General features: G+C 33.9%; 51 protein-coding genes and 1 tRNA gene (1 of these 52 running past the window's edge). 24 read left to right on the top strand and 28 right to left on the bottom strand.

The annotated features are described in order from the left end of the window. The 16 genes from FUA24_RS08605 to FUA24_RS08530 all read left to right on the top strand — a co-directional run. Positions 1 to 1245 carry the 3' portion of a cryptochrome/deoxyribodipyrimidine photo-lyase family protein gene (locus FUA24_RS08605; RefSeq protein WP_148541375.1) on the top strand. The gene continues 237 nt to the left of window position 1, outside the view, so 1245 of the gene's 1482 nt are visible here — the last part of the coding sequence; its start codon lies off the left edge, out of view; the stop codon is at positions 1243 to 1245. Between the two features lie 123 nt (positions 1246 to 1368). After that, positions 1369 to 1797 carry a hypothetical protein gene (locus FUA24_RS08600; RefSeq protein ID WP_148541373.1) on the top strand — a complete coding sequence of 143 codons (429 nt, stop codon included), beginning with the start codon at positions 1369 to 1371 and terminating at the stop codon, positions 1795 to 1797. Then, positions 1794 to 2066 (top strand): TIGR03643 family protein, encoded by a 273-nt coding sequence (locus FUA24_RS08595; RefSeq protein WP_148541371.1) that lies wholly within the window; start codon positions 1794 to 1796, stop codon positions 2064 to 2066. Before FUA24_RS08600 ends, FUA24_RS08595 begins: the two co-directional genes overlap by 4 nt. Before the next feature lie 49 nt (positions 2067 to 2115). Next, on the top strand, positions 2116 to 2811 hold the full coding sequence (folE, locus tag FUA24_RS08590; protein ID WP_148542151.1) for a GTP cyclohydrolase I FolE: 696 nt from the start codon (positions 2116 to 2118) through the stop codon (positions 2809 to 2811). Positions 2812 to 2815: 4 nt separating this feature from the next. Then, on the top strand, positions 2816 to 3043 hold the full coding sequence (locus FUA24_RS08585; RefSeq protein WP_148541369.1) for a hypothetical protein: 228 nt from the start codon (positions 2816 to 2818) through the stop codon (positions 3041 to 3043). A 202-nt stretch (positions 3044 to 3245) separates the two neighbouring features. After that, the gene (locus FUA24_RS08580) at positions 3246 to 3929 is read left to right on the top strand and encodes an SDR family NAD(P)-dependent oxidoreductase (protein WP_148541367.1); all 684 of its coding nucleotides are present in this window, start codon (positions 3246 to 3248) and stop codon (positions 3927 to 3929) included. A gap of 155 nt (positions 3930 to 4084) precedes the next feature. Further along, the gene (locus FUA24_RS08575; RefSeq protein ID WP_148541365.1) at positions 4085 to 4624 is read left to right on the top strand and encodes a glutathione peroxidase; all 540 of its coding nucleotides are present in this window, start codon (positions 4085 to 4087) and stop codon (positions 4622 to 4624) included. 209 nt (positions 4625 to 4833) lie between these two features. Further along, positions 4834 to 5010 carry a Lacal_2735 family protein gene (locus FUA24_RS08570; RefSeq protein WP_148541363.1) on the top strand — a complete coding sequence of 59 codons (177 nt, stop codon included), beginning with the start codon at positions 4834 to 4836 and terminating at the stop codon, positions 5008 to 5010. Beyond that, positions 4997 to 5458, top strand: a complete 462-nt coding sequence (locus FUA24_RS08565) for a TspO/MBR family protein (RefSeq protein ID WP_148541361.1) — start codon at positions 4997 to 4999, stop codon at positions 5456 to 5458. Before FUA24_RS08570 ends, FUA24_RS08565 begins: the two co-directional genes overlap by 14 nt. A 2-nt stretch (positions 5459 to 5460) precedes the next feature. Further along, on the top strand, positions 5461 to 5928 hold the full coding sequence (locus FUA24_RS08560) for an SRPBCC family protein (protein WP_148541359.1): 468 nt from the start codon (positions 5461 to 5463) through the stop codon (positions 5926 to 5928). 162 nt (positions 5929 to 6090) lie between these two features. After that, entirely contained in the window at positions 6091 to 6321 is a 231-nt protein-coding gene (locus tag FUA24_RS08555) for a hypothetical protein (protein ID WP_148541357.1), read from the top strand. A 238-nt stretch (positions 6322 to 6559) separates the two neighbouring features. Beyond that, positions 6560 to 7297, top strand: coding sequence for an abortive infection system antitoxin AbiGi family protein (locus tag FUA24_RS08550; RefSeq protein ID WP_148541355.1), 738 nt, complete (start codon positions 6560 to 6562; stop codon positions 7295 to 7297). A 155-nt stretch (positions 7298 to 7452) separates the two neighbouring features. Then, positions 7453 to 8022, top strand: a complete 570-nt coding sequence (locus FUA24_RS08545) for a hypothetical protein (protein WP_148541353.1) — start codon at positions 7453 to 7455, stop codon at positions 8020 to 8022. A 165-nt stretch (positions 8023 to 8187) separates the two neighbouring features. Continuing rightward, on the top strand, positions 8188 to 9228 hold the full coding sequence (locus tag FUA24_RS08540; protein WP_148541351.1) for a hypothetical protein: 1041 nt from the start codon (positions 8188 to 8190) through the stop codon (positions 9226 to 9228). 165 nt (positions 9229 to 9393) lie between these two features. After that, positions 9394 to 9783, top strand: a complete 390-nt coding sequence (locus FUA24_RS08535) for a hypothetical protein (RefSeq protein ID WP_148541349.1) — start codon at positions 9394 to 9396, stop codon at positions 9781 to 9783. Positions 9784 to 9894: 111 nt separating this feature from the next. Then, entirely contained in the window at positions 9895 to 10980 is a 1086-nt protein-coding gene (locus FUA24_RS08530; protein ID WP_148541347.1) for a beta-galactosidase, read from the top strand. Between the two features lie 105 nt (positions 10981 to 11085). Here FUA24_RS08530 and FUA24_RS08525 read toward each other — a convergent pair whose 3' ends face one another. The 4 genes from FUA24_RS08525 to FUA24_RS08510 form a co-directional block, all read right to left on the bottom strand. Further along, complete coding sequence (locus FUA24_RS08525; protein ID WP_148541345.1) at positions 11086 to 11982, bottom strand: NHL repeat-containing protein; 897 nt, start codon at positions 11980 to 11982, stop codon at positions 11086 to 11088. 109 nt (positions 11983 to 12091) lie between these two features. Beyond that, the gene (gene murA / locus FUA24_RS08520; RefSeq protein WP_148541343.1) at positions 12092 to 13402 is read right to left on the bottom strand and encodes a UDP-N-acetylglucosamine 1-carboxyvinyltransferase; all 1311 of its coding nucleotides are present in this window, start codon (positions 13400 to 13402) and stop codon (positions 12092 to 12094) included. A gap of 7 nt (positions 13403 to 13409) precedes the next feature. Continuing rightward, a complete protein-coding gene (locus FUA24_RS08515; protein ID WP_148541341.1) occupies positions 13410 to 14051 on the bottom strand; it encodes a DUF4290 domain-containing protein in 642 nt (213 codons plus the stop codon). A gap of 67 nt (positions 14052 to 14118) precedes the next feature. Then, positions 14119 to 14412, bottom strand: coding sequence for a DUF493 family protein (locus tag FUA24_RS08510; RefSeq protein WP_148541339.1), 294 nt, complete (start codon positions 14410 to 14412; stop codon positions 14119 to 14121). A 901-nt stretch (positions 14413 to 15313) separates the two neighbouring features. Here FUA24_RS08510 and FUA24_RS08505 point away from each other — a divergent pair. The 5 genes from FUA24_RS08505 to FUA24_RS08485 all read left to right on the top strand — a co-directional run bounded on the left by FUA24_RS08505 (position 15314) and on the right by FUA24_RS08485 (position 19875). Continuing rightward, positions 15314 to 15871 carry an AAA family ATPase gene (locus FUA24_RS08505; protein WP_148541337.1) on the top strand — a complete coding sequence of 186 codons (558 nt, stop codon included), beginning with the start codon at positions 15314 to 15316 and terminating at the stop codon, positions 15869 to 15871. A 4-nt stretch (positions 15872 to 15875) separates the two neighbouring features. Further along, entirely contained in the window at positions 15876 to 17780 is a 1905-nt protein-coding gene (locus FUA24_RS08500; RefSeq protein WP_148541335.1) for a RecQ family ATP-dependent DNA helicase, read from the top strand. Continuing rightward, positions 17777 to 18724, top strand: a complete 948-nt coding sequence (gene fmt / locus FUA24_RS08495; RefSeq protein WP_148541334.1) for a methionyl-tRNA formyltransferase — start codon at positions 17777 to 17779, stop codon at positions 18722 to 18724. Before FUA24_RS08500 ends, fmt begins: the two co-directional genes overlap by 4 nt. Positions 18725 to 18913: 189 nt before the next feature. After that, the gene (locus tag FUA24_RS08490) at positions 18914 to 19186 is read left to right on the top strand and encodes an HU family DNA-binding protein (RefSeq protein ID WP_148541332.1); all 273 of its coding nucleotides are present in this window, start codon (positions 18914 to 18916) and stop codon (positions 19184 to 19186) included. 128 nt (positions 19187 to 19314) lie between these two features. Further along, on the top strand, positions 19315 to 19875 hold the full coding sequence (locus FUA24_RS08485; protein WP_148541330.1) for a YqgE/AlgH family protein: 561 nt from the start codon (positions 19315 to 19317) through the stop codon (positions 19873 to 19875). Here FUA24_RS08485 and FUA24_RS08480 read toward each other — a convergent pair. Both FUA24_RS08480 and FUA24_RS08475 read right to left on the bottom strand, forming a co-directional pair. Further along, positions 19872 to 20714, bottom strand: a complete 843-nt coding sequence (locus FUA24_RS08480; protein ID WP_148541328.1) for an aminotransferase class IV — start codon at positions 20712 to 20714, stop codon at positions 19872 to 19874. The two genes, FUA24_RS08485 and FUA24_RS08480, sit on opposite strands and share 4 nt — an antisense overlap. A gap of 65 nt (positions 20715 to 20779) precedes the next feature. Beyond that, positions 20780 to 21172, bottom strand: a complete 393-nt coding sequence (locus tag FUA24_RS08475; protein ID WP_148541326.1) for an START-like domain-containing protein — start codon at positions 21170 to 21172, stop codon at positions 20780 to 20782. A 133-nt stretch (positions 21173 to 21305) separates the two neighbouring features. On the opposite strand from FUA24_RS08475, the gene FUA24_RS08470 reads away from it, so the two are divergent. Further along, a tRNA-Met gene (locus FUA24_RS08470) sits at positions 21306 to 21379 on the top strand. Positions 21380 to 21441: 62 nt separating this feature from the next. On the opposite strand, the gene FUA24_RS08465 is transcribed toward FUA24_RS08470, so the two are convergent. After that, the gene (locus tag FUA24_RS08465; protein WP_148541324.1) at positions 21442 to 21819 is read right to left on the bottom strand and encodes a Fur family transcriptional regulator; all 378 of its coding nucleotides are present in this window, start codon (positions 21817 to 21819) and stop codon (positions 21442 to 21444) included. Positions 21820 to 21862: 43 nt separating this feature from the next. On the opposite strand from FUA24_RS08465, the gene FUA24_RS08460 reads away from it, so the two are divergent. Next, entirely contained in the window at positions 21863 to 22306 is a 444-nt protein-coding gene (locus tag FUA24_RS08460) for a MerC domain-containing protein (RefSeq protein WP_246147001.1), read from the top strand. 108 nt (positions 22307 to 22414) lie between these two features. Here the strand turns inward: FUA24_RS08460 and FUA24_RS08455 are convergent, their stop codons facing one another. From FUA24_RS08455 to uxaC, 21 genes are all read right to left on the bottom strand, one after another. Further along, on the bottom strand, positions 22415 to 23170 hold the full coding sequence (locus tag FUA24_RS08455) for an SDR family NAD(P)-dependent oxidoreductase (RefSeq protein WP_148541321.1): 756 nt from the start codon (positions 23168 to 23170) through the stop codon (positions 22415 to 22417). Positions 23171 to 23315: 145 nt separating this feature from the next. Beyond that, complete coding sequence (locus tag FUA24_RS08450) at positions 23316 to 24080, bottom strand: SDR family NAD(P)-dependent oxidoreductase (protein ID WP_148541319.1); 765 nt, start codon at positions 24078 to 24080, stop codon at positions 23316 to 23318. A gap of 44 nt (positions 24081 to 24124) precedes the next feature. Next, positions 24125 to 25423, bottom strand: a complete 1299-nt coding sequence (locus FUA24_RS08445; RefSeq protein ID WP_148541317.1) for an MFS transporter — start codon at positions 25421 to 25423, stop codon at positions 24125 to 24127. Between the two features lie 243 nt (positions 25424 to 25666). Beyond that, positions 25667 to 26362 (bottom strand): FadR/GntR family transcriptional regulator, encoded by a 696-nt coding sequence (locus FUA24_RS08440; RefSeq protein WP_148541315.1) that lies wholly within the window; start codon positions 26360 to 26362, stop codon positions 25667 to 25669. 191 nt (positions 26363 to 26553) lie between these two features. Then, positions 26554 to 27492 (bottom strand): polysaccharide lyase family 7 protein, encoded by a 939-nt coding sequence (locus tag FUA24_RS08435; protein WP_246147000.1) that lies wholly within the window; start codon positions 27490 to 27492, stop codon positions 26554 to 26556. A gap of 3 nt (positions 27493 to 27495) precedes the next feature. Continuing rightward, a complete protein-coding gene (locus FUA24_RS08430) occupies positions 27496 to 28404 on the bottom strand; it encodes a polysaccharide lyase family 7 protein (RefSeq protein ID WP_148541313.1) in 909 nt (302 codons plus the stop codon). A 9-nt stretch (positions 28405 to 28413) separates the two neighbouring features. Continuing rightward, positions 28414 to 29358, bottom strand: a complete 945-nt coding sequence (locus tag FUA24_RS08425; RefSeq protein ID WP_148541311.1) for a PKD domain-containing protein — start codon at positions 29356 to 29358, stop codon at positions 28414 to 28416. Between the two features lie 17 nt (positions 29359 to 29375). After that, on the bottom strand, positions 29376 to 30803 hold the full coding sequence (locus FUA24_RS08420) for a RagB/SusD family nutrient uptake outer membrane protein (protein WP_148541309.1): 1428 nt from the start codon (positions 30801 to 30803) through the stop codon (positions 29376 to 29378). Between the two features lie 35 nt (positions 30804 to 30838). Next, positions 30839 to 33943, bottom strand: a complete 3105-nt coding sequence (locus FUA24_RS08415) for a SusC/RagA family TonB-linked outer membrane protein (protein WP_148541307.1) — start codon at positions 33941 to 33943, stop codon at positions 30839 to 30841. Between the two features lie 412 nt (positions 33944 to 34355). Beyond that, positions 34356 to 34727 (bottom strand): cupin domain-containing protein, encoded by a 372-nt coding sequence (locus FUA24_RS08410; RefSeq protein WP_148541305.1) that lies wholly within the window; start codon positions 34725 to 34727, stop codon positions 34356 to 34358. 5 nt (positions 34728 to 34732) lie between these two features. Then, positions 34733 to 37000 carry an alginate lyase family protein gene (locus FUA24_RS08405; protein ID WP_148541303.1) on the bottom strand — a complete coding sequence of 756 codons (2268 nt, stop codon included), beginning with the start codon at positions 36998 to 37000 and terminating at the stop codon, positions 34733 to 34735. Positions 37001 to 37012: 12 nt separating this feature from the next. Continuing rightward, positions 37013 to 39253 (bottom strand): polysaccharide lyase 6 family protein, encoded by a 2241-nt coding sequence (locus tag FUA24_RS08400; protein ID WP_246146999.1) that lies wholly within the window; start codon positions 39251 to 39253, stop codon positions 37013 to 37015. A gap of 369 nt (positions 39254 to 39622) precedes the next feature. Continuing rightward, positions 39623 to 40492: a family 16 glycosylhydrolase gene (locus FUA24_RS08395; RefSeq protein ID WP_148541299.1), complete on the bottom strand. Its 870-nt coding sequence runs from the start codon at positions 40490 to 40492 to the stop codon at positions 39623 to 39625. A gap of 114 nt (positions 40493 to 40606) precedes the next feature. Beyond that, a complete protein-coding gene (locus FUA24_RS08390) occupies positions 40607 to 41215 on the bottom strand; it encodes a hypothetical protein (protein ID WP_148541297.1) in 609 nt (202 codons plus the stop codon). A gap of 131 nt (positions 41216 to 41346) precedes the next feature. Beyond that, a complete protein-coding gene (locus FUA24_RS08385; RefSeq protein ID WP_148541295.1) occupies positions 41347 to 42882 on the bottom strand; it encodes an alpha-L-fucosidase in 1536 nt (511 codons plus the stop codon). Between the two features lie 122 nt (positions 42883 to 43004). Further along, positions 43005 to 44330, bottom strand: a complete 1326-nt coding sequence (locus tag FUA24_RS08380) for a glycoside hydrolase family 117 protein (RefSeq protein ID WP_148541293.1) — start codon at positions 44328 to 44330, stop codon at positions 43005 to 43007. 28 nt (positions 44331 to 44358) lie between these two features. Beyond that, positions 44359 to 47484 (bottom strand): right-handed parallel beta-helix repeat-containing protein, encoded by a 3126-nt coding sequence (locus FUA24_RS08375; protein ID WP_148541291.1) that lies wholly within the window; start codon positions 47482 to 47484, stop codon positions 44359 to 44361. Positions 47485 to 47491: 7 nt separating this feature from the next. Then, positions 47492 to 49312 carry a sulfatase-like hydrolase/transferase gene (locus FUA24_RS08370; protein ID WP_246146998.1) on the bottom strand — a complete coding sequence of 607 codons (1821 nt, stop codon included), beginning with the start codon at positions 49310 to 49312 and terminating at the stop codon, positions 47492 to 47494. Positions 49313 to 49353: 41 nt separating this feature from the next. After that, entirely contained in the window at positions 49354 to 52182 is a 2829-nt protein-coding gene (locus tag FUA24_RS08365; RefSeq protein ID WP_148541286.1) for a glycoside hydrolase family 2 protein, read from the bottom strand. Positions 52183 to 52310: 128 nt separating this feature from the next. Beyond that, on the bottom strand, positions 52311 to 55139 hold the full coding sequence (locus tag FUA24_RS08360; protein ID WP_148541284.1) for a glycoside hydrolase family 2 protein: 2829 nt from the start codon (positions 55137 to 55139) through the stop codon (positions 52311 to 52313). 7 nt (positions 55140 to 55146) lie between these two features. Further along, positions 55147 to 56550, bottom strand: a complete 1404-nt coding sequence (gene uxaC, locus FUA24_RS08355) for a glucuronate isomerase (protein WP_148541282.1) — start codon at positions 56548 to 56550, stop codon at positions 55147 to 55149. A 139-nt stretch (positions 56551 to 56689) separates the two neighbouring features. On the opposite strand from uxaC, the gene FUA24_RS08350 reads away from it, so the two are divergent. Then, positions 56690 to 57671: hypothetical protein (locus FUA24_RS08350; RefSeq protein WP_148541280.1), on the top strand; the 982-nt coding region annotated here is incomplete at its 3' end.

Below are 57671 nucleotides of genomic sequence, written 5' to 3'. Positions count from 1 at the left end.
CAAACGGATATTATTGCAGCTGTAAACCAAATACAAACGCTGTATAACGTAGCAGGTATTTATTCACATCAAGAAACAGGTTTATTAGTAACCTATAACAGAGACAAAACCTTTAAACGCTATTGCAAAAACAACCTAATTACTTGGTATGAAAACATTAATAATGGTGTTATTAGAGGTTTAAAGAATCGGGATAATTGGAGTAATTTTGTAGACGCTTATTACGGCATAGAACCTTTAGTGTTTTCTCCCAATGTATCACAACTACTTTCAACAAACAATATTGAGGACTTAGAAAAAAGACTAAAAACACCAAGTTTAATTACACCTAAAGACACGTTATTTCAAAAAGGAGGACGATCTGTTGGTTTAAGGTATTTAGACTCTTTTTTTGAAAACCGCTACAAAGACTATATGTTTCATATTTCTAAACCAGAATTAGCAAGAACCAGCTGCAGTAGAATTTCACCTTATATCGCCTGGGGCAACTTGTCGGTTAGAGAAGTGTATCATAAAGCTTATAACTTCAAAAAAGAATCAAAACACAAAAAAGCTTTAGAAGGCTTTATGGCTAGACTTAGATGGCAAACACATTTTATTCAAAAGTTTGAAATGGAACACACCATGGAAGAAGCCAGTGTTAACAAAGGCTTTCATAAACTAAAAAAGCGAGTGTCGGACATATACCAAACCGCTTGGAAAACGGGACAAACTGGTTATCCTTTGGTAGACGCCTGTATGCGTTGTTTAAATGAAACAGGGTACCTTAACTTTAGAATGCGCGCTTTAGTAGTCTCATTTTTCACGCATAACCTATGGCAACCTTGGCAAGCAGCAACACAGCACCTTTCTCAAATGTTTCTGGATTTTGAACCAGGCATCCATTTTCCGCAATTGCAAATGCAAGCTGGAGAAACTGGCATTAATATGCTACGCATTTATAATCCTGTAAAAAATAGTATAGAACACGATCCTGAAGCATCCTTTATAAAAAAATGGGTACCAGAGCTTAAAGACCTAGACACTCCTTTTGCTCACCAACCTTATTTAATGACAGAGTTAGAGCAACAATTCTACAATATCTCTCTAGGCAAAGATTATCCTATGCCTATTGTAGACTTGGAAACAACCCGTAAAAAAGCCAGTGATGTTTTATGGAACCTAAGAAAAGATAAAACTGTTCTAGAGGAAAGCAAACGAATTCTACATAAACACACCCTAAGAAAACGATTTAAATCAATTTAAACAACTGATTTTCAATTATATAAATCCACTATAAATATTTTCAATAGTGCAATATTATTTTTTGTTTAATCTTTTTTATAAAAACTTAAACATTTTGTATATTTGAGATATAAACATCAAACAATGATACTCGATACCACATACTACAACAAAGAGCATAATAGATTGCTGCGAGATATGGTAGGCACATCATTTTCTCTTTTAGAGGCTTTTAAATTAAAGGGTGTAGGATCTAAACGTATGATTATTGAAGACGTAAGTCCAAACCTCCAACAGTATATAAGTACAAAATCTGGCATAGATTATGCTAATATAGAATTAAGGCGGGAAGGTATTCTACTATTTATTAATAAAGGCTTACAAAATTTCACTTGGGCAATTCCATATTACCATTTGGTTGTGTTTAAAACAAACAGCACAAGTATACATGCCCAAGGAAAATTTATTCGATTTAAAAACAATACCATGTTGAAAGAGAACCGTAAGTTCTTTAGAAAAATGATAGAAGAAAAAGTTAGGTATGAGGACCAATATAACTTTCAACCTACATGATACTATCTGTTGAAGCAATTGATAGAATTATTGAAATGGCTTGGGAAGACCGCACCACTTTTGAGGCCATTACATTTCAATTCGGACTTAAAGAACAGCAAGTTATTGAATTGATGCGAAAAGAAATGAAACCCAGTAGTTTTAAAATGTGGCGCAAGCGTGTACAAGGCAGGTGCACCAAACATGAAAAACTTAGAGGGTTTGAAAAAGGAAGATTTAAATGTACTAGACAAAGACAAATAACACATAATAAAATCTCAAAACGTTAACGTGCTTTGATTCATAAAAGCAATGGATACAGCACATAAAAAAGATCATATGCAAATAGAAAAAGAAAAACAGCAAATTAACGGACATCATTTAAACGGCTTTTCAATTGAAGATATTGGAGACGATCATCTTTTCACAGGACTGGAAACTCCAATGCGAGAAGACGCATTTAAACTAAGTGATTCCGAAAAAAAGGAACGTATTGCCATTTTGTTTGAAGAAATCATGCAAGTTATGGGTTTAGACTTAACAGACGACTCATTAAAAGGCACTCCAGAACGTGTGGCAAAGATGTACATAGATGAGATATTTTCTGGTTTAAACCCAAAGAATAAACCAAAAGTAGCATTGTTTGATAATAAATATCAATACAATCAAATGCTCATTGAAAAGAACATTACGTTTTATTCCAATTGTGAACACCATTTTGTTCCCATTATAGGAAAAGCACACGTAGCTTACATCTCTTCAGGTATGGTTATTGGTTTATCAAAGCTCAACAGAATTGTGCAATACTATGCTAAACGTCCGCAAGTACAAGAACGTTTAACAAATCAGATTGCCAATGAGCTTAAAACAATTCTAGATACCGAGGATGTAGCTGTAATTATAGAAGCAAAACATTTATGCGTATCATCACGAGGTGTAAAAGATGATACCTCAGAGACCATTACCGCCTATTATGGCGGAAGTTTTAATACTTCAGAAAAAATAACAGAATTACAGAATTATCTAAAAAGCTAAGATTATGGAATTAGAATTAATAAACAGAGCATTAGAGTTTGAACAAAGAAAAATGCGCGGGCTATCTACAAGCGACCGTGTAAAAATCTCTAGAGAAGCCAAGGCTTTAATTTTAGATTTAAATCAAATATATAAGGTTAAAAAAGACGAGAAAATAATGGACATTATGAAGCGTTTAACGGCCATTAAAAGAAAAGTTGAAAAGCGTTTAAAGGCTAAGTTAACTATTTAGTATCTATAAACTAAACAGTTAAAATGTCACTTCGAGTGTTTTTCGACTTTAGAGAGAAAAATGTATCGAGAAGTCATTTATTGAATGGTTCTCGATACAATTTCTTCGTTCCTCAGAAACCACTCGAACTGACAATTAAAAAGTAACAAATCACATTAATAAAATCAAACACAGGTTTTTTAAAATCATAATTCAGACTTAGATGGATACACTAATTGTAATAGGTGGCAGTAAAGGTATTGGCAAAGCTATAGTAGAACAATCTTTAGCGCATCACAAGGTTATAAATGTAAGCAGAACTGCTCCAGATATAACACATGAGCACCTAACACATTACGATTGCGATGTAACCACAGATGAACTACCAGAACTTAATGAAGCTAGTAAGTTGGTGTATTGTCCAGGTAGCATTAACCTAAAGCCTATTTCTAGATTAAGTGTAGAAGATTTTAAAAATGACTTTGAAATCAACGTTCTAGGCGCTGTTAAGGCTATACAAAAGTATTTACCTCTTTTAAAACAAAGTAACGCCCCTGCTATAGTATTGTTTAGTACGGTGGCGGCTAAGTTAGGCATGCCATTTCATGCTAGTATAGCTACAGCTAAATCTGGTGTAGAAGGCTTGGTAAAATCTTTAGGTGCCGAATTTGCGCCGTCTATTCGGATTAATGCCATAGCACCAACAGTCACCAATACAGAACTGGCTTCTAAGTTGCTAAGAAATGAGAAGATGATACAAACCATTACCGAGCGTCATCCGCTCAAAAAGTTTCTATCACCCAACGAAGTAGCAGATATGGCTACGTTTTTACTCTCTGAGAAAGCAGCATCCATTTCTGGTCAAATATTTGAAATGGACTGTGGCATTGTTAGTTTTAAAATATAAGTTAAAGCTACGGTAATTTGAATTTAAAAATAACATTAAGAACATTAAAACCAAACTGCTGTTGTTTCGACAGAACGCGGCATGAATGACGAGAAATCTTACAATCAAGAATATACTGCTCTTTAGTGATAAATATAATTTAGGACACACGATATATGAATCCAGTTAAAGCATTTTTAGCCACATTAAATATGGGTAGCACAGGCAAATCTCTAGATGTTCATAGTATCTATGATATTAAGATCAATAAGCTTAATAACACGTCTTTAGATTTATCAAAATTTAAAGGAAAGTACCTTCTATTTGTAAATGTTGCTTCAAAATGCGGCTTTACACCTCAGTATAAAGAATTACAAAAGCTATATGAAAAGTATCATGACAAACTAGAAATTATTGGCGTGCCTTGTAATCAGTTTGGAAATCAGGAACCAGGTGATAATGAAACAATAGCCTCTTTCTGCCAAGTAAATTATGGTGTAAAATTTACCATAACAGAAAAGGTAGATGTAAAAGGGAAATACAAACATTCTCTATACCATTGGCTAACCGAAAAAATCAATAATGGCGTTAAAAGCTCTTCGGTGAAATGGAATTTTCAAAAGTACTTGGTTAATCCACAAGGGCAATTAGTAGATTATTTCCTGTCTACAACTAGCCCTACCAGTTTTAAGATTACGAAACACCTTAAACCATAGGAGTTCCATATAATTAGTAAAATGATATTAAACACCATAAAAACAAACGGTTGTCATTTCGACAAAACGAGGCACGAGTGACGAGAAATCTCATAACCTAGATATGCTTCCTTAGGGTTAGTCTAAATGACAAACACAATTAAACATGCAACAGAAACACTTTTAAGTGTCAAAATACTCTTAATAGTAATCACTTTAAATAAAAAGCTATGTTTGGAATTTTTAAAAGGAAAACAGAAAAAGAAAAATTAGAACAAAAATTTAAAAAACTAATGCAAGAGTGGCATAGCCTATCTTCGGTTAATAGAGCGGCAAGTGATAAAAAGTATGCCGAAGCTCAAAAGATCGCAGCCTATTTGCATAAACTTAACCATGAAACTAGCTAAATATACCGTTGTTTTTTTAATTATAAATTTTGGTGCACTTGCTATTGGTACTTGGCTAATGGCGGATGGGCCACAAAAACCCTGGTATCTTAATTTAAATAAAGCACCGTGGACACCTCCTGGTTGGGTGTTTGGCGCAGCATGGTCTACAATTATGCTCTGTTTTTCTATTTATATGGCATATCTATACCAATTGCTGCCTACACCAAGGATTTTAGGGCTGTTTGGGGTACAATTTGTATTAAATGTAGGTTGGAACTATGTATTTTTCAATCAGCACTTAATAGGTGTTGGCCTAGTTGTAATTACGGGACTAACGAGTATTATTGCTTTTTTTCTCAACGACTACCGTAAACAAATGGGTTATAAAACACTGCTTATTCTCCCCTATTTAATTTGGCTATGTATCGCCTCCTCGTTAAACATGTATATTCTAATACACAATTAAAAATGAAAATTTATACCCTACATAGAACACAAAAGTTACCCATTTCTGTAGATGAAGCTTGGGATTTCCTTTCCGATCCTAAGAACTTAAAAGTTATAACACCAGATTATATGGGGTTTAACATCATTTCTGGCGCAGACAGACCCATGTACGCCGGACAGATCATTCAGTATATTGTAACACCAGTATTAGGCATAAAAACCAAATGGGTTACAGAAATAACACATGTTATTGACAAACAGTATTTTGTAGACGAGCAACGTTTTGGTCCTTATGCCCTTTGGCACCATAAACATTTTATAAAGGAAATTGAAGGTGGCGTAGAAATGGAAGATATCATACACTACAAAATACCTTTCGGTATTTTAGGGCAATTGGTACAACCATTTTTAGTAAAGCCAAAGCTCGAAGAAATTTTTAAATACCGTACAGAAAAACTGCAACAGCTTTTCGGAAACACAAACTCCTAAAAACAGAAAAATTGCACTTCTTACATTAAAAGGTGTTAATTAAGGTTAAAAAATAAATTTTACTTAATAAATACAATAAAAAAACATATGTTTGGCAAATTTTATTATATTGTCCAACCACAATACTATTTATTGTACCGACACAAAAATTGAAAATGACTTATGGAATTGATTGAAAGAGCATTAGCGTTTGAAAAGCGCAAACATACATTTAAAACCACTAGTGAGAGAATAGAATCTTCTCGTGAAGTTAAAGCGCTTATATTAGATATTAATAATATTTACAAAGAAAGTAAAGATCCTGAACTTATGGATCTTATGAAACGTTTAACCGTTATTAAGCAAAAAATAGAAAAACGCTTAAAAGGTAGACAAGACGATTTAATGGGTTAATACCTTAAGTATTTACCGGTTTAGAAAAGGCTTCAATAATATTGAAGCCTTTTTTATTTTTTATTAGTAGGTATTGCTTTATAGTTTTGAAATTTATTTTTACATTTGGTTAGGAAATTTCTTTAAATATATGCGGAATGAATTTTTGTGAAAATTCTGTATATTCATGCAATATAGTGGAATATAAAGAAGGAAGTTTCACATATAAACAAGTTGGGCATAATACAAATCAAAGTTAATGGGACTATCTCCTTCTACATTATTTCATCTTACATCTAAATCAGGATTGAAAGGAATCTTAAAGGACAATTTTAAAATCAAATATTGTTTTGAAAAATTAAGCCATAATGAGAAGAATTTGGAAATGGCAATACCTATGGTTTCATTTTGCGATATTAAAATCTCTGAGATAACAGAACATATTGGAAAGTATGGTTCTTATGGCATCGGATTGAGCAAAGAATGGGCAAGTGAAAAAGGCTTAAATCCATTACTATATCTAACCGATGAGTCAGATTTTTCAAATGTCCTGATATCTTCTATTCGAAAATTTGCACAAATCAAAACTGAAAACGTTGAGGATAGATATAATCTCACAAACATATTTAGATATATCAAAGTTTATGAAAGTGACTTAACCCGAAAAGGTAAAACACTTAAAAATTATCGTTTTGCAGATGAAAGAGAATGGAGATATACACCAAAAATGCGAGCGAATAAAAAATTCAAAGATTGGCTCTTACCTAATGAATATGATACACCAGAAAAAAAGAGAATAGAAAATACCAAACTTGCTAATGAAAGATTATACTTTAATGCTAACCAAATTCTTTACATAATCGTAAAAAAAGAATCTGAAATAAATGAAATAATTAATTACATAAAAACTGTCAAAGGAAAAAATTATACTATGGAAGAGGTGGACAGATTAACGACACGAATTTTATCTTGCGAAAGAATATTGAATGACTTTTAAAGTACTATGCCAAACAATATATAATCGCAACTACGGCGAATCCGACTACGTCCGAATCCACTCGGGATTGCTTACGTCAATGCCAAACCGAAAATTAACACATATAAACCCGTAACTGACGGTTATACCGTACCGTTACCCTCAATTAGAAAAAAATGGAAAATAAGAAAATCTGGAACAGCTTAGAAAGAGCAAAATTTATAATGTCGGTTATTACTGCATTAATATCTTTATTTCTGACCATTGGATTATTCTATTATGGAAACAAATATGAAAAAACCAAGTGGACAAATCAAACATTGACAACTAAAAAACTAGAGTTGTACGAATCTATGATGCCAAAATTTAATGCAATACTCTGCTATATGAATGACTATGGAACATTCAAAGAACATTCACCAAAGGAAATAATTGATTTTAAGAGATCCCTAAACTTAACATACTACACTAATAGAGATTTTTTCTCACCAGATTTTAAAAAAGAATACTTGAATTTCATAGACAACCTTTGTTTTGAGAATTACAGTGGTAAATGGGATTCTCAAATAAAAAAGGATTTTTCCTATTCAAAAGCTGGCTATGAAAAAATGAATCACGAAAATCCTTGGGACAATAGTTGGAATGAAATGTTTACCAACGAAACAGTAAACAAAAAGGAAATTGAAAATTCTTATTATCGATTAATGAATTTATTTATAGATGATATGGGGTTTATTAAAGAATAAAAACTAATGCCAACAAGATATATCACAGCAATTAAGGCAGATTCGAATACATCTGAATCCACTCTGAATTGCTAACAACAATTCTAAACCAAAATACAATAACTATTAACCCATAACTGATGGTTATAAGTAAACGTTGTGTTTTTTGAAAAAACTATCTCCAAAATGACCAATATCGAATTAAATGGATTACTAAATGAGTTTTTGACTAGGTGGCAAATAGAAGACATACGAAACATGAAACTCAATGATTATGTTGGTACTGGAAATAGAGATACTTTTTGTCAATGGGTGGAAACAAAAACAAGAATACTTGGGAGTATTAAAGGAATGACTTCTATTAAATTTGGTATTTATGAAAGAAAGAAACCAAACAAAAAACCTAAGAATTATGCCAACGGAAAAAAACACTCTTGGCTGAGAGCTTATGGAAATAATGAAAATGAAGTATTTGAAAATATAAAAAGTGACATTCTACAAATTATTAAATATTCTGAAAATGGAAATTTTAATAAAATCGATGATATTCTTTTACCAGATTTATTTAAGTGGAAAGTTGCATTTTTATATTCAAATGAAAGACTAATTCCCATTTTTAAAAGAGATGTATTGTTTTCTATTGGAAAACATTTTGGTTTAACAATCAATCGCCAGATTACGATATCTCAAATTCATGAAAAAATGATTCTTTATAAACCTTTCAACAAAAGTGTTTACGACTTTATGTTCGAACTTTATGAAAGATTTGGAAAAGGAGAGGATAAGCTTGAAATTGAAAAAGAAAAAAACATTCGAAAAAGAAAAGGAACTACAAAAAGAAATACAAAACCTCAAATACGAACAACTTCTAGTACCTCTTTTATTGTTGAACAAAAGCATAACAAAATACAGGAAGCTCTTAAAGAAAAATTATCCACTAAATACGGTGAAGAAAATGTCATTCTAGAAGAGAATTATGTCGACGTTAAGCTTTTACAACCTGATTACATAGGATTTTATGAAGTAAAATCATCTTCTTATGCTAGTCAATGTATACGAGAAGCTCTAGGCCAAGTTTTACAATATAGTTTTTGTGACACTGACACTAGAAAGAAAAAAATTATTGTTGTAGGCCAGTATCCTGCAAATGACCAAGATTTAGGATATATAAATTATATCAAAGAAAAATTAAACCTCGATTTTGAGTATTTGAATATCTCAATATAGATAACACGAAACACAACAACCAATAAGCTCAATTTTGGGCTTTGTTTCTAAACCAAAGTTCTGTACTTTTAAACTCCTTTGATCTAGCTGATAGACCTCCGCCATATCAACCTAAAAATTAGCTTATTAAACCCGATGATATGTAATATCCACCAAACTCTTGAAATGAATAAAACGCTAATTTTAATATTAACACTTTTACCTCTAATTTCATTTGGTCAGCATTTAAAATATTGTGAATCTGCAAAGCAAGTGGAATCATATTTGAGTGGACAATGGAGAGAGAACAATGCTGAATCTAAAACGGTTTATAAATACTGGTTTACTAAAGGAAAAGGACATTTATCGGAATCAGAAATTAGTGAAAACGGAGAAGAACTAATTGAACTAGAAGTCCAACCATTTGTAGAAATCATAAAATATGATGGAGGATTTAAAATAAAGTTCATTTATCAATATGAAACATGGATTTCGGAATTAAAATACTTGAACTCCAGTAAACTAGTTTTAAAAAGAAACGGTGTAGAAACAGAGTTTTATAAACTCTATAAATAATAATTGGCATATCATTTCCATTAATGAAATCTCAATTAATTCTTTTAAGTATAAAAACAATCCCATAGTTTTTTCGTTATCACACTAAGACTATCAAAAAACATCGCTCTAATGCTTACCAAAATCTTTCGTATCTCCTCTATACTAATAGTTGTATGCGCTTTTACTTCAATAACCCTAGCTCAAAATTGGAAAAACCCAGCAGAAAAATACACCAATAGTTATAAAGCCTATATAAACGCAAAGTGCCCCATTCCTAAAAGTAACATCAAGCACTTTGTATACTTTTCAAAAGACAGACATCGTATTAAAGGGCATGCGTTTTTGGCTCATAATGCCTTTAAAGGTGCTCAAGTTATGTACGCTTGGAAACAATTAGAACCTCAAAAAGGCAAGTATGATTTTAGCGTAATAGAAGAAGACCTAAACTATCTTAAAAAATACGGCAAGAAGCTCTTTATTCAACTGCAAGACGCTTCGTTTAATGTTAAGTATAATCCTGTCCCCGAATACTTAACTACCAATGCCTATGCCAATGGAGCCCTACTTCATTACGAACATAAAACCCCGGAAGGTTGGGTAGCTAAACGATGGAATACTAAAGTTCAGGAAAGGTTCGCACTGCTATTACAAGCATTAGGTAAAAGATTTGATGGGGAAATAGAAGGAATAAATCTGCAAGAAACTGCAATAAGTATCAATACATCTAAAGCACCAGACTTTTCTGAAAAGGCCTACGTTGAAGGACTCAAAGCAAATATGCTTGCCCTTAAAACTGCCTTCCCGAAATCTACCACAATGCTCTATGCCAATTTTATGCCAGGAGAATGGCTCCCGTGGGACGATAAAGGGTATTTAAAAAGCATTTATGCATACGGAGAAGCTATAGGCGTTGGCTTAGGTGCTCCCGATTTAATGTTTACTAGAAAAGGCCAACTTAACCACGCTTTAGCACAGATGCATGAAGGCGATTTTAGCACGCCTCTCGGAATAGCCATTCAAGATGGTAATTACATTGGAAAAACTGGCGCTGACCTAGACTATAATGAACATATCGACAAAGGGACGTCAAGACAAAGTATTGTTCCTATGTTATATGCTTTTGCTAGTGATTTCTTAAAGGTAGATTATATGTTTTGGGTAAATCAAAAACCATATTTTGAAGAAGATGTTTTACCTTGTTTTACCAATGAGTAAAAAGAAACTTGGTATTTAACACATAAATATTAGAAACTCCATTAGAAAACAAGTATCTGCGCTTTCCAAGCAAGCCATAAACCTATAAAATAGCTACAACCCAGACTAATAGGTCACCTTATAACCACGCACCGTATTATGAAAAAATGTAGGTACTATAAGTGTTTTGGTTTCAGGAATAAAATCTATATCTGCTGCGTTAATAGATGCCTCTTTAGTATCTAAAAGTTTTGTCTTAGTCCAATCTTTAGCATTTATATAATAGATTTCACCTTTCCAGCTAGAGGTGATAAAATCGCCATTTTCTAATTTAACAATACCATCACCATGACCAATACCTTCAGTTAATTTTTTAAAGGTATTTGAGGCGTTATCGTACATACCAAAATGTTGTGTACCAGAATCTAAGTAATACATCCCTTCACTTTGAAATAACAATCCGTTTAAACGCTTTAAGTTTAAAGTATCTGAGGCATAAGCCACCAAGGCTTCATTTTCTAATTTATAAATGGTATTTGAGCCCGAACCTGAAGCATAAACCACACCTTTATCATCTACTGTAATATCGTTTAATTGTGGCGTACCTTCCATAGTAAACCTGTTGGTTATGCTTTTAGAAGCCATATTAATTTCAACAACTTGGTCTATGTCATTTACATAAAGATTGCCATTACTAATGCCCAAGCCTTTTGGTCCGCTTACACCTTCAACCCATTTTAAATCGGTAATCTCTCCTTTGGTATTTAATGTGGAGATAAATCCGTTACCATCTTTTCCCCAAGGATTGTTATTTATGTTAGAAACGAAAATAGTTTGAGACGCTTTATCATACAACACCGCCTCACAAGTAGTCATCAATGTGTCTGTTTCCCAAACTAATTCTAAAGAAGGGGTTATGTTTTCGGTTGTGGCAACTGCTTTAACTTCGTTAGACTTGCTTTTGTTATTGCAAGACATTAAAATAGATAGTGTAACTAAAAGAACTACAACAAGATTTTTCATGGTATAAAGGTATTTAGTACCACAAATTAAATAAATAATTGATGGACTATACCCTAAACCTTATTAAAAGACAAGAATTTTCTTTAGTTTGACCAATATGAACCAAGCCCTAATCTAAGCGCTCAATCTTAGCACCAATAGCTCTTAAACGCTCATCAATATTTTCGTAACCACGGTCTATCTGATTGATATTCATAATGGTTGAAGTGCCCCTAGCAGACAAAGCTGCAATAAGCAAACTTACTCCGGCACGAATATCTGGCGATGTCATTGTAGTGGCTTTTAGGGTAGATTTAAAATCGTGACCTATTACAGTAGCCCTGTGCGGATCACATAATATGATCTTAGCACCCATATCGATTAACTTATCTACAAAGAATAAGCGACTTTCAAACATTTTTTGGTGTATAAGCACGCTACCTCTAGCTTGTGTTGCTACTACTAAAACAATACTTAATAAATCTGGAGTAAATCCAGGCCAAGGCGCATCTGCTATTGTTAGAATAGATCCATCTATAAAGTTTTGTATTTCATAACCATCGGTATGCGCAGGGATAAAAATATCATCGCCGCGTTTTTCAACGGTAATTCCTAATTTTCTGAATATATTTGGAATTACGCCTAAATCGTTCCAAGATACATTGGTAATGGTAAGCTCGCTTTTGGTCATAGCAGCAAGACCAATCCAGCTTCCAATTTCAATCATATCTGGTAGCATGGTATGTTCTGTACCACCTAAATTTTCAACGCCATCAATAATTAACATGTTAGAGCCTACACCACTTATCTTAGCTCCCATTCTATTCAGCATTTTACATAACTGCTGTAAATAAGGCTCACAAGCTGCGTTGTAAATGGTGGTTTGCCCTTCGGCTAAAACCGCTGCCATTACAATATTTGCGGTACCCGTTACAGAAGCTTCCTCTAGGAGCATGTAGCTTCCCTTTAATCGTTCTGCCTCAACACCGTAAAACTGTTCTTCTTTACTATATCTAAATTTGGCACCTAAGTTAATTAAGCCTTCAAAATGTGTATCTAATCTTCTGCGCCCAATTTTGTCACCACCAGGTTTAGGAATATAACCTTTCCCAAAACGCGCTAACAACGGACCAACAATCATTATAGACCCACGTAAACCACGTCCGTCTACTTTAAATTCATCAGATTCTAAATAATCTAAGTCAACTTGATCTGCTTGAAACGTATAAGTGCCCTTGGACAGTTTTTCTACTTTAACTCCAAGCTTTCTTAGAAGGTTTATGAGTTTGTTTACATCAACAATATCAGGAATATTATTAATTGTAACTTTTTCTGGAGTTAATAAAACTGCACATAAAATTTGTAATGCTTCGTTTTTTGCACCTTGTGGTTGTATGCTTCCTTTAAGCTGATGACCACCTTCAATTTTAAATATTCCCATGCCTTATTTAGTAGCGTTTCCTTCCTCTATTTTGTTTTTTGTGATGTCCTCCTTTTTTGTTGCTAGAAAATTTATTCTTAGTTCGCATTAAGCTGTTAGAATCTGATAAATCTTCCTCAGAATTTCGTAAATCGATTTTTCCTCCAGATAATTCAAATAAATGATCGAATATAACAACATCTTCAACCGTGTCTTTATTCCAATTTAAAAAACACTTTTTCATATGATTTGCAATGGTATAGGTTAAAGCTTCTTTAAGCTCACCATCTTCCCATGTATTAGCAACGTCTATCATCGTTTTAATATTGTTTCCGTAAAAACGATATTTTGGATGATTTTGAGGATACTCTAAAGGCTCTGGTTTTTCTTCTAAAAGTTCTTTAGTTGGTTTTGGGTAAGGCGAATCTACATCTAATTCGAAATTAGACATGATAAATAATTGATCCCAAAGTTTATGCTGAAAATCTGGAACGTCTCTTAAATGCGGCTGCATATTTCCCATTACAGAAATTATGGCTTTAGCTATTTTATTACGTTCTTCTTTATCTTCAACGGTTTTAGCATGATTAATCATTTTCTGCATATGACGCCCATATTCAGGAATGATTAAATGCTCACGCTCTGTATTATATTCTAAATTATCAATCAAAATTAAAAGTGTGGAATTAAATTATTTGCAGGGAGTTCGTTCTGCTTGTGCAAAATACAAAAAAAAACTAAAGGCTAATGACCCCTTCAATTTTTTCTGCTACTTCTTTATATTTTTCTATAACCTGATTTGGATCACGCATTAAAAGGTTTACAGAAACACTGGTGTATTTGCCGTTTTTAGATTCTACCGAATTTATAACAGCGCCCATATTATCAAATATACCCTCTAATTTAGCAATCTTTTTACTGTCTGATTTTACAATAAATTTATATAAATATTCAGCCGGCCAACTTGTAGTTTCGTATAACTGACCTCTTAATTTATCATAAAATTCTTCTGATTTGGAAGATGAATTCATAGCATTTTTATATGGCACAAAAGTACATGATTTTTTTAATTGACACACTTATTAAACTAACAGATTACCCGTTCTAAGATCTAACACTATCTCCCGTGTCATACTGAACTAGTTTCAGCATCTCTAAATTGCTGTAATCAGTACTATTTTACCGAGAACATAAAACAAGTTCAAGTTGACAAAAGGCTTTTCTGTGATGATTAACCTTAAAAAATGAACAACTACTTATGGTTTAGTAAACCATTACCCGTTTGCACAACACCCATACTTCAAGTGATTTCCTGTCATCTCCTGTGTCATGCAGAACTAGTTTCAGCATCTCAAAATTACTGTAATTAGTACTATTTTAACGGAGAACCTGAAACAAGTTCAGGTTGGCAATAGGCATTTTTGTGGTGATTAACCTTAAAAAATGAACAACTACTTATGGTTTAGCAAACAATTACCCGTTTGCGCAACACCCATACTTCCAATGATTTCATGTCATCTTCTGTGTCATGCTGAACTAGTTTCAGCATCCCTAAATTGCTGTAATCAGTACTATTTTACCGAGAACCTGAAACAAGTTCTGGTTGACAAAAGACTTTTCTGTGGTGATTAACCTTAAAAAATGAATACCTTCATATAGTTTAGCAAACAATTACCCGTTTGCGCAACACCCATACTTCCAATGATTTCATGTCATCTTCTGTGTCATGCTGAACTAGTTTCAGTATCTCAAAATTTCTGTAATTAGTACTATTTTAACCGAGAACCAGAAACAGGTTCAGGTTAACAACAGATTTCCGAATTGATTTTTTTGACTTTTATTCAATCATATCTCAACAAAAGAAATACACACTTTAGTTTCTATTTTTTTAATCAATTCTAAATTCCGATTTTTACAGTTAAAATTTAGAATTTGAATAAGAAAAGAGTCGTTATTACAGGCGGACCAGGAACAGGCAAAACTTCAATCATTAACACCTTAAAAAAAAGAGGCTTTTACTGTTTTGATGAAGTTATAAGGTCGCTAACCTTAGAGGCCAAAAAAGAAATAGAAGCAGATTTGCATATTTCTAACCCAATTGCGTTTACCAATGATCCAAAAGATTTTAACACCAAACTACTAAATGGTCGTGTTGAACAATTTAAAAACGGTAGCGAATTAGATCATCCAATTGTATTTTTTGATCGTGGTATTCCAGACGTTTTAGCTTATATGGACTTTTTCAATCAAGAATATGACGACGTGTTTACCAATGCATGTAAAACGCACACCTATTCTAACATTTGTTTATTACCGCCTTGGAAGGAAATCTATAAAACGGATAACGAACGTTTTGAGAGCTATGAAGAAGCTTTAGAAATTCACGAGGCTTTAGTAAGTATTTATAAAAAATTTAATTACACTATTTTAGAAGTGCCTTTTGGTACTGTTGAAGAGCGCACCAATTTTATTCTTGATGCCTTAAAGTAGCCCAATGGAACATCCCATTAACATACTAGAACGTTATTGGAATTACACCGAATTTAGAAACAATCAAGAAGCCATTATTGATGCCATTCTAAACGGTGATGATACCTTTGTATTATTGCCTACAGGTGGTGGGAAATCTATTTGCTTTCAGGTCCCAGCATTGATTAAGGAAGGCATCTGTATTGTAGTATCGCCTTTAATTGCCCTCATGAAAGACCAAGTACAGGCCTTACAAAATAAGGGCATTAAAGCGCTGGCTATTACTAGTGGGATTTCACAATCTGACTTAGATACACTTTTAGACAATTGTATTTACGGAAATTACAAATTCCTATACTTATCACCTGAACGCTTGCAACAAGAACTTGTTCAAGATAGAATACGGCAAATGAATGTGAACCTTATTGCAGTAGATGAAGCACATTGTATTTCGCAATGGGGTAACGATTTTAGACCATCTTATAAAAACATTTCATTATTAAGACGCCTACAACCTTCGGCAAATGTTGTGGCCTTAACTGCCTCTGCAAAACCAGAAGTAGTTGAAGATATTGTAAAAGAGCTGGATTTTATTCAACCTAAAATATTTAAACAGTCCTTTTTGCGTGAAAATTTGGGGTATATGGTGTATCATGAACACGACAAATACTACCGCCTAGAGACCATCTTAAAAAAATACACCCAACCCTCAATTATTTATGTAAGAAACAGAAAATTAACCATTGAGGTATCTAGACATTTAGAGTCTAAAAACATTAGCGCAACGCATTACCACGGCGGACTTTCTAATATTGAAAAAGAAGCTAATATGACGGCTTGGTTAAACAACCAAAAGCAAGTTATGGTGGCCACTAATGCCTTTGGGATGGGTATTGACAAGCCTGATGTTAAAACCGTAATTCACATTAACTTACCAGACAGTATTGAAAGTTATTTTCAAGAAGCCGGAAGAGCTGGTAGAAATGGCGAAAAGGCTTTTGCTGTTATATTAAAAGATAATGCCGATGTTGAATTGGTTAAAAATCAGTTCTTAAGCATCTTACCAACCGTAGAATATACCAAACAGGTTTATAGAAAGCTCTGTAACTACTTCCAGATTTCCTATGGCGAAGGAGAATATAAAGTTTTTGATTTTAGTTTCACAGACTTTTGCAAGACCTATAATTTTAATCAGGTATTGTGCTATAATACCCTGCAGTTATTAGATAGAAATAGTATCATTAACCTATCTAAGCAATTTAAGAACAATGTTACTGTTCAATTTATAATGCAAAGTCCTGCCATTTTTAATTATTTAGATAAAAATGACGATTTAAATATTATGGTAAAGTCCATACTAAGAATGTATGGCGGCATTTTTGACTTTGAAACCAAAATAAACACCCTTAAAATAGCTCAAAAAGCATCGGTACCAGAAACTAAACTATTAGAAACTTTAAACAGGCTAGAAAAAGACGGTGTTATAACCTATAATTCTGCCAAGACCGACGCCCAAATTACGTTTATCTTGCCAAGGGAAGATGATAAAACTATTAATAGAATTGCAAAAACAATTGAACAGCAGAACAAGCTAAAACAGCAACAAGTGCAGGCTGTATTAGATTATATTGAAAACGATACGGTATGCAAAAGTGTGCAGCTCCTCTCCTATTTTGGCGAAAAACATGTTGAACCATGTGGCATATGTTCGGTATGTATTTCTAATAAAAAAAGTGATAAAAAAGTTGATGTTTCAACATTAAAAAGCCGTATCATTGAGCTTTTAGAAAAAGGCGACTTATCATCTAGAGCTATTGTTTCTAAATTAAAATGTTCTGAACAGGATTTAAAAACGGTTTTAAAGCTTATGTTAGAACATAATATTATTATAATTACACAAACAAACACTTATAAACTAAGCCATTTATGAGGGACTTAAGAATCGTTTTTATGGGTACACCAGATTTTGCGGTTGCAACCTTAAAAACATTAGTAGATAACGACTATAATATCGTTGGGGTTATTACAGCTCCGGACAAACCTGCCGGAAGAGGACGTAAACTAAACGAAAGTGCCGTAAAAAAATATGCGAAAGCCAATAACCTAAACGTCTTGCAACCTACTAATTTAAAAAGTGAAGACTTTATTAATGAATTAGCTGCGTTAAAAGCTAATCTTCAAATTGTAGTAGCTTTTAGAATGTTACCAAAAGTGGTCTGGCAAATGCCAGAATATGGTACCTTTAATTTACATGCTTCGCTCTTACCTAATTATAGAGGAGCTGCTCCAATTAACTGGGCTATTATTAATGGTGAAACTAAAACAGGCGTTTCTACCTTTTTTATTGATGAAAAAATAGATACAGGCGAAATGATTCTTCAAGAAGACATTGCAATTGATGCTTCAGAAAATGCAGGAAGCTTGCATGATAAACTTATGACTTTAGGTAGTGCTTTAGTTTTAAAAACGGTTGCCTTAATTCAAAAAGGTAATGTGAAAACCAAACCCCAAGTAGATACCGCCGACATTAAAACGGCTTACAAACTAAATAGGGATAATTGTAAAATAGACTGGAATGCAGCTTTAGACCATATATATAATCAAATTCGTGGCCTAAGTCCGTATCCAGCAGCTTGGTGTACTTTAATTAACGGAGAAGATAAACTGGATATAAAAATTTACAAAGCCGAAAAAGAAATAAAGGAGCATACTAATGAAGTTGGCACAATAGTTTTTACCAAAAACGAATTAAAAGTTTCAGTTTCAGAAGGATACATTAAAATTACAGAAATTAAGATTCCAGGAAAGCGAAATATGGATGTAAAATCCTTTTTAAATGGATTTTCCTTTGAAAGCAATGCTAAAATGCTCTAAACCCTTATTACTACTGTCCATACAAAGAAACGTGCAGAATATCGTACCCTTTATTAACAAAAGCTTTAAGTTATCAACAAATCGTTGTATTTCCCTTGCTATTACTTGCGTGATACGATTATCCGTATAAATTTGTAGAGGATTTAACAATCACGTTTAACCAATTTATTAATAATTAAACTTTATATTATGAACAAAACAGATTTAATCGACGCAATGGCAGAACACGCAGGAATTACTAAAGCTGCTGCTAAAAAAGCTTTAGAATGTGCAATTATTGAAATAGAAGGTGCTTTACAAAAAGGTAACCGTGTTTCTTTAGTTGGATTTGGTTCTTGGTCTGTTTCTAAAAGAGCTGCTAGAGAAGGTAGAAACCCTCAAACTGGAGAGACAATCAAAATCAAAGCTAAAAACGTTGTTAAGTTTAAAGCTGGTGCAGATTTATCAAACGCAGTAAACTAATTATTAGTTACTCCCTATAAAATTTAAAAGCCTTCATAATTATGAAGGCTTTTTTTATATCCTGAATTCCTAAAGTTGCTTTTTTAATAAATAAATGTTAGATTTAATTAATCTTAATCATTGAATATATGATTACATTAAAACCTAAAAAAGGAAATTTATTAATAGCAGAACCTTCTATTATAGGTGATGTTTCCTTTAATAGATCTATTGTTCTTATTGCTGATCATTCTGAAGAGGGCTCTATAGGTTTTATTTTAAACAAACCTTTAGATTATACCATTAATGAACTGGTTTTAGAAATTGAGGCAGATTTTAAAGTTTATAATGGTGGGCCTGTAGAACAAGATAATCTTTACTTTATTCACAAGGTTCCAGACTTAATTCCTGATAGTATTGAAATTTCTCTTGGTATTTATTGGGGTGGTGATTTTAATAAAGTTGTAGAACTTATTGCTGCAGATATTTTAAAAGAAAATGATATTAAATTCTTTCTAGGTTATTCCGGTTGGAGTGCTTTTCAGTTGGATGACGAACTTAAAGCCAACTCTTGGGTTGTAACCGAAAATATCTACAAAAAAGAGATCATAGAAAAAGACTATAAATCCTTTTGGAAAGAAAAAATGTTAGAGTTTGGTGGCGAATATAGTATTTGGTCTAACGCTCCAGAAAACCCTAACTACAATTAACTTAATCTAATTGCGGTATTAAGTTTTCCTATTAATGACTTTGCGACTTCCGTTGTAAAGATTTTTTTCCTGTATTTACTTATTGGTTGTATCCCTGCAATAACATTAGTTATAAAAATCTCATCAGCTTTCTGAAGTTCAAATGGAGAAACAGACGCTTCAAGCAACTCATAATCTTCAATATTCTTTAAAACCTCTATAATCTGCTTACGCATAACACCCTTTAAACATCCGTCTGCTAATGGCGGGGTCTTAATGGTGTTTCCTTTAACCACAAATATATTTCCGTTTAAAGCTTCAACTACTTGTTTATTCGTATTTAAGATTAAGCAATTATTTAGGTTATTTTCTTTGGCATAAATACTTCCTACTACATTTAAAGCTTTATTATTAGTTTTAAGCGTAGATAATAAACTTGGAGACACATAGTAATCTTTAAAAAGATCAACTTCATAAGCATCTTCATTCAATATATAAAAATTGGAATCTAAAGGCCTTACAGAAACTACATAACTCACATTATTATCTGTAGGTGTATATAAACCTCCAGTATTTCGGTTCACAATAAATTTTACTCTAGCCGTAGATTGTAACAAATCATTATGCTCTAAAGTTTTTAGAATTTCGGCTTCAATAAATTCCATTGTAAAACTCATTGGAATCTCCATACGCATAATACGCATTGATGCCATTAACCTAAAATAATGATCTTCTAAAAAAAGTAGTTTACCATGACTTACTTTAATGGTTTCAAAAAGCGCATCGCCATAATTAAAGCCTCTATTATCTATAGATAGCACACTGTTATCTTCTAAAATATCTCCGTTAAAATTTATCATAAAAAATCCCGTCTTGATACTTAATCAAAACGGGACAAATATAGCTTAATTAATCTACTTAAATTCTAAACTGAGCCTAATACATGCTTTAAATCTGATATCTGATTTTCCCATAGCATTTTAGCTTCGTCAACTTCATCTTCTTCAGCAAAATCGGTAACCATTAAAGATACATCTTTGGTAATTTCATCCACTTGTATTCTAATTTCAAAGTAACAAGAAGCATTATCCTCTTCATCTTCTATCCATCTAAATTTTACACGTTCACCACTTTTTTTACTAAGCAATTTTGCCTGCTCTTCACTATCATCCCATATGAAAGTAAACAGTTCTCCTCTGGAGTTTACATTATCTGAAAACCATTCTGATAAACCAGAAGGTGTTGATATATATTGAAATAATAATTGAGGTGAGGCGTGTATTGGAAATTCAATATCAAATCTAATTTTATCGTCCATGTGTGCTTTGAATTTTTAACTTTGCCTAATATATACATTAATTGATAAGTAAGGCAATTTTTTTAATAATATTTTATTTGAGTATTATTTGTTAGCTTTAATAATGTTTTTATATTTGCAGCCACAAAATTATGGCGAGGTAGCTCAGTTGGTTAGAGCGTCGGATTCATAACCCGGAGGTCTCGAGTTCAAATCTCGATCTCGCTACAAAAGTAAAAGCTTGATATAGAATAATATCAAGCTTTTTTATTTCATATACTTTTTTAAAATTAACTGCATACATCGCACTCACCAACCAACAATAAGCTTGCAGATTCTACTTTAAAGCCTTTAGCCTGGGGGATCTCAAAACTTGTAGGCAAACATTTTACAACACCGCAAGACTTACATTGAAAATGCGGATGAATATCGTTATGTTTTTCGCATGAGCAGCTTTGACATTTTGCATACCATTTAAGCCCTCCTTTACCAATAAATGAATGAACAATACCATCTTCCATTAGCTTATCAAGAATGCGGTAAACTGTAGTTTTATTCATTTCAGCAGTCAGCATCTTCACGAGGTCAGCCACAGAAATCGCTTTATTCTTTTTATCAAAAATTTCTACAATTCTCTTTACCTGTTTAGTTTGTCTCGTTATTCCCATAATTTAAATATAATGCAACTATGTTGCAATAAACAAAAAACTGATGTACTTTTGCACCCTTGTTGCATTTAGAACTAAATTCATGTTTACGTCTTTAAGAAAATCAGATTTTATAGGTGTTGTATCAAGTGCGCTTTGTTTAATACATTGTTTGGCAACACCCTTTTTATTTATCGCTCAAGCCCATAGCGCTCATGTAAATGAAGCGAAACCTATTTGGTGGTCTTGTTTAGATATCATTTTCTTGGTGCTTTCCTTTATGGCAATATATAAAACAGCAGGCAGTACTACAAAGAAATGGGTAAAACAGTTACTTTGGTTTAACTGGGCGCTTTTAACTTTTATTATTGTAAATGAAAAAGTACATTGGCTTCCTTTACCAGAAGCGGTAGTATATTTTCCTTCCATAGCACTTATCGCATTGCATATTTATAATAGTAAATACTGTCATTGTGATGACACCGAATGTTGCGTAAATAATGTTTAACAAAAAGAAAACAGCTATAATAAACCACCCATAAAAGATGGAATAGAAAAACAAAAAGGCGTTTCAGAATAAATCTAAATCGCCTTTTTAATTGTTAATAAAAAAGTATTAACTGAAAGCTAATCCGCCATTAATATCAATATTATTTCCGTTAATAAAAGAAGCCTCGTCTGAAGCTAAGTAAGCTACTAAATCTGCTACTTCTTCAGCTTGTCCTTCCCTTTTTAAAGGTGTTGCTCCAGCAACTTTTTGGCGAATATCATCCTTTGTAAAATCATCATGAAATTTTGTCCCAATTAATCCAGGACATACAGCATTTACGCGTATACCCTTTGGCCCTAATTCTTTAGACATGGATCTTGTAAAAGTTGTAACTGCGCCTTTAGAGGCAGCGTATAAAGAAGAACCTCCACCTCCTCCATCTCTTGAAGCTTGTGAAGAAATATTAATAATAGCACTCCCTCTTACAAATAAAGGCTCAAACGCTTGCATGACAAAAACAGTAGACTTAAAATTCACGCCCATTACTAAATCATAAAATTCTTCATTTAGTTCAGCTAACGTTTTTCTAGCGAATAGACCTCCTGCATTATTTATTAATATATCTACAGTGTTTCCAAAAGCTTCAACAGACTTGTCTTTTAACATCTTAATATCCGATAGTTTAGAAACATCTGCCTTAACAGCAACAGCTTCACCTCCCATTGCAACTATTTCTCTTACTGTTTCTTTTGCCCCTTCTTCAGAATTATAATAGTTCACCACAACTTTGGCTCCCTCTTTGGCTAGCTTAATAGCTATTGCTTTACCAATATCTCTAGAACCTCCTGTTACTACAGCTATTTTATTATTTAGTTTGCCCATAACATGACTCCAAAAGTTAACTTATATGATTTACTTAAATTTATTGATATTTAAAAACAAAACCAAACCATAACTCTGCTCAAAATTATAGTTTGGTTAAGATTTTAGCGTATATAAAAACAATACGCCTTTAAAACTTATAATGTTAAATTCCTAAACCTTGTCCCCCACCAATTTGAACCGTTTCTGCAGTGATAAACGAAGCATCTTTACTTGCTAAAAATGATACAACACCTGCAACTTCTTCTGGCTGTCCTAGTCTACCTAACATAATGTTGTTTTTCCAAGATGCAAATACCTCTGGTTTGGTAGATTTAATTTGCTTGTGAAAATCGGTATCAATAGTTCCTGGAGAAACCGCATTTACTCTAATGTTGTATTCTGCTAAGTCTTTTGCCAAAGCTCTAGTTATGGTATGAACGGCGGCTTTAGATGTTCCATAAATTCCTGCTCCTGGTCCACCCGCATTCCAACCGGCATTAGAGGTGTAATTAATTATTGAAGCATTATCACTTTTCTTTAAAAATGGAATGGCAGCTCTGGATGCAAAAAATGTTGAATCTAAATTTAAAGCCATTACAAACCTGTAAAATTCTGTTGTCATATCTTCAAATCGCGATCTTCCTCCTAAGCCACCGGCGTTATTTACAAGTACATCAATTTTTCCATATTTCTCTCCGATTTTTTGAATGTTCACTGTTACAGCTTCCTCTTTTGTAACATCAAAACCATAGTATTCCGCATTGATACCTTCGGCCTTAAGTTGAGCTACTCTTTCTGCTCCAGCTTCATCTTCAATACCATTTAAAACTACAGTATAACCATCTTGTCCAAGTCTTTTAGCCACTTGAAAACCAATACCTCCTGTGGCACCCGTTATCACCGCTATTTTATTGTCTAAACTACTCATATTCTTTACTTTTACTTGTTTTATATATTATTTTAATTTTTATTCTATTTTGCCTTTAGTGGTTCTATTTTTCCGCATAATATCCAAATGCTTGCAAGTGCAATAATTGCTAATGCTGCACCAATAATAAATGCTGGTGTATAATTACCTCCCATTGTTAATATTGGTACCAAATATGTTAATCCCGATGCAGTAAGTTTTGCTGCCATTCCTGAAAAACCTGCCAAAGTCCCTACTGTTTTACCTCCAAAATAATCGCTTGGAAGCGTTTGTACATTTCCTATGGCCGTTTGGAAACCAAATAGTATAATGGCCATGATAATAACAGCAGTAGTTGGTGCTCCAGGATTAGCCATTGCCAATAAGGATGGTAACATTATTAAACACCCCAAAGTGATAACCAACTTTCTAGTTTTATCTACCGTCCAACCTGCTTTTATTCTGTTTTGTGCTAATAAACCACCAAACCAAGCACCTAGCATAGCCCCTACATAGGGAACCCAACCATAAATACCAATGGTTTTTACATCCATGCCATATACTTCAAAAAGATAAATTGGAATCCAGAAAACGAATAACCACCAAATAGGATCAATTACTGCAGAGGCAACAATTACACCCCAGCTCTGTTTTCTAGATAATAGTTCTTTAACTGAAGGGTTGTATCCTTCATCATATGTTCCGTCTGCATCAACATCTTGATTCTTCTGACCTGTTAGGATATATTCTCTTTCTGCATCTGTTATCCAAGGGTGAGATTTTGGCGGCGCTTTTACAAGAATTAACCATGGAATTAACCATAATAGTCCAGCTAATCCAACTAGAACAAAAATAGCTTGCCAACTAAAATGTATTGTTAAATAAGCAATTAACGGAATGGATATAATACCGCCAATGGCTGCCCCAGAGTTAAAGATTCCTTGAGCTAAAGCTCTTTCTTTTGTTGGGAACCATTCTGCGTTTCCTTTTGTTGCTCCTGGCCAGTTCCCTGCTTCAGCTATTCCTAAAATACCTCTAAAAATCCCAAAACTTAACAAGCCTTTTGCTAGTGCATGCAGTGCGGTGGCAATAGACCAAATACCAATGGAGAGCGCAAATCCTATACGGGTTCCGACCCAATCAAATATTTTTCCAAAAATTGCTTGTCCAAAAGCATAAGAAAACACAAAAATTATTGAGATATATGCATAAATGGATTTATGCTCATCTGCTGTTTTATCCGGATATAAATCTCCTGCTATTTCTGGCCACAATACACTTAGTGATTGTCTATCAATATAGTTGATAATTGTTGCTAAGGCTATAAGCCCAACAACCCACCATCGTAAACCTTTTAATTTCATATACTTTGTTATTTTATTTAGTTTTTGCCTTTTTAAGTTAGCGTTTTATTACCTTATTTTAAGGTAAAAGTATCCTAGTGCTGATGTCATCAGCATTACTCAAAAAGAATATTCTAAAATCTTAGGCTACCTAAGTGCCTCTTTTGTGAAGAAATACATATGTATTTACTTCCCTCCTACTTCTTATATTTAAAATCGATGTTAAGGCGTGCACTCCTAACTTCGACTAGTTATTATTTTATATTATTCACTATAACAATACTGATATAATGCTTTAAAGTGAACCTTCATTTTTTCTTTGGCTAATGCTGGATCTTGATTTTTAATCGCTTCAAAAATATCTGTATGTTCTTGAATTCCTAAAAATGATTGATCTTCATCACAAACATGGTATTTTTCAAAATTTGTTATAATTTCGGGTGTAATAGTTAACATTAAGGTATTCATTGTACTATTACCACTTGCTTTTGCTATAGCCAAATGAAAAAGTAAATCTTCCTGAACGGCATCTTCGTTATTCATTACCTTTTTATTGTAGGCATCAAGGGTTTCTTTCATATGTTCTAAGTCTGCCTCAGTTCTTCTTGTTGCCGCTAAACTCGCTGTTTTTAACTCTAAAAGAATTCTTGTTTCTACAAGAGATTTGAAATCAGGTTTATCTAATCTCAAAATATCCTCTATCATTCCATTTAAAGCTATAACCCCAATATTAGCTACAAAGGTTCCACTTTGAGGAATTGATTTTAACAAGCCATAAAACTCCAACTTCTGAATGGCATCCCTAACGTTACTTCGTGTTACTTCAAACCTTTCTGCAAGCATTCTTTCTGACGGCAACTTATCTCCTGGTTCAAGATTTTTATAATTAATTAGATCTCTAATCTTAGCGATTATGTCATTCTGTATCTCTTGATTTAATGTAACTGCTTCTAACTTCATATGCTTACTTTTTTATATCTACTAAATAGAAATCCAACTATTTGTTTTTTCTATACCTGCTATTTTATAATCTTTAAAACTTCATTTCCTTGGCTATAAAACTGGGTAACCAATTTGTTAAAATTAAAAAAAATTGCTCAATCCATTTTTTACCTTGTCATCAAATTTTAAATGCTTTATCAACATTCTTCCTAATGATTAACCTCTAGTTCATAATACTTTAGTGTTGCAAAAGCACCTTCGTCTTTGGTTGCTAAATAATTTCCTGCCTTAAAATAATTTTCAAAGACACCCCATTTCTCCATATGTACGTCATTATAAACAACGTTTTCCGTATCATTTAAAATAACCTCCATTTTACCTTCAGAAACTTTTACTTCTAAAGTAAAGGGATTGAAACCGACGTACTCCTCAAAATTATACCCCTCATCATCTCCCCAAGCACTGGTATGCAATATTTCTGTGTCTGAGGCATTTAAGTTCTTCAACACCTTTGTTTTTACTCTAACGTAGCCATAATGCCAATATATTTTAAGCATTGGTGGCGCATTATTATCATCTTCACCTATTAAATCTCTTTGGGCATTGGTTAAGCGTCCATGGATTTGCATAATAATGGTTCTGTGATATTTATTGTTGCTATCTTTAGAAACTTCGCTCATTTGTAACTTTCCCTTCATTGTTCCTCCTTGTTTAAAGGTCCAATTTGTACTGTTACTTCCAGGTACCATTTGTTCTCTTAACTCGGTTCTAGAATAGGACGAGTTTGCGGTTGATGTGCCTGGATATGTATGAAAAACTAAAGCACCATTCACAGAATCGTTATAAAAAAATGGTTTTAAAGTTTCATTAGTAGCATAGTTTAATATTTCTGGAGGTTCAACCTCTGTTGGATCCCCAATTGGTAATGTTACTTTCCAATTGTTTAAATCGATGTTAGGCAATTTATAATTTTGAGTTTCTTCTTCCTCCTCCTCCTCATTATCTTGTTCTTCTTCCTCCTGATTTGCAACAGGTTTTGGTCTATTTTCTATTTCATTATTGCTACTGCAGGAAATAGACAGCATACCAAACATCATTAGTACAACTAGTGTTTTTATTACGTTTAATATGTTACTCTTATTCATCATATATTAATGACTTACTTCTAACTCGTAAAATCTAACCTTAGAAAAAGCCCCTTTGTCTCTAGTTTGAAAATAGTTACCTGCTTTGAAGTAGTTTTCAAAAACACCCCATTTTTTCATATGAATGTTTTTGTAAACTTTAAATTCATTTTTGTTTAAAATAACTACCATTTTACCTTCAGAAACTTTTACTTCTAAAGTAAACTTCTTAAAACCAACCTCTTCCTCAAAATTAAAGCCTTCATCATCTCCCCAAGCCTCTTCATGAAGAATTTCAGGAACTCCAGCATTTGGATCTTTTAAAACTTTAGTTTTAACTCTAATCTTTCCCCTATCCCAATAAATCTTTAAAATGGGAGGCGCATTATTATCATCGGCACCAATTAAATCGCGTTGCTCATTGGTAAGACGCCCATGAATTTGCATAATAATCGTTCTATGATACTTTCCTTCTGCATCTTTGGTAGAAGCGTCCATTGCCAATTTACCTCGCATATAAGCTCCATCTGCAAAAGTCCAATTCACATTATTATCACCAGGTTTCATTTGTTCTCTAAGTTCAGACCTAGTATACTTTGTATTTCTAGTTTTAGACTTAGTAGGCATTGCATGAAATACAATAGCGCCCTTTGTTGAATCTATATACATATAGGGTTTTGCTACTTCCATACTAGCAAAATTTTCAATTTCAGGTGGTGCTATCTCCACTGGTTTACCTTCAGGGGTTGTTACTGGTAAGGTCACCTTCCAATGACTTAAATCTATTTTTGGAAGCTTCACCTTTTTTTTCTTCTTCTTTTTTACAACTTTAACATCCGATTCTGAAACGCCACCTACCTTATTCTGACAGGTAGCGTTTACAGATATAAAAACTATTAAAATTGTTGTTAATATGTCTTTTCGGATATAACTCATCTCAAATAACTATTCTGCTGGATACACTTTTACATTATCCACATATGCGTCCTGTTGTGTCTCACCCCAAATAAGGATAGAAACTAAACCAGAATCATTTGCTGTAAATTGTTGTCTTACCAAGGTAAAATTACCTTTACCTAAAAGGTTTCCGCCTTCATTTCTAACAATTGGACCTGCGTCTGAACTTATAATAGCATCTGCACCATCATTAAAGTGACCATCTAAAATCTCTCCAACTATTTTTGCACCTGTATTAGTACCATTATCATTTTTAATAGCATATTCATACTCTAAAACATACTCACGTCCTGGTGAAACTGTTAAAGCTTGGTATGCATATCTAGAAGACGAACTTCTGTAAATTCCTGATGATGTTCCATTTGTCCATTTAGCTCCTGGTGTTTTAGAACCGTTATCAGAACCGTCATAGTTAAAATTAGAGCCATCACTACTTGAATTAAACGGACTTGTTGTTCCTCCTGAAAAAGTTGAGAATTTCCAATCACTCTGACCATCACTAAAATCTCCATTTATTATAGTTGGATTAATAGCTGCAGGAATTGGGGGTTCTTCAACAACAATATCCATTGAGAATGTACTAGATACACCTAATTTATCTGTTGCTGTTAAGGTAACGGTATAAGTACCTTCATCTGGAAACGTATTTTCTCCATCTACTCCATTAGATGAATTTCCATCTCCATAATTCCAAACATAATCTGTTGCACTAGAAGACGTGTTTCCAAAAGTCCATGTTAAAAAGTCTTCCGTCTCAGATGCCGTAAAACTAGCAGCTGGTGGTGTTTCATCTTCTTTAGAATTTGCTTCTGGCAAATCATAAGACAAAGAGTCTAAAGTAGGATCACATGATAACACAGAGCTCATTAAAACTATAGCTAAAACGCTCTTTATTGTTATCGATAAACGTGTTTTTAAATTAATTTTTTTCATCTTAATTCTTTTATTTATTAATAACCAGGGTTCTGGCTCATAGCACCTTTACTAAGGTTAATCTCTCTTTGAGGGATTGGTAACAATAAATCTGAAGTCGTATAACCTAAACCGTTAGCAGCAGAAAATGCCGAAAGCACTGCCTCTGCTCTTCCAAAACGGATTAAATCAAATAACCTTTGATTTTCAAAAGCCAACTCTACACGTCTTTCTAATAATAGCGCGTCTTTTGTTATTATTGTAACTGTTGTTGGTAAACCTGCTCTATCTCTAACCATTTGGAAAGATGCCAATGCTGCTGCATCAGTTGTTTCATTTCCTCCAGCTAAAATGGCCTCCGCATGCATTAGTAGAACATCTGCATAACGTAAAACAATCCAGTCATTTCCAGCCAAAGTAGCGTCATTCACAAAAGTTTTTCCATCTGCTCCTCCATCTTCACCATTAGGTAAATATTTTGTTACCTGATTTTGTGAAGTTTGACTTGGATCATTTCTAAAAGAATATTGTGTTCTGTCTCCACCAAAATCTGTTAAGGCTGTAATTACATCATCTGTAACATAGTTTACACCAGCGGTTCTACCAACACCATTCATCCATTCTGCTGAGAAATTTTGACTATCTGAAGACAGAGCAGACTCATAACCTATAGCAAAAATGATTTCACTATTTCTTTCGTTATAGAATATGTCATTAAAGTTAGGTTGTAATGAGAATCCACTAGCCATTACAGCTTCACATAAAGATTGTGCCTCAGAGTAATTTCCTAAAGTTAACTGTACTTTGGCTAATATTCCTTGAGCAGCAGCTCTTGAAGCTCTAGTTTTATAAGTATTATCTAAACCATCAATTGCGGTTGTTAAATCACTAACTATTAAATCATAAATTGTTGAAGTAGCTACTCTGGTATATTGTGTTTCTGTATCTAAAGGTGTAATTACTTTATCTACTAAAGGCACATCTCCATACAACCTTACTAAGTTAAAATAAGCTAATGCTCTATTAAACTTAGCTTCTGCCTCAAACGAAGCTGCTAAATTTGCATCGGTTACAACACCTAAATTTTCTAGAACAATGTTTGATCTAAAAATGACGCTATACATACTTGCGTAGTAGTTACCAACAATACCGTTTGTTGCTTCTACATTGTAAAACTCAAACTGAGCCGCTTCACCTTCCTGACTCTTAGTTCTTGTATTGTCACTGCGCATTTCAGTAAGGTAAAACTCGTATTGCACACTGTGGTTATTACTTAAATCATTATCGTTAACACCTTGCCATGCATCATAAATGGCAATTACTCCAGTTTCAACCTCATTGGCATTATTAAAGTAAGCATCTGCTGTTATACCAGAATCTGGAACCGGCTCTAAATAATCACTACTACAAGAGGTGACTACACTTACCGCGGTAAGTAATAAAGCTATATATTTTAATTGTTTCATAATATCTCTGTAATTATTTATTAAACTGCACATTCTTAGAAATCAAGATTTAATCCAAAAGATATGGTTCTATATATAGGCGACCCTGCTCTTTGATACCCATATGTTGTTGGGCTTGTTCTATCAATTGATTCTGGATTGAAACCAGTGTAATCATCGGCAGTTTTGTACATTAAATTTTGCCCTGTTGCATACACTCTTAACTTGGTAATATTAAATTTAGATAAGAAGTCTTGCGGGAAAGTATACCCAATATTTACATTACGTAATGCTATGTAAGACGCATCTTGTATGATATCATCTGTAAATATTTTTTGTTTAATAAAATCTTGGTCTGGTGTAGTAGATGTATTAAAATCTTGAGAGCTATTAAAGTGATTAAATATGTATTGATCTCCCATGTTTCTAATTTCGGCACCATGTGAACCTTGGAACATAAAGCTAAAATCTACAGGACCAAGTTTAAATTCGTTTGTAAAACTCCAAACTAATTCTGGATAAGGGTCTCCTAATGGCGCTTTATCTTCGTCATCAATAATACCATCACCATTTAAATCTTTAACGTAAACATCTTGAGCCTCACCTCCTACTGGATGATACGCATTGTTTAAGTATTCTAAAGGAATATCTCTATCTACAACCCAACCATAATATGTTGAAATTGGCATCCCTTCAAGATTAATCCATTCTGCTGCTCTCTTAGAATCTACATTTTGAATTTGTCCGTTAGAATCGGCAAAATCAACTAATGTATTTTCATTTGTTGTAGCAATTAAAGTAGATTTCCAGTTGAAGTTTTCTGTTGAAATATTTCGAGTTCTTAACTCAATCTCAAAACCTTCATTTTTAACTTCTCCTAAGTTTACTAATGCATTAGAAAAACCTGTTGTATATGACACTGGATTGTTTAATAATAACTGATCACTTGTTCTTTGATACCAATCTATAGAACCAGAAATTCTGTTATTAAATAAACCGAAATCAATACCTGGGTTAATCTCAATTAAACGCTCCCATTTCAATTCTGGGTTAGCAATATTTAATGGCGAGAAACCAGATTGCAGACCACCATTTACACTTGCAGTTGTAGCTTGTAATAAAGCTAAAGATGGATAAAAGTCAACCAGTTTGTCACCAGTACTTAAACCACTCGTGCTACTACTTACGTTTGGATCTACACTTCCTGTATTTAAACGGTCGTTACCTGTTACACCGTAACTAGCTCTAAGTTTTAAATTACTAATTACCTCACTATCTGCTAAAAATTCTTCGTTAGAAATATTCCAACCTAATGAAGCTGCTGGGAAATTACCATATTTATAATCTGATCCAAATATTGAACTTCCATCACGTCTTAAACTAATAGAAGCTAAATATTTATTGTCGTAAGCGTAATTGAATCTAGATACATATGATATTCCTTTCTTTTCCCATTCAAAGGCATCTGCATTAGAGATTAAAGAGGCATTCGCTATTTGCTTAACACCATCATTTGTATATCCAGTACCTGTTATTGTTGAAAAGAACTCATCTCTAGATTCGAATACAACCCCTAAAGTTGCTCCTATATCATGCTTACCTAGAGTTTTATTATAGTTAAAGAAGTTATCTGAAATGATATAAGTACTTCTTTGAGTAATCTCGTTCATAGAGGCTGCTGAAGCACCATTTCTATTGGAAAGAACACCTTGCCATCTAGATCTTTTTGTGTCTTGATAAGACCCTGAAAGCATGGTTCTAAAACTCAAGCCTTCAATAATATTATATTGCCCATAAAAGCTACCAAACATTTTAAATTTATTATCAAAACGTTCGCGTTCAAGAACCTTTGCTGCTGGGTTAGTGTTTGATGTATTACTAATATCTACAAGTGTACTACCATCTCCATATAAATCATAGTTATCAAAATGACGTTGGGTAGCATAATCGCCTATTTGCACATCTGGATAAATGTTTCTGTCCACATACTGAATTGTATTGGCATCGTGATAAACTGGTAACCAGTTAGTTTGTCTTAAAATATCATGAGTAGATCCATCAAAACGTCTTCTTTTAGTAAATGACGGTGTAAAACTTGCTCCAATAGATATTTTATCATTAAGCTTTGAGTCTACCTTAAGTCTAACACCATATCTTTCAAAATTATCGGTTAATAACACCCCTTCATCATCAGAATAGTTTAAACTCGTAGCAAATTTTGTTTTAGAATTACCTCCTCTTAAGGATAGAGAATGACTTGTAATAACGCCTCCATCAAAAATGACATCTTGCCAAGAACGATCTATACCTATTTGTTGTTTATATAATGTTCTATCAGATAAAACACCGTTAGCCGCTAGTTCTGCTGCAGCAGTTTCTGCTATTGAGAATGTATAGGCATCACTATGTCTTGCTTCTTTAAAACCAACAAAAGAGTTATAACTTATTTTTGTTTTCCCTTCAACACCTGGTTTCATGGATATCATTATAATACCGTTAGCACCTTTAGATCCATAAATAGATGATGACGCGGCATCTTTTAAAATTTCAAAAGATTGTACATCGTTCATATTAAGAGACCCTAAGAAATCTGAGTCTACAATTACACCATCTACAACAATTAAAGGAGTAGAATCCCCAGCCATGGAACCAACACCACGAATAGTTACTGTAGGTGCAGCACCAGCCTCACCATCTGTAGCTTGGATGTTAACACCAGATACTTGCCCTACTAAAGCATCATCTACCCTAGCAACCGCTACCTGGTCTAACTTTTCGTTTGTAACTTTTGAAATAGATCCTGTAAGATGAGATTTCTTTTGTGTTCCATAACCTACCACTACTACTTCATCTAATTGTGCTAAATCTTCAGATAGAGATACATTTATTGTTGTTTGATCCCCTACTATTGCAGTTTGAGAAACAAAACCAACATAAGAGAATTGTAAAACATCTCCTTTATTTACTTGAATTTGATAGTTTCCATCAAAATCTGTCGTGGTACCCTTTGTTGAATTCACCACTATTACATTTACACCAGGAATGGGAACGTTGTCTGTAGCAGAGACAACAGCTCCTTTTACAGTGATTCCGCCTTGTGCAATCAGAACAACATTAAAGAGCAATGTTGCAATAAAAGTTAGCTTAATTTTTAAATTCATAATCTGTCTTTTTAGTTTAAATTGTTAAATCTGATTAGCTTTTAAAGACTAATTCATTTTTTAATCAATCAATACTAATTGCCCACAAACATAATCTTCAACAAATTTTTTGTAATTTTGAATATGCATGCATTGCAAAGCAATATGTGTATTAATTTTTACTTCCCTCCGAAAAGAAGTAAATAGTTTAAAAAGGATAGGCGTGCACCTGTCCTTTTTTATTTTTTGTCATAAATAAAATTGAGTTTTAGAAGTGTTATACATTTAGTTTAGTTTTTGGTAAACCAAACTGGTAAACCAGATTGGTTTCCCAAATATATGTTATTTTTTTGTTAAATCAAATTATAATAGAAATTTAACATGTTTCTCTTCTAATTTTCTGTGAATTAGACCTATAATCTCTTCGTTAGGCTTATTTATTTCCGAAATATGATACACCACCACCTGTTAAGAAGTCTTCTCTAACAGGGCTAAATGTGTCAATTAAAACACCCGCTTCCAAACAAACAGCACTATGTAATAAGTTTGGTTCTATATAAACACCGTCGCCTGCCTCTACAATTTGCTTAACGCCATCAATCTCAAATTCAAACTTTCCTGAAACACAATACGTAGCTTGTGTATGGAAATGTTGATGTGGAGATCCCAGCGCTCCTTTTTCAAATTTTACTTTTACCATCATAATTTGGTTATCATAACCTAAGAACTTTCTTGATACTCCTCCTCCAAGTTCTTCCCAATCCATCCCTTTTGTGATGATGTACTTATCACTAAATCGTTTCATAATTTTTAATTTGCATGTGTTAATATATATGGTCCATTCCATTTAAATGACACGCCATTTATGGAAAGTTTATGTGCTTTGTTTTGGGCATTATTTTGGTTTGAAATGATAAAAATTCTTTCCTTATCATTTTTACCCTCAATTTTTACAGCTGTATAGTCTTCTGAGTTATATACTACCTCAACCACTTTGATGTTTCCATAGGCATTTACAGCAAATTCAGATACTGGACTATACGTTCCATGCGACTCTATAGTAGATACATAAACTGCATTTTTTGCTTTCTTTTTCCTTAAAATTAGGGTTGGTTCATTCCTAAGGTTATATTCTGGGTCATTTGCTCCTATTCTCCCTAAAATCACCTCATCGCCACTTGTTGTTGCAGCTGTATAGGTATAGAATCTATTATTAGATAACCAGTTTAATTGTATGTTTTCCCCAGTTGCTACAGCACTAGCTTCTTTATATAAATGTTGATATCCGTTTTTACTTCCTAAAACAAGAGGAGTACTCAGTTTTGAATACTCAAAATTTGTTTTCATAATTTGTCCTAAGTAATACAATGGCAAATCATATTGGTTTGCCGTTTCTGAAGTAACTCTCATAATATCGAGTACAAACGGTGGACTAATACTATCTTTAATAGTTACCATGGTTCTATGCAATTCAGTTCCAGGATAAGCATTTGTTTCTTTAGCACTAGCAAGTTGTACATATGCTTTAGAAGCACTAAAAAGATATTTTTCAGAGTGATGTTTACTACCCATATCATATTTGCCCTTAAAATGAGACGTTTCATTTTGAACAAGGGTATTATGAGCAATAGTTTGTTTTGCCCAAGTTTTATTTTCTTTTAAATAATTACCTCCTCCTTTTTGCTCTATGTTTACAAAACGAGCCAGACCATAATCTTGTATAACCTCATTACCTTCATCGAAAAGTGAGTACGACAATTTATCATAATGACCATGACTTAAGCCATGAGCGGTGTACTTATAAACAAGCTCTAAATTACCACTTCTTATTATTCCAACTGCGCCTTGATCTCCCTTGGGGCCATCAGATAATTCAATTGATGCCTTTTTAAACGATTTTGTTTTTCCATTTTTAATTGCCAATGCTACGGAGAGACCTGCATCATCAAGAGTTACCATGTTTTGTTCCTCCGCTATGCTTAACAACTCTGGGTTTTCACCTCCAAATTGGTAGACTATATCTACCGCCGACACCAGCGATCGTGCGTGGTATGACATTCCTTTTTGCGCATCATTCAACAAAAAGAAATCACCATCGGCATCGGATAAATTAATTAATGCTGAGACACTTTTTAGAAGTACGCTATCCTTATATTGGAATACCTTTAACTCAGGTCTTTTATTTTGAAGCGCTTGAGCAAATATTAAAAATGGATATGACGCATAACGTTGATAATAAGGACCTTCGGTATAGTATCCATCTGGTGAGAATGGTTCATCAAGATTTGCAAAAAAACCAACTTTGCCATTTTGATTGATGTAACCACCGTCATTGTCTTTCATATCCTTAGCAAGCTTCACATCTTTAAGTCCATATAAAGCGCGTTGCAATAGACTATCATCTTCCATTACCAGAGCAATCATTCCAACTGCTACATTACCCCATGTACTGTGATTATGAACACGATTAAAAAATTGCGGATTTTCTTTAGAGATATAGTCAGCAAAAGGCTTAAACAAATCCTTTTCTAAAGTATGTCGTTCGTCTTCAGTTAAAAAATTGTAAATGCAGTCATAGGCTTGACTCATGTATACCAACCAATTGGAATCATTTAGGCATTGCCAAAAAATTTTTCCTCTTGCATAACTTCTTGGTTGCGGATGTTTTGGTAATGTTGGATAAAGCTTCGCATAACCAAACAACATCTCTTTTACATAATTACCATATTTTTCATCATCTAAAATCTGGTACAAAACACCAGCCTTTTGTGCGATTAAAAAGTTTTTCTTGTGTGTTTCATGTGTATATCCTCCAGAATAATCTTTAGGAACGGGTAAGTCGATACCTTTTTCTATCTCAATATCCACTTGAGTTTTAGTTGCCTTTAATGTGGTATCGAAAATTGGAATTTCTCCTAAATGATCCCGAATTGCCTTAACGCCTTCATGAGTTAGAATTATACTTGGATGCCCAGACTGTTGTAGATTTTCAGAACCCTGTTCGGGTTTGTTTTTACAAGACCATATAAAAATTGTAACTAGTAAAATCTTGAAACTATGCTTTATAACAAAACGCATATGCAATAGTATTTAGTTAGCGATTACCCCTAAGTCTAATCCGTCAGTTCCTTTTTTCTTTAGAGGAGAATTTCCTTGTAACATAAAACTGCTTTCATCTAACTGCGGATTAAGCTTCCAAACATTGTCTATGTTATACTTTTGATCTCCTGTTACAGAAATAGCTTCGGCATTATAAAAGTTATTGTTAAGCACATTTACAATGGGTTCTCCTACAACTAGGTGCATGTTAAATGCCTTTGTATTTGAAAAAATGTTGTTGTTAATATCATTTACTTGAACCCCATATAGCGATATTGCAGACTTATACTTATTCTTTTTACCGTAACCAATATTATTAAATACATTATGTTCTACTTCTAAAAAAGGCCCGAATGTACTCTCATCTTTACCTCCTCTATATAATCGAATGGCTGTACCTTGAATATCGGTAAAGATGTTATTCTTCATTATAAGATACTCAACACTGTAGGCTCCAATATCATCAGTTTCTTTATCTAAAGCAGCTATATGACCAGTTATATTCTTAAATTTTGAATTGGTAATGCTTATAGTATCAGCAAACGTTCCTTTAGAAATTTTAAGAACATCAAACGAGTGGTTTTTGTCTAAATCTTGAAAATGACAATTATCTATGAATAATTTATAATTATCGGTCATTGAAGTTTTACTGGTACTTATAACAGTATTACCTGCATAATCTGGGGATACTGCGCCATCAAACTTTAAATTCTCAAGCGAAAGGCTTCCGCCGTTTAATATCTCCAAAGCTTTCATACGTTCAAACAAGATGATTGCTTTGTCTTTTCCTGATGACTTAATGGTTATTGGATGCTTTACTTTTACAGCTTTAGTTAACAAGTAATCTTTACCAGATTCTAATTCTAAAATATCTCCAGGTTTAGAATTATTAACGGCATCAAACAAACTATTCAATTCCGCTTTTACTTGAATAATTTTACCACTGTTTAATGCCACTAATGATTCTTTCTTTGAGTACCATGTAACTCCCGTATTTTCTTTGGTGGCAATATTTGGATGAATTTTAATTTCTGACTTTAATATTTCAGATTTAGGCATTAAAAAACCGTATTTATTCTTTTCCAATGTAACATCTGCTGTTTCAAACCCTTGGTTAATAGTAGTTGACATGTTATTACCTAAAATATTTCCAGAGAAATTAACACCACTTATATCATCATAAACTGTAAACAAATCTTTTTTAGAATCGTGATAGAAAATATTATTTGAAATTGAAGAATTTATTGGAACTGCACTGCGTTCTTCATCACTACCAGCACACAGCTGAATATGATCGCAGTTTACAAAGGCATTATTTTTTACTTCTGAATTGGTTACCTGAACATATCTGTTAGCTGGCGAATTTGGCACACCATTCATCATCACAAATGCCCCTCTAAATCTGTAGCCTGTTAATCCGTAATGATAATTATTTATAACTGTTTGACTTTCATTAATTACGCGAATACCTCCTGTACTAGGTTTACCATTTCCTAAAAACACATTTCCATCTACCAAGGTTTCGTTTCCATGACGCATTGTTAAAGTACCTGTACATTCAAAAAAAGTGTTGTATTTAAATGTATTTTGACAAGATTTATTAGATATGATTTCATGTTCGCCATTACATCGATCAAAATAATTTGAAGCTACCAAAGTTTTAGAATTTTCAAGCGAATAATGACTTGTACCAATTCTTAGGGTTTCTCCTCCATTATTACCAAAAGTGGGTCTAGGGCCAAAATAATTATACTCTATTTGATGATTGTTTTCTCTACTGGCTTCAGAATCTAATCTAACAGCTACAGTTACTCCTAAATTCTTTTTACCAGAAATATGATTATGATCTATTCTGTTGTTTTTACCATAAACAGCAATCCAATAGTCCTGTTCGTATCTATCTGTTTTATTAAAATTATCAATAACACATTCTGTTAATCTACAGTTATTAGCTAGTTCTGTTTTGTTTTTTCTAAATGCTATAACCGATTTAGTTGGTGAATGACCATTTTTAAATACCAAGCCTTCAATAACCAAATATTCTCCAGCTATTTGTAGGTTAGATTCTCCTTCTAAAATTACCCTACCTTTTTCTTCAACGGTGAGTGTTATGGGATTTCCTTCTTCTCCTTTTCCTTCAAAAACTAACTCAGTATTATTCCATACCCCATTAGCAAGTACAATAACATCTCCTGGTTTAGCTTCAGCCACGGCCTGAGTATATTCAGACATATTCTTAACCAACTGACCTTTTTCGACAGGCTTATTACATGAAAAAACAACTAAAAGAAATAAACACAAAAACCTCATATCCGTAAAAGAATTAAATTAATAAATTTTAAATAAAAGAAAGCCTTTAATAAAAAAGGCCCCCTTTTACAACTAAACAACTATTCAAAATACAATTAACTTGACTATAATAAACTCAATATTGTATGTTTTAATTGGACAACCAATCTGGTTTACCAATTTGGTTTACCAAAAATACAACTATTTATTTAATAACCAAACAATTTTATAATTTCTTGACTGGCAATAGGTTTTCAAATAAAAAAGGTCGCCTAAAATAGGCGACCTTTCTTTATCAATAATCTGTTTTATCTATTTAACAAGTTTCCATGAGCGCACCCATTCATAACTTGTAGTTCTATCTTCTTCTGAATAATTCATTCCACCATCAGCTGGTACCGGATTCCAATTATAAGTTTCAACAACCATTCTTAAATGCATAGGAATGTTGTAATCTGCTGGTGGTTTTACTTTATTAACTAATTTACCATCTACAAAGAACAATACTTCGTCTTTGCTTTTCCACCAAACACCATAAACATGAAAATCATCGTATACTTTTCCTCCTATTTGCCCGCTACTCTTATTTGATCCTTTTTCAAAATCACATCCTTCTGGTATGTTTCTACTATGTGTGTTTGAATTCATTTTTTGGTCAAAATCTATCATCCATTTTGCATCACTCACAATTTCACCAACGCATTCCTGAATATCTAATTCGGTTGTTCTTTTGTCACATCCTTTAAGTCCTCTACCTTCATTAATTAACCAAAATGTAGACGACATAAATGTTTTATTAGCTTTCATTTTACACTCATAGTATCCGTAGGTCATTCCCTGCCATGAACCAACATACCCACCACCATGTGTAAAGGTCTTACCATTTTTTATGATTGGCTCTGATAGCTTTTTGGTTGTAATTTGAAGTTTTCCATTTTCAACCTTAATGTTTTCTGCTTGAAATAGCCCCGGAGCTCTACCGATCCAACCTTGCCCAGAGATTTGCCATTTACTTTCATCTACCTTCTTTCCATTAAATTCATCAGACATTTTCTTTATCAATTTCCATTTACCGCCATCTGTAGGGTCTTGTCCTTTTAAAAAATAAGGTGATTCTTGCGCATTGATACTACCTACGGCTAATAGTAGTACCAACATAGTAAGTTGTTTTAAGATTTTCATTCTGTTTATTTTAGTTTATTTCTATTTAATATTCCAAACTTTAAAATTATCGAACTGAATTCCACCTCCAGTTATGGTTGGTCCGAACTTATTTAGATTAGGATGTGCTATACCTTAAGATTTTATCTGGGCAATAGTACTACCAACTTTACACTCTAGAATGTCACCAAGTTTTGTAATGACAACATGATACCATTGTCCTTCTTCAAATCGCAACTTCTTAACATTCATTTTTGTCTTTAAAAATTCCTTTATTTCCTCTTTTTTATCTGGAGATTTTAGGCGTTTGTCACGAACTTTTAAATTCATACTTCCCGTTTTATCATCTTGTACTCTAAAATCATTATTTGAAAAGGATACTCTTGAGATATGTCCTGCCCGAACCGATTTACACAAACTATCATCCATTACCAAATTAAAGCGTTTTGCACCTTTAAACCTAAAATCGAACTCAATAACAACATCTGAAAATGAAAAATGAGCTCTGGCTACAGAACCATGACCAGCATCTACCAATTCCTTACCAAATAGAGCGCCATTTTTTATTTGAAAAGCATCATTAAATTTGTCTTTAATCTCCCATGTATCACCTATTTGAGCTCTCTCAAAGTCATCAGAAAAGATAAGTTCTCCTTTTAATACCTTTAAAGGTTTCACGTCCGACTGCCCATAACCAAAGGCAATTGTTATTAATAAGGCTACAATACTTAATCTTTTACTCATAATAAAAATGGTTAATAACAATTTGATAATTAATTGCTATTAACCAAAAATATCTATAACTAAGAATAGTATAAACTACAAATGATTTTCTTGGAAGAACATATGTGTTTTACTTATTAAATGTATAGTTTTTATTCTAGCTCAAATTTAAAAACAGTAGCTAATTCATTTAAATCTTTATCTGGCATGGTTAAAAAGAAATCTCCAGAGGTTAACTCCCATTTAACCTCAACATCAGAACCTAATAGCGTAATGTTCTTTATAGGTCCAGGTGGTATATTTCTGTGATACCCACCAATAGAACGTAATGAGATTCTTTTTCCAGCTTCTGGTTTCCCTAAAAAGAACACATACATAGCCTTTTTATCTTTGGCCACTGTGAAACGTACATCATTTGCCGTGTATTTTACTGTGGCAGATTGTCCACCATGATGTCCATCTCCTGCACTTGCTGTTCCATAACCAAAAATTGTATGCTGGCGTGTACCATAAACCGCTTCGCCATGAACTTTTAACCAATCTCCTATTTGTTTAAGAATGGCGCGTTGTTCTTGATTAATAACACCATCTGCGCGGGGGGATACATTTAATAGAACGATACCATTTTTACTCCATACATCAATCATGTTTCTTATAACTAAATCTGCTGTCTTATACTCATGACCTTCAACATACATCCATCTACTTTTTCCTAAGGTGATATCTGTTAACCAAGGCATTGGGTGTACATCTCTTCGTCCTCCTTGTTCAAAATCTAAAACACTAAGCTCCAAAGGCAAGTCATCTTGCTTGTGAGCCACAACAACCTCTTTATTATGTTTTAATCCATTATTAAAATGGTGTGCTGCCATTTGCATGCGCTTATCTTCTGGAATAAGATTAAGCCAGGAGTCATACCATAAAATATCTGGATTATATTTATCTACAACTTCATTAACCTGATCTAACCAATACTGATTGAATTCATCTATGGTATCCCAATTACCAAATAGTTTACGTAGTTTTGGATCTGTAGTGGCCGTTGGTAAATCTGGATGATAAACGTAGTGGCTATCGTAACCATTTTTCCATTGATCTGGTTTATTAGCATTTCTTTGTCCATTTCTTGCATGGTGAAACGTTGCAATGGTTTTAATATCTCTTTTTTCCAGGGATTTAAAAATGTCTCCTAAAATATCTCTTTTAGGTCCCATATCTCCAGCGTTCCAAGGATTCACCTCACTATGCCACATGGCAAAACCATCATGATGTTGTGCCACTGGCCCAGCAAATTTGGCTCCTGTGTTTTTAAACAACTCTGCCCAATCTTCAGGGTCAAATTTTTCAGCTTTAAACATTGGTATAAAATCCTCATATCCAAACTCAAGAATGTCTCCATAGGTCTCTTCATGATGTCTTCTAACTCTACCTTTATCTTTATACATATTATGTGGGTACCAAGCACTACCAAAAGCAGGTACACTATAAGGTCCCCAATGAAAGTAGATACCGAGTTTAGCATCTTGAAACCACTCTGGTGCCGCTTCATGTTTATATAGTGACTCCCAATTTGGTTCGTACTTAAAAGTAGCTTTTTCTTCTACTTTGGTTTTATTGGTTACTTCATTATTACACCCGAAAGCGCATAATAACACAGCAACTAATTGTACTATAGACTTTGTTTTCATTTGAATGTGTTTTTTGTATGTTCTATTTAAAGCATCAAATTACAGTGAAAAACATCGTTTTGTGTCCATAATTTGATCTATTTACGGTACTAATTCGGTCTAACCTCTTATATAGTCCTAGTTTATTTTTCTTTTGATGTACTCAATTGATTTAAACGCATTTTATTATCCGCTTCAATACGTTTTTTTTGTTTACTACTTAATCCATGTGAATAATGAAACTCAGGACTATGAAGGTAATAATGCCCCTTCATTTCGGGATCATGTACATCTTGACTTAAATCACAATCAAAACGGGTCAGTACCGTATGATTCCAATTACCACCTGCATTTATAAAATGAGAAATACCCCAAGTAATACCTCTGCCGTCTTTGGTATCTGTAAACGCATCAGGTACGTATGGTCCTGCCGCCAATGGCAGTAACTCGGTAATAGAGGCTATTTCAAAATTTACCCAGTCTTTGGCATATTGAATTGTATTATGTTCTTGCCCATCGCGTTGAACAATGGCAGCGACACCTTCTTTAAAAGGAAACAATGTTGTTTCATGCCCTGAATTAATAACTGGATTTAAAGGATGTTTTTCAAAAGGTCCTAAAGGATCTTCAGCGATGGCTAACCCTTGCATTCTAATTTTTGATGGTTTTAGTTCCGGTCGCTTATCAAAATCACCTTTGTAATACAAATAGATTTTCCCATCATGCACCAAAGGGTAAGGATCATGAATTGAATACTGATCCCAAGAACCTTCTGGTCCATTAGGTAACACCACTTTCCCGGTATGTGTCCATGGTCCGTCTGGTGAATCGGCATAAGCCACAGAGACTGGGCAGAAATCTCCTCTTAGCCCACTGGCTTCCATAAAGGCTTGAAAATACAAGTAATATTTTCCCTTAAACTTTAAAATATCTGTAGTGGTTACAGAACGCCACCCTGGTTGTGGTTTTGGAGGTCTAGGTACAGCAATTCCTTGTTCTTCCCAAGTAAAACCATCTTCTGAAGTGGCATACCAAATATCAGCTAAGTCCCAATCGGATGATGGAATAACATCTGTTGCCTCCTTAGCTCTAGACATTCCTACAGGTTTAACAGGCGATTTTCTACCAGTATACCAAACATAGTACTTACCATTCTCATAAATCACTTTTGACGGGTCTCTTCTGGTTATAGTTCCATCACCTTCATTATAATCAAACCCCTTTAGTTTGGTATATCTAAATTGCGAATATAATTCCGTTTGTTCTGGGCGCAAATTCTCATAGGCTTCATAATTTCGCTTAACCGCCGCACTTAATGGACGTTCTGGTTTTTCGGCTGGTACAAGAAATGGAAATTCCTCATTATTAGTTTGTACTTCGGTCTCTTGTCCCGGTTTTTCTTCTTGCACTTCACCCTTACACGAACATAATACCACGCAAATTGCTATTAGCAGTATTGTTTTTTTCATTAATCTTTCTTGTTTATTTGGTGTTATTTTAATCTAGTTTTAAAATATATACTTGTCTGCTCCCATTATGAGTAGAATTGAAACCAATTATATCTCCTTTAGGACTCCAACGACAATGTATATCACAGCGCCAACCACCTGTATATTCTTTTGGTTGTTGAAATCTTCCAATAGGTAAAACAGCCTCGGTTCTCATATCCATGAGGTAAATCTTTTGTTCTCGGTTTTTTGAAGGATAGGTATCTGTAACCATCCATTTAGCATTTGGTGAGAATGTACCGTGACCGTCATAATCTAGCAATCCTTTACCTAGTCTTTTGTAATCATTTTGCCCTGCTGTAAATAAAACATGTGCATGCTGTTCTGTATTGTATTTGGTGGTTACCATGAGCTCTTTACCATTAAGCCAATCGAAATGAGAACCACCCCAATCGTCTGGAAAACATCGTTTAATATCTGTTCCATTTATGTTAGCCGTTAGCGCTGTGGTTTTCCATGATGGTAATGTTCTTGCTAGCCAAAACACCTTAGTTCCATCTCTACTGATTAGTGTATGATTAAAGTACACCAAATCTTCTGGAGTAAACTCATGAATGATTTCTTTAACTTTGTCTATAGGTACAATTAACTTAGACTTACCTGAACTTAAATCCATTAGAAACAAACCATCATTTTTGGGTAACTGAACATTTTCTTGAGGGTCTTGGCCATTACCTCCATAGCCATAAGCTTTTCTGGTAATACTCAATCTGGAGAAATTAAGGCTTATTGCTTTTTTGCCATCTGGAGATACGGCGCTTACTGGTCTGTCTAAAACTTTTATCTCTTTTTTAGTATGAACATTTAATATGACCGAAACTAATTTATCTTGTCGTAAATCGTTGTAAATAATTAACGAATCGGGAGAAGTTCCTAACCAGTGTGCCATACAACCTTGTTGAAAGTTCCAGGCTTTTGTTGTTGCAATTGGCTCAAACTTATGTGTCTCTAGATTTACCAATCCCAAGATTGCAGGGTCCTCTTCTGTTGGAATACGATTCTTTACATCGGTTTCTAATACCGTAACATATTTTTGATTTTGGCTAAATGAATTTATTCCATAATAACTCGCAAAAAGATGCTCTTTATCGTTATTTGTAATTTGAATTGGTTCACTTACATTAGGAAATGACACCGAATTACTAACAGTAAGACTACCTGTTCCTAAATAATCTGAACCGGGCTTCCAAGCAAAACCTTCGGGTGTCCAATCTACTCCGGGCACCCAATATTCGCCTCCATATTCATATGCTCCTAAATCTGGAGCTTCCCCTTTAAAATTATCGTTTATTCCTTTAACAATAATACCCTTATCAATAATTGGTGAATCATTGCGAGGTGCGAAATTTTTGTTTTGAAGTGAAACAAATGGCGTTTTAGGAAATTGTGCATTATTCTTAAAATCATTGTCTGATTCTGGACCAAAAAACTCTTTATCATCTACTCTATAAACTTTACCATTTCCAGAATCGCACCAAGGCCTTTCATCAGAGATATTGTTATATAAAATATTATCTTTTACATTGGTCTGTTTCCCATTTCTTTCCGGAACCCAGCAACTCACTAAAGCTTCTGTTGGTATACCTACATTCCAAAATGTATTGTTATAGATTTCATTTTTTATAGCATTCCAATTAAAATGTAAACCAGCCCATTCTACATCCCAAACTACATTGTGGTGCACAATATAGCCTGCTGCATTATTATCTAAATAAATACCTGTTGCTTTCTTACCAGCGTGGGTATCTGCATAGGCATCATGAAACCAATTATGATGTAACTCTATATTACGAGGTACACTTCTTCCTGTAACATAAAACAGACCACCATCTGCACCCGAAATTAAACATTTTTGAACATGATTAAAGGCAAACTCACTATTATCTCCTGTAACTTTTACGCCATCTCTTGCGGAACCATAAAGCGAATTTTTAATAATTTTATTTGCTGTTCCTTGACTATTAATTAGGTGTGCATGAATGCCAATAGTATTGAAATATTGTACAATGTTATTTTCCACAAGATTGTTACTAGCTTCTCGTTTTAGGTTAATTCCGTTAACCGTTCCATTTTCCAACACGCATTTTTGAATACGGTTGTACTGTCCTTCTACCCGAATAGCAGCATCATTTACAGCGGCACCATTTAAATTAGTAATTAAACGTTCTGCCCCATGTTTTACCATACAGTTAGAAAATTGGTTGTTATTCCCGCTTATTGCGATCATTCCTCCAAAGAAATTCAGCCCTTTTACATGGATAAAATCTGAATCAATCTTTAATGTATGACTTCTAACAGCTACTTCAACTGTGTTTTTTGTTGGTTTTTTACCGTTAGGCGCATAGAAATACAATTCTTTTTTATCTGTATTGTAAAACCACTCGCGTGGTGCATCTAAAGCTTCTAACGTATTCATTAAGTAGAATATACCTCTGTGTCCGTTTTCAAAACGTTTAGGACTATGTGTTTTTCCAAAGGGCCATTTATCTGGCAAGGTTTCAAAATAAATTCTATTCTCATCTCTGTTGTAGTCCGTAATTGTGCGCTCCCAACTGCATCCGCTATGTGCTCCCAAATAATGGATAATACCTCCTGTCCAATCCAATTTTGGAATCTCGTTATTACTTATATACGACATGGACCATGTGCCTTTAGTCATATCTATATATTTGGCATCTAAGGAATACTCATTATTATCGGTATCATTAGGCCAACGCGCAATCTGCATTTTTTCATCATTCAAATAAACATTATTAGCATAGCCCAATGGCATGTTTACTCCTGATGTTTTGTATACATTACCCTTATAAGGCACCCATCCCGAAACCGACTCTGTGGCCGAAATAATTACCTTGTCATTTTTATATCTTGTAAATGTTATGGGTTTATTAGAAGTGCCCGATCTTTCTGTAATTATAGTCTCTCTATAAATGCCTTCATGAATGTAACATATATCGCCTTTTTTCATGACTTTAACCGCTTGGGCAATAGTCTTAAAGGGGTTATTAATACTTCCATTACCAAGAGATGGATTGGAACAATCTACATGATATTCCTTAGCTGTCATACTTAAAGTAGCCAAGAATAATAAACCTACTAGGATGCCTTTTTTCATTACAAGACTACTTAATTTTTAACTTGTAATCATGAGCGCCTGGGGCAAAATTACTGTGATAGGTTTTTGTTCCTGTTCCCCATTTTTCCCAATTAACTTCTACACGATTATCACCTAAAACAATATTTAACAACTTGTCTTTCATCGCTTTTGCTATTGTTTTGTATTTTTTATCAAAAGCTACGTTATTAACTTCGGCTGGGTCTTTCTTAAAGTCATATAATGCTGGATCTAAATCTTCCCAAGAAGCTGTTAAAGCCCAAGTCATGTTTTCTCCTTCTTTACGTGTTGGTCTGGTTTTTAAGGACAGCACATAATCTTTAGTTCTTATATATGCTCTAGCCCCTGTAACAGCATGTGATTCTCCAACAATGTAATCTCTAATTGGTGCTTCTTTTGAAACTACTTCTGCCAAATCTAAGCCATCTAGATAGTCAAATTTTGTATCATTAAGGTTAACTCCTGCAGCGCTCAAAGCTGTTGGAGCTATATCTACAAACTCTGTAAACTCAGTTACAATTTTCCCTGCTGGAAATTTCTTTTTATCTGAAGACACTACGATAATTGGATTGTGACTATCCCAATCCCAAGGGGTAAATTTGGAAATTGCACCATGTTCATTAAGCTTCCAACCATGATCTCCACAAACGTAAATTATCATCCAAGGACGGTTATGTTTTTCACTGTAAGCAACAAAGTCTTTTGCTGTTTTACCTACAAGGCGATCGCCATAAGCACAAAATGCATAGTAATCCTGAATCATTTTTTGTTGTTCCTCTTCTGTAAAATGGTAGGATGGTTTATTACCGGTTATCCTTTTCATTTGCTGAGACATTGTAGCCAATTCTTTCTTATTAAACTCAGGTATCTTATAAGTATGCTTTTGAAAACGTTCCCTATAATCTGCAGGAGGAAGAACTGGTGTATGCGGAAAATCAAAACCAACATGCGCAAATACTGGTTTTGAAGGATCTACACCTTGAAATTTCATAGAGCCAGCGTTAAACTGTTTGTTTTCATTAACTAAGTACTCATTTAAAAAATGTGCATAATACCCATCTCTAGTTTTTCCTGCAGGTTGCGGACTTACTCCAGAAATGATCATGCCTTTGTAAATGGATTCTTTTTGACCTTTCTTATAATGTCTTAACAAATCGTATTTCTTAGTTACTTCTGCAGCAACATTTTTATACTCACTTCGCTGTGCCACTAAATCTTGGGAAACATATTCAAACTTGCCATCAGGAGTAACAAAAAACCCAATATTGTTAACATATGAATTTAAAGGTTTACCATCAATTTTTTTAAATCCGCCATAGGAATAATCAGTTAAACCCTCGTATCCTAATCTTCTAAAGTCTATATCGGTTTGGTATACATTATGTTTTTTAGTTTTTCCGTCTGGTGTAAGCCCTTTTAGGCGATATCCCAATTTACCCACATGAAATGTTTGATATCCTAAGGTTGCCAATTGTTCTGGCAATGAAGGTTTCATGTGTTTTGCGGCATTATTATGCCATTCAAATTCATACACCCCAGATCTAAAGGGATATCTCCCTTGATGCATGGTAGCTCTTGAAGGGGCGCAACCTGTTGCTTGACAATAGGTATTTATAAACGTGGTGCCTTGAGCTGCTAACTTGTCTACTTCTGGAGATTCAATATAACCAAGCTTGCTCATCTCTTGACCATCTATTGCCATATTAAATGTTTTTACTGAGTCATACCTCTGATCATCGGTAAGTACAAAAAGTATATTTGGTTGTTGCGCAATTTTTTCCTTTTGAGCAAATGCCGATATTCCAATAAAAATTAGGCATAATGGCAATCTTAGATAGTTTAATGTCATGTTGGTTTCTTAATTATATTTTAAAATTCGAATGTTAAATTTATTTCTATTGGTTCATCCACATTTCCGAAATAATGCTTTACACTACCTTGAGGCCCAGATGAACTTGCTGGCATAAATTTAGTTCCCATAGCTGGTATGTTTTTTACAAACGAAATATCTCCTTTTGGGAAATTACTCACTGTTGCACCTCGCTTAGGTTCGGCTGGTTGATCAGGCGTAAGCATTCTTAAAAATATTAAATCGGAATGACAATACACGGTAAAACCATTACTACTTTTACTATACAACCTCATCCAATTTAAACTAGAAAAGAAACCTTTAAACTCTGGATACACCCAACCTGATTCTCCAGTTACAGTGTTGTTATAATCATTCTCCCAAACCTGAAATCTTGTTCCCTTCATACGGTTACGCCATACACGATAGGGGCCATCACCTAACCACTTCATTCCCTTAACATCTTCTTCTGGAAAAGAAAATGTTATTCCCATATAACCTTCTACTATTTTTTGATTTCTTAATTCAACATTTAAATCAAGTAGACCATTAGAATGCACGGTCCATTTAAAGAAATCTTGAGTCATTTCATTGTTCTCTTTCCAATCGTAGTATTTTTTTCTTTTCTTATACAATCCAATAATCTCTACTTTATTTTCAAGGGTATTTACCACTACATTTTCCAAATCTGTTTTGTTTCCCAAGAACACCGGACCATCCTTTAAGGGAATCTTAATTCCATTCTTAATTACCGCTTTTAACAAACCTGTTCTTTGCGAAAATCTAAATTCCTTGTCATCGACATTTACTGTTATAGCGTCTTCCGATTTTAAAACCTTTATATCACTTGTATTGGTAAAACTGATATTAGTACTGTTAATTTGTTTAGCAGTTTTAACAGGGTAAGACCATGTAAAAATTTCCATTCCGTGAATATCAGTAGCTGTTAAAAACAAAGCATCTGCTGCTTGCCAATTCTCAGGTTTATATACACTGAAACTCCCTTTAGCTCCTGGTGATAGATCTGGTAATTTTACTTGGTTTTCTGATAACACCTTACTATCTACTGTTCCGTTGGGTCCATTAAAGCTTACCCATTTTGCAATCATCTTACACTCGTTTAAATTGGTAAAATGATACCGGTTTTCAACTTGAAACTCACCAGAAAAATCTTCTCTGATATAACGATCTGCTATGTAAATAGGTGACCATACTTCTTTAATCGTAAAATAGCTTCCTTCTTTTTCACCATACGGACCAACAATACCGTCTGGAGCATGGTTGCCATCGACATCAATACTTCTATGCTTATCTGTTCTTACCACACCTTCGTCTGCAAAAACCCATAAAAACCCACCTGCGGCTAATGGCATGTGCCATATTTGTTTCCAATAGTCATCTAATCCCGAGCCGTGTCCGCCATCATACAAGCCGTGTAAAAACTCGGTTGGAAAGTAGATTTTATCTTTTACCGGAGCATCAAAAGCAAACTTGTAATAATCTGGATAATGCATGGTATTCATCTTTTTAAATGAATTCCAAGGGTGAATAACCTCACGCTTCTGAATGTCCCATTTTGCAAATTCATCATCCAATTCTAGGTTCCACCCTGTTTCGTTTCCGTTATCCCAAATTAAGATGGATGGGTGATTAACATCGCGTACAACAAGTTCTTTTATTAGTTTCTTCCCGACATCTGTATCAAGATAAGGTGTATGCCATGTACAAAGTTCATCTAAAACGAATAGTCCTAAGGAATCGCAAACATCTAAGAAGTGTACATCGGGTGGGTAATGCGACATTCTTACTGCATTCATGTTCATATCCTTCATCATCTTTACATGTTCAATACTCAATGCTTTTGATGTTGTACGGCCAGATTCTGGATGAAAACTATGTCTGTTGACGCCTTTAAATTTAATTTTATTGCCATTTACGTAAATCCCATCACTTTCTCTGACTTCTATTGTTCTAAACCCTACTCGTTTGGTAATAGTATGTAATGTTTTTCCTTTTTTATCTAATACGTCTATTTTCAGTTGGTATAAATTTGGCTTTTCAGCATTCCAAGTCTTTATATTTTCAGCTTTAGCGCTTAGAATCAATTTCTCTTCTTCTATATAATTCGCTGTATTTAACTCCTGAACTTTATTTCCGTTTAAATCTTGAAGCTCAATTTGCGCCTTCGCCACTTTTTTAGAACTAGTAAAAACTTCGGCTGTTATGGCGCCATTGGCTTTAGCATCAATGGCCACACGTTCAATATGTTCTTTAGGTAAAATTTCTAAATAAACAGGGCGGTAAATTCCTCCGAAAATCCAGAAATCTGTATTGCGTTCTGCAGAATTTATCGATGCATTGCTAGACATTTTGTTTACCTTAACCTCTAGCAGATTCTCCGTTCCAAATTTTAATAACTTGGTTATGTTGTATTTAAATTCATAAAAGGCGCCTTGATGTTTTGCTCCAGCAGATTTTCCGTTAATTTTTACTTCGGCATCGGTCATTACGCCTTCAAACACTATTTTTATTTGTCTGTCTTTCCAATCTGTAGGGACATTAAACTTGAATTTATATAAGCCATGCTCGTCATGATAAGCTTTAGGTATTTTATAATCTCGTCCGTAGTTATAATTCCCAAAACCTTGTAATTCCCAGCATGAAGGCACTCCAATTTTGGTCCATTTGCCGCTTTGCATACCATTAGAACAGTAGAAATCCCATGCTACCATGTTGTCTTTATCGGTTCCGGAAAGGTATTTTATTTGGGTTTGATTTTGGGCATTTGCAACTATGTTAATTCCCAAGAACAACAGGGAAAAGCAAAGTAATGTTTTAAATAGTCTCATTGGCGGTTTAGTTGTCATAAAAAAAATTTAACAGTCTCCCTGAACTTGTTTCGGGGTCTAATAATCATATCCTAAATACATGAGATGCTGAAGTTAATTCAGCACGACACAACAAAAATGTAGTTGTGTTAAAACTCAAAAGTTAAATCCATAACAATTGGTTCATCATCATTTCCAAAATAATGTTCTGAATTTCCCTGTGGCCCCATGCTTTCAGGCTTTTGAAATTTAGTACCAATACCTGGAACATTCATAACAAAAGAGATATCTCCTTCAGGAAATTTAGGGTGTGTTTTTCCCTTTTTATTTTGTTTTGGTTCTTGGGGTGTTAACATTCTAAAATAGGTGTGTGGAGTCCTGCAATATACAGTAAACCCGTTATCATGATTTCCTTTTACCTTAGACCAGTATAAACTTGAAAAGAAACCTTTAAATTCGGGGTAAACAAATTGATCTTTGCCAACTTCTCCTGTTACCGTATTGTTATAATCGTTTTCCCAAACTTGAAAACGTGTGCCTTTCATTCTATTTCTCCAAACACGGTATGGCCCATCTCCTAACCATTTCATACCAGCAACTTCATTTTCGGGAAAGGAAAAAGTAATACCTCTGTAGCCTTTTAAGTTTCTATAGCCTTTAAATTCAACTCTTAAATCTAGGAGGCCATTGGAATGCACAGTCCATTTAATAATGTCTGACGCGTATTCCTTTACAGTAGACCAGCCTGGGGATTTATTTGTTTTCTCAAAAATGGTAAGTATTTCAATCTTATCATCAAGTGAGCTTATCTTAATATCTTCAATTTTTGCTTTCTGATTTAAAATGATAGGCCCATTGTTTAAAGGAATAATTTGATTGCCTTTTTTTACCTCTAAAAGTAAACCTGTTTCTTGAGAAAATTGATAAGTTAAATCACTAGCTTTAATTGTAATTTTCTGGTCTTCAGTGGTAGTTTTGATAGTACCTCCTCCTGAGTATAAAACCAAAGGTTCGCTAACTTTACTTGGGGAAGAGACAGGATAAGACCAAGTGAAAATTTCTCTTCCGTAGGCATCAACAGCAATTAAATGTAAGGCATCTGCCGATTTCCAATGAGATGGTTTTTGAACGTAAAACTTTCCTTTTCCTCCGGGATTTAAACTAGGTAAATCCACTTTATATTCAGAAAGCACTTTTTGAGAAGTATTGCCTTCTGGTCCTTCAAACGTAATCCATTTAGAAGTCATGGTAATTTGATCTAAATTGGTATAATGGTAACGATTTTCGATTCTGAAAATGCCGTTAAAATCTTCGTTTATAAATCTATCTTCTAAATAAATTGGCGACCATATTTCTTTAATGGCAAAGTAACTTGCTTCCTTTTCTAAATATGGGCCAACTATACCATCATTGGCCTTATTTCCCTGTAAATCAATTTCATTATTTCTATCGGTTCTTTCAACGCCTTCATCAGCAAAATCCCAAAGAAAACCACCTGCACTTAGTGGTAAATTCCACATTCTTAACCAATAATCTTCAAGTCCAGCCCCATGTCCGCCATCATAAACACCATGAAGAAATTCGGTTGGAAATAATATTTTTTCCCTAGAATAAGAATCATTCACCAATGAGTGGTAGTGACTATAATGAATCGTATTGGTTTTTTTATAGATGCTCCATGGATGAATTACTTCTCGCTTTTGAATATCCCATTTAGTAAAGTCATTATCAACTTCTGGGTTCCACCCCTGTTCGTTTCCATTTCCCCACATGAGTATAGAGGGATGGTTAACATCTCTTACTACTGTTTCTTTTACAATCTTTCTTGCCACTTTTGTGTCTAGCATTGGGTTATGCCATGTACAAATTTCATCCAGAACGAATAGCCCGAGTGAGTCGCAAACATCTAAAAAATGAACATCGGGCGGATAATGTGACATCCGCACAGCATTCATATTCATATCTTTCATTAGTTGAACGTGTTCAATACTAATCTTTTTGGAGGTTGTTCTTCCTGAAGCCGGATGAAATGCATGCCTGTTAACCCCTTTAAATTTTATTCTTTCACCATTAACATAAATTCCATCGCCTTTTAAAACTTCAACCGTTCTAAAACCTATACGTTCTTCAACTTTATGTAGAATGTTTTCATTTTTATCCAATAAAGAAATCTGAAGCTTATACAAATTTGGAAACTCTGGATTCCAAGTTTTTATACCATCTGCTTTTCCACTTACACGCCATTTCTCTTGTTCTTTTTTAACATTAACCTTGATATCTTGAACTTTGTTTCCTCTTAAATCGAAAAGACTTAGGGAAACCGTATTAGCTTTTTTAGATTCTATAAATACATCGGTGGTAATTTGTCCATCTGCCCTAGCATCAACGGCTATTCTGTTTATGTTATCTTTGGGAGAAACACTTAAATACACCGGACGATAAATACCTCCAAACACCCAAAAATCGGCACCTCTTTCTGCATGATTTATAGATTCATTAGCAGACATTTTGTTTACTTTGACTTCTAAAACATTCTCCGTTCCAAATTTTAAGAGCTTGGTAATATCGTATTTAAATTCATAGAACGCTCCTTGATGGATTGGTCCAGCTAGTTTAGCGTTAATCTTCACCTGCGCATCAGTCATTACGCCTTCAAAAACGATTCTTACGTTTTTGTTTTTCCAAGTTTTTGGTACATTAAACTTATACTTATACAATCCATGTTCTGAGGCCATATCCACAATTCCCATACCCGAACCGTAGTTGTATGTTCCAAACCCCTTTTGCTCCCAGCATGAAGGCACACCAATTTTCGTCCATTTTCCACTATTTCTTCCTTCCGAACAGAAGAAATCCCATTCTACTAAGTTATCCTTATCCGTTCCGGACAGATATACTACCTCCGTTTCTTTTTGGGCTTCAATTAACTGATGCGATAAAACTATAAGAGTTAGCAGAATAAGTTTTGAAATCCTCATATGTGTCTTAATTAAATTTAAAATAATCTTTGGCGTTGTAATAGCAGATATCCTTAACCATTTTATCCAATAAAGCCATATCTTTATTAATAAGGCCATTCTCAACATCATTACCTAGTAAGTTACATAAAATACGTCTAAAATATTCATGACGGGAATAGGAAATAATACAACGTGAGTCTGTTAGCATACCAACGAATCTACTTAGTAAGCCCATATTAGAAAGGGCATTCATTTGATTTTCCATTCCTGTTTTTTGATCTAAAAACCACCAGCCAGAACCAAACTGCATTTTACCAGGAGCGCTCCCATCTTGGAAATTCCCTATCATGGTTGCCACCACATCATTATGAGCTGGATTTAAATTGTAGATTATTGTTTTGGCCAATTTATCTTCAGTATCCAAGACATTTAAAAACTTAGACATGGTAGAGGCACTATTTACATCATGGATTGAATCGAACCCTGTATCTGGTCCTAATTCTGTTAATAATCTGGTATTATTATTTCTAATTGCTCCATAGTGAAACTGTTGCACCCATCCTTTTTCATGATCCATTATACCAAATTCATACATCATGGCAGATTTAAACTTTAAAATCTCTGTATGAGTTAATTCAATCCCCGATCTTACTTTAAAGAAGATGGTTCTAATTTCTGCGGCTGTATAATCTTCTGCATAAAACTCTTCTATACCGTGGTCTGACAATTTGCATCCTACTTGGGCAAAAAAGTCATGACGGTTCTTTAAAGCGCTTATTAAATCATCAAAGGAATTCACATATATGCCTGAAACCTCAGAAAGCTTTACCATATAATCATTAAAAGATTCAACGTCTTCAACAGCCATAGCTTTATCCGGTCGCCAGGTAGGAAACACTTTTATTTTACAATCACTCTCAGCAATTTGAATATGATATTCTAACGAATCTGTGGGATCATCTGTTGTACAAACTACTTCTACATTCATCATTTGTAACAATCCTTGAGGGCGATACGCTTCAGTTTGCAATTTCTCATTAGCTAAATCCCAAACTTCCTTGGCTGTATCTCCATTTAAAATACCATCATACCCAAAATAGAGCTTTAACTCCATATGTGTCCAATGATACAAGGGATTGCGAAGTGTATATGGTACCGTTTGTGCCCATTTTTCGAATTTTTCCCAATCACTTGCTTCTCCTGTACAATACTTCTCAGGAACACCATTTGTCCTCATAGCTCTCCATTTATAGTGGTCACCATATAACCAAAGTTCAGTCAAGTTCTTAAAATTCTTATTCTCGGCAATCTGTTTTGGAATTAAATGACAATGATAATCTATAATAGGCATTCCGGATGCAGAACCATGAAACAGTTCACAGGCGGTTTCTGTTTCCAAAATAAAGTTATCGTCTAAAAAAGCTTTCATCTTAAATATGTAATTCTTTTTTTGAATTAAAAAACACTTATTCAAATGTAATTACAAGGCTTTGTTTTATTAACTTTAACGCAGCTTTAACGGTAGCTATAACCGTTAAAGTTGTTTGTAAAACACATTCATCAATAGAATGAAAATAACTGAATATCAAAAAGATAATATTGTAAAACGTATTACCGAAAGTAAAACGTTTAAAAATGCACCAACAAGTATTGCGCTTTTACAATACTTATACAATGCTACCGAAAAAAGTATTCACCTCAAGGAAAGCGTCATTGATATTGAGTTTTTTAAAAGTAAAAATGCAGGAGATAGAAGTAATCCAAGAGTACGCGTAAACGTGCATAATCTGAGAAAAAAAATCACTCAGTTTTATGATACTGAGGGCGCTGATGATATTTGGCGTTTACATATAGATAAAGGACAGTATCAAGTAAGTTTTCACAAAATTGAACGAAGTAAATCTATATTAAAAACGCTTAATTGGTCAACACTTATGCCTTATGCGCTTTTATTGGTATTTGTTATAATTTCAATTAAGCTAAGTATCCCTGAATCTAAACCCAAGATGTGGAAACCCTTTTTATCGCAAGACTCAGGAACACATCTTTACATTGGTGATCATTTTGGAGTTACAGGGAAAACTATTACCAAAAACAATGGCTGGACCAGAGATTTTTCAATTAATAGCTCCAACGATTTTTACAATTTTATTGATAAAAACCCAAATTTAAGAGATAGTATAAGACCTGCCAACTACTCCTACTCTACAAGAATGGCAGCATTATCTTCTCAAAAATTGCAATCGTTTTTTCAAGATTATAATAAGACGTTTTCTATTAGATTTTCAACACAAACATCGGCTTCGGAGATAAAAGAAGGTAATGCAATTTACGTTGGACCAAGTAAGAACGATAATCAATTCTTGTACTTCTTTAATGAAGCTAATCCTTATTTTGAAATCTCTAATACCACATTAAAATTACATGATCATCCAAAATATAAAGACAGTATTTATAATTTAAACACCTCTAATGTTTCTCATGAATATGCTGTAGTTTCTAAGTATCCAAGCGGTAATACAGAACATTTTGTATTTTTCTCTCAGCATG

Source organism: Seonamhaeicola marinus, from assembly GCF_008085455.1.
The sequence above is the reverse complement of the archived record's forward strand: the minus strand, read 5'-3'. Positions and strand labels throughout refer to the sequence as shown.

Excerpts from the sequence above, each read along its gene's own strand:
- FUA24_RS08600 (WP_148541373.1), top strand. The coding sequence starts at position 1,369 with ATGATACTCGATACCACATACTACAACAAAGAGCATAATAGATTGCTG.
- FUA24_RS08595 (WP_148541371.1), top strand. The coding sequence starts at position 1,794 with ATGATACTATCTGTTGAAGCAATTGATAGAATTATTGAAATGGCTTGG.
- folE (WP_148542151.1), top strand. The coding sequence starts at position 2,116 with ATGCAAATAGAAAAAGAAAAACAGCAAATTAACGGACATCATTTAAAC.
- FUA24_RS08585 (WP_148541369.1), top strand. The coding sequence starts at position 2,816 with ATGGAATTAGAATTAATAAACAGAGCATTAGAGTTTGAACAAAGAAAA.
- FUA24_RS08580 (WP_148541367.1), top strand. The coding sequence starts at position 3,246 with ATGGATACACTAATTGTAATAGGTGGCAGTAAAGGTATTGGCAAAGCT.
- FUA24_RS08575 (WP_148541365.1), top strand. The coding sequence starts at position 4,085 with ATGAATCCAGTTAAAGCATTTTTAGCCACATTAAATATGGGTAGCACA.
- FUA24_RS08570 (WP_148541363.1), top strand. The coding sequence starts at position 4,834 with ATGTTTGGAATTTTTAAAAGGAAAACAGAAAAAGAAAAATTAGAACAA.
- FUA24_RS08565 (WP_148541361.1), top strand. The coding sequence starts at position 4,997 with ATGAAACTAGCTAAATATACCGTTGTTTTTTTAATTATAAATTTTGGT.
- FUA24_RS08560 (WP_148541359.1), top strand. The coding sequence starts at position 5,461 with ATGAAAATTTATACCCTACATAGAACACAAAAGTTACCCATTTCTGTA.
- FUA24_RS08555 (WP_148541357.1), top strand. The coding sequence starts at position 6,091 with ATGGAATTGATTGAAAGAGCATTAGCGTTTGAAAAGCGCAAACATACA.
- FUA24_RS08550 (WP_148541355.1), top strand. The coding sequence starts at position 6,560 with ATGGGACTATCTCCTTCTACATTATTTCATCTTACATCTAAATCAGGA.
- FUA24_RS08545 (WP_148541353.1), top strand. The coding sequence starts at position 7,453 with ATGGAAAATAAGAAAATCTGGAACAGCTTAGAAAGAGCAAAATTTATA.
- FUA24_RS08540 (WP_148541351.1), top strand. The coding sequence starts at position 8,188 with ATGACCAATATCGAATTAAATGGATTACTAAATGAGTTTTTGACTAGG.
- FUA24_RS08535 (WP_148541349.1), top strand. The coding sequence starts at position 9,394 with ATGAATAAAACGCTAATTTTAATATTAACACTTTTACCTCTAATTTCA.
- FUA24_RS08530 (WP_148541347.1), top strand. The coding sequence starts at position 9,895 with ATGCTTACCAAAATCTTTCGTATCTCCTCTATACTAATAGTTGTATGC.
- FUA24_RS08525 (WP_148541345.1), bottom strand. The coding sequence starts at position 11,982 with ATGAAAAATCTTGTTGTAGTTCTTTTAGTTACACTATCTATTTTAATG.
- murA (WP_148541343.1), bottom strand. The coding sequence starts at position 13,402 with ATGGGAATATTTAAAATTGAAGGTGGTCATCAGCTTAAAGGAAGCATA.
- FUA24_RS08510 (WP_148541339.1), bottom strand. The coding sequence starts at position 14,412 with ATGAATTCATCTTCCAAATCAGAAGAATTTTATGATAAATTAAGAGGT.
- FUA24_RS08500 (WP_148541335.1), top strand. The coding sequence starts at position 15,876 with ATGGAACATCCCATTAACATACTAGAACGTTATTGGAATTACACCGAA.
- fmt (WP_148541334.1), top strand. The coding sequence starts at position 17,777 with ATGAGGGACTTAAGAATCGTTTTTATGGGTACACCAGATTTTGCGGTT.
- FUA24_RS08490 (WP_148541332.1), top strand. The coding sequence starts at position 18,914 with ATGAACAAAACAGATTTAATCGACGCAATGGCAGAACACGCAGGAATT.
- FUA24_RS08485 (WP_148541330.1), top strand. The coding sequence starts at position 19,315 with ATGATTACATTAAAACCTAAAAAAGGAAATTTATTAATAGCAGAACCT.
- FUA24_RS08480 (WP_148541328.1), bottom strand. The coding sequence starts at position 20,714 with ATGATAAATTTTAACGGAGATATTTTAGAAGATAACAGTGTGCTATCT.
- FUA24_RS08475 (WP_148541326.1), bottom strand. The coding sequence starts at position 21,172 with ATGGACGATAAAATTAGATTTGATATTGAATTTCCAATACACGCCTCA.
- FUA24_RS08465 (WP_148541324.1), bottom strand. The coding sequence starts at position 21,819 with ATGGGAATAACGAGACAAACTAAACAGGTAAAGAGAATTGTAGAAATT.
- FUA24_RS08460 (WP_246147001.1), top strand. The coding sequence starts at position 21,863 with ATGTACTTTTGCACCCTTGTTGCATTTAGAACTAAATTCATGTTTACG.
- FUA24_RS08455 (WP_148541321.1), bottom strand. The coding sequence starts at position 23,170 with ATGGGCAAACTAAATAATAAAATAGCTGTAGTAACAGGAGGTTCTAGA.
- FUA24_RS08450 (WP_148541319.1), bottom strand. The coding sequence starts at position 24,080 with ATGAGTAGTTTAGACAATAAAATAGCGGTGATAACGGGTGCCACAGGA.
- FUA24_RS08445 (WP_148541317.1), bottom strand. The coding sequence starts at position 25,423 with ATGAAATTAAAAGGTTTACGATGGTGGGTTGTTGGGCTTATAGCCTTA.
- FUA24_RS08440 (WP_148541315.1), bottom strand. The coding sequence starts at position 26,362 with ATGAAGTTAGAAGCAGTTACATTAAATCAAGAGATACAGAATGACATA.
- FUA24_RS08435 (WP_246147000.1), bottom strand. The coding sequence starts at position 27,492 with ATGATGAATAAGAGTAACATATTAAACGTAATAAAAACACTAGTTGTA.
- FUA24_RS08430 (WP_148541313.1), bottom strand. The coding sequence starts at position 28,404 with ATGAGTTATATCCGAAAAGACATATTAACAACAATTTTAATAGTTTTT.
- FUA24_RS08425 (WP_148541311.1), bottom strand. The coding sequence starts at position 29,358 with ATGAAAAAAATTAATTTAAAAACACGTTTATCGATAACAATAAAGAGC.
- FUA24_RS08420 (WP_148541309.1), bottom strand. The coding sequence starts at position 30,803 with ATGAAACAATTAAAATATATAGCTTTATTACTTACCGCGGTAAGTGTA.
- FUA24_RS08415 (WP_148541307.1), bottom strand. The coding sequence starts at position 33,943 with ATGAATTTAAAAATTAAGCTAACTTTTATTGCAACATTGCTCTTTAAT.
- FUA24_RS08410 (WP_148541305.1), bottom strand. The coding sequence starts at position 34,727 with ATGAAACGATTTAGTGATAAGTACATCATCACAAAAGGGATGGATTGG.
- FUA24_RS08405 (WP_148541303.1), bottom strand. The coding sequence starts at position 37,000 with ATGCGTTTTGTTATAAAGCATAGTTTCAAGATTTTACTAGTTACAATT.
- FUA24_RS08400 (WP_246146999.1), bottom strand. The coding sequence starts at position 39,253 with ATGTCTGAATATACTCAGGCCGTGGCTGAAGCTAAACCAGGAGATGTT.
- FUA24_RS08395 (WP_148541299.1), bottom strand. The coding sequence starts at position 40,492 with ATGAAAATCTTAAAACAACTTACTATGTTGGTACTACTATTAGCCGTA.
- FUA24_RS08390 (WP_148541297.1), bottom strand. The coding sequence starts at position 41,215 with ATGAGTAAAAGATTAAGTATTGTAGCCTTATTAATAACAATTGCCTTT.
- FUA24_RS08385 (WP_148541295.1), bottom strand. The coding sequence starts at position 42,882 with ATGAAAACAAAGTCTATAGTACAATTAGTTGCTGTGTTATTATGCGCT.
- FUA24_RS08380 (WP_148541293.1), bottom strand. The coding sequence starts at position 44,330 with ATGAAAAAAACAATACTGCTAATAGCAATTTGCGTGGTATTATGTTCG.
- FUA24_RS08375 (WP_148541291.1), bottom strand. The coding sequence starts at position 47,484 with ATGAAAAAAGGCATCCTAGTAGGTTTATTATTCTTGGCTACTTTAAGT.
- FUA24_RS08365 (WP_148541286.1), bottom strand. The coding sequence starts at position 52,182 with ATGAGACTATTTAAAACATTACTTTGCTTTTCCCTGTTGTTCTTGGGA.
- FUA24_RS08360 (WP_148541284.1), bottom strand. The coding sequence starts at position 55,139 with ATGAGGATTTCAAAACTTATTCTGCTAACTCTTATAGTTTTATCGCAT.
- uxaC (WP_148541282.1), bottom strand. The coding sequence starts at position 56,550 with ATGAAAGCTTTTTTAGACGATAACTTTATTTTGGAAACAGAAACCGCC.